General features: G+C 59.0%; 50 protein-coding genes, 4 tRNA genes and 2 pseudogenes (1 of these 56 only partly in view). 35 read left to right on the top strand and 21 right to left on the bottom strand.

Annotation, left to right across the window (positions count from 1 at the left end):
* Positions 1 to 2889 carry the 5' portion of a bifunctional diguanylate cyclase/phosphodiesterase gene (locus tag CKW16_RS22100; protein ID WP_095130637.1) on the bottom strand. 960 nt of this gene lie to the left of the window's left edge, so 2889 of the gene's 3849 nt are visible here — the first part of the coding sequence; the start codon lies at positions 2887 to 2889; the stop codon falls past the left edge of the window.
* A 285-nt stretch (positions 2890 to 3174) separates the two neighbouring features.
* Here CKW16_RS22100 and ettA point away from each other — a divergent pair, with 285 nt between their 5' ends.
* Together ettA and gdhA are read left to right on the top strand one after the other, a co-directional pair.
* Positions 3175 to 4839, top strand: a complete 1665-nt coding sequence (gene ettA / locus CKW16_RS22095) for an energy-dependent translational throttle protein EttA (protein ID WP_056742850.1) — start codon at positions 3175 to 3177, stop codon at positions 4837 to 4839.
* A 388-nt stretch (positions 4840 to 5227) separates the two neighbouring features.
* Entirely contained in the window at positions 5228 to 6565 is a 1338-nt protein-coding gene (gene gdhA / locus CKW16_RS22090) for an NADP-specific glutamate dehydrogenase (RefSeq protein ID WP_095130635.1), read from the top strand.
* Here gdhA and CKW16_RS22085 read toward each other — a convergent pair.
* The 4 genes and pseudogenes from CKW16_RS22085 to CKW16_RS22070 all read right to left on the bottom strand — a co-directional run bounded on the left by CKW16_RS22085 (position 6562) and on the right by CKW16_RS22070 (position 9936).
* Positions 6562 to 7056 carry a GreA/GreB family elongation factor gene (locus CKW16_RS22085; RefSeq protein WP_095130633.1) on the bottom strand — a complete coding sequence of 165 codons (495 nt, stop codon included), beginning with the start codon at positions 7054 to 7056 and terminating at the stop codon, positions 6562 to 6564. The two genes, gdhA and CKW16_RS22085, sit on opposite strands and share 4 nt — an antisense overlap.
* A 114-nt stretch (positions 7057 to 7170) precedes the next feature.
* Positions 7171 to 7293: pseudogene (locus CKW16_RS32925) on the bottom strand (hypothetical protein); the annotation flags it as partial.
* Between the two features lie 195 nt (positions 7294 to 7488).
* On the bottom strand, positions 7489 to 9342 hold the full coding sequence (locus CKW16_RS22075) for a DUF4105 domain-containing protein (RefSeq protein WP_095130631.1): 1854 nt from the start codon (positions 9340 to 9342) through the stop codon (positions 7489 to 7491).
* Between the two features lie 105 nt (positions 9343 to 9447).
* Positions 9448 to 9936 (bottom strand): DUF3015 domain-containing protein, encoded by a 489-nt coding sequence (locus CKW16_RS22070; protein ID WP_008154254.1) that lies wholly within the window; start codon positions 9934 to 9936, stop codon positions 9448 to 9450.
* Between the two features lie 275 nt (positions 9937 to 10211).
* On the opposite strand from CKW16_RS22070, the gene CKW16_RS22065 reads away from it, so the two are divergent.
* Together CKW16_RS22065 and CKW16_RS22060 are read left to right on the top strand one after the other, a co-directional pair.
* Positions 10212 to 12650 carry a Lon protease family protein gene (locus CKW16_RS22065; RefSeq protein WP_095130629.1) on the top strand — a complete coding sequence of 813 codons (2439 nt, stop codon included), beginning with the start codon at positions 10212 to 10214 and terminating at the stop codon, positions 12648 to 12650.
* Between the two features lie 324 nt (positions 12651 to 12974).
* Positions 12975 to 13316, top strand: a complete 342-nt coding sequence (locus CKW16_RS22060) for a hypothetical protein (RefSeq protein ID WP_008154258.1) — start codon at positions 12975 to 12977, stop codon at positions 13314 to 13316.
* Positions 13317 to 13321: 5 nt separating this feature from the next.
* On the opposite strand, the gene CKW16_RS22055 is transcribed toward CKW16_RS22060, so the two are convergent.
* Positions 13322 to 15151 carry a hypothetical protein gene (locus tag CKW16_RS22055; protein ID WP_095130627.1) on the bottom strand — a complete coding sequence of 610 codons (1830 nt, stop codon included), beginning with the start codon at positions 15149 to 15151 and terminating at the stop codon, positions 13322 to 13324.
* A gap of 159 nt (positions 15152 to 15310) precedes the next feature.
* Here CKW16_RS22055 and CKW16_RS22050 point away from each other — a divergent pair, with 159 nt between their 5' ends.
* From CKW16_RS22050 to CKW16_RS22040, 3 genes are all read left to right on the top strand, one after another.
* Complete coding sequence (locus CKW16_RS22050) at positions 15311 to 15799, top strand: TIGR00645 family protein (RefSeq protein WP_056742836.1); 489 nt, start codon at positions 15311 to 15313, stop codon at positions 15797 to 15799.
* 133 nt (positions 15800 to 15932) lie between these two features.
* Complete coding sequence (locus CKW16_RS22045; protein WP_095130625.1) at positions 15933 to 16232, top strand: DUF6482 family protein; 300 nt, start codon at positions 15933 to 15935, stop codon at positions 16230 to 16232.
* Positions 16233 to 16353: 121 nt separating this feature from the next.
* Positions 16354 to 16971 (top strand): FKBP-type peptidyl-prolyl cis-trans isomerase, encoded by a 618-nt coding sequence (locus CKW16_RS22040; RefSeq protein WP_046048787.1) that lies wholly within the window; start codon positions 16354 to 16356, stop codon positions 16969 to 16971.
* Positions 16972 to 17086: 115 nt separating this feature from the next.
* Here the strand turns inward: CKW16_RS22040 and CKW16_RS22035 are convergent, their stop codons facing one another.
* From CKW16_RS22035 to CKW16_RS22025, 3 genes are all read right to left on the bottom strand, one after another.
* A complete protein-coding gene (locus CKW16_RS22035) occupies positions 17087 to 17344 on the bottom strand; it encodes a hypothetical protein (RefSeq protein WP_008154268.1) in 258 nt (85 codons plus the stop codon).
* Between the two features lie 207 nt (positions 17345 to 17551).
* Entirely contained in the window at positions 17552 to 17893 is a 342-nt protein-coding gene (locus tag CKW16_RS22030) for a zinc ribbon domain-containing protein YjdM (protein WP_008154270.1), read from the bottom strand.
* A 193-nt stretch (positions 17894 to 18086) separates the two neighbouring features.
* Positions 18087 to 19055, bottom strand: coding sequence for a polyprenyl synthetase family protein (locus CKW16_RS22025; RefSeq protein ID WP_033054288.1), 969 nt, complete (start codon positions 19053 to 19055; stop codon positions 18087 to 18089).
* Positions 19056 to 19295: 240 nt separating this feature from the next.
* Here CKW16_RS22025 and rplU point away from each other — a divergent pair, with 240 nt between their 5' ends.
* The 5 genes from rplU to CKW16_RS22000 all read left to right on the top strand — a co-directional run bounded on the left by rplU (position 19296) and on the right by CKW16_RS22000 (position 23056).
* Positions 19296 to 19610: a 50S ribosomal protein L21 gene (gene rplU / locus CKW16_RS22020; RefSeq protein ID WP_003176051.1), complete on the top strand. Its 315-nt coding sequence runs from the start codon at positions 19296 to 19298 to the stop codon at positions 19608 to 19610.
* A 34-nt stretch (positions 19611 to 19644) separates the two neighbouring features.
* Positions 19645 to 19920, top strand: coding sequence for a 50S ribosomal protein L27 (gene rpmA / locus CKW16_RS22015; RefSeq protein WP_003215862.1), 276 nt, complete (start codon positions 19645 to 19647; stop codon positions 19918 to 19920).
* A gap of 193 nt (positions 19921 to 20113) precedes the next feature.
* Positions 20114 to 21337 carry an Obg family GTPase CgtA gene (cgtA, locus tag CKW16_RS22010; protein ID WP_095130623.1) on the top strand — a complete coding sequence of 408 codons (1224 nt, stop codon included), beginning with the start codon at positions 20114 to 20116 and terminating at the stop codon, positions 21335 to 21337.
* 123 nt (positions 21338 to 21460) lie between these two features.
* Positions 21461 to 22579 (top strand): glutamate 5-kinase, encoded by a 1119-nt coding sequence (proB, locus tag CKW16_RS22005; RefSeq protein WP_095130621.1) that lies wholly within the window; start codon positions 21461 to 21463, stop codon positions 22577 to 22579.
* 12 nt (positions 22580 to 22591) lie between these two features.
* Positions 22592 to 23056: a CreA family protein gene (locus CKW16_RS22000; protein ID WP_033054290.1), complete on the top strand. Its 465-nt coding sequence runs from the start codon at positions 22592 to 22594 to the stop codon at positions 23054 to 23056.
* Between the two features lie 121 nt (positions 23057 to 23177).
* Here CKW16_RS22000 and rpsT read toward each other — a convergent pair whose 3' ends face one another.
* On the bottom strand, positions 23178 to 23456 hold the full coding sequence (gene rpsT, locus CKW16_RS21995; protein ID WP_008154937.1) for a 30S ribosomal protein S20: 279 nt from the start codon (positions 23454 to 23456) through the stop codon (positions 23178 to 23180).
* Between the two features lie 252 nt (positions 23457 to 23708).
* Between rpsT and murJ the strand changes: the two genes are divergently transcribed.
* The 6 genes from murJ to ispH all read left to right on the top strand — a co-directional run bounded on the left by murJ (position 23709) and on the right by ispH (position 31214).
* Entirely contained in the window at positions 23709 to 25247 is a 1539-nt protein-coding gene (gene murJ, locus CKW16_RS21985; protein WP_095130619.1) for a murein biosynthesis integral membrane protein MurJ, read from the top strand.
* A 129-nt stretch (positions 25248 to 25376) separates the two neighbouring features.
* Positions 25377 to 26327, top strand: coding sequence for a bifunctional riboflavin kinase/FAD synthetase (gene ribF, locus CKW16_RS21980; protein ID WP_008154932.1), 951 nt, complete (start codon positions 25377 to 25379; stop codon positions 26325 to 26327).
* The gene (ileS, locus tag CKW16_RS21975) at positions 26328 to 29159 is read left to right on the top strand and encodes an isoleucine--tRNA ligase (protein WP_095130617.1); all 2832 of its coding nucleotides are present in this window, start codon (positions 26328 to 26330) and stop codon (positions 29157 to 29159) included.
* Complete coding sequence (gene lspA, locus CKW16_RS21970; RefSeq protein WP_033054294.1) at positions 29152 to 29664, top strand: signal peptidase II; 513 nt, start codon at positions 29152 to 29154, stop codon at positions 29662 to 29664. Before ileS ends, lspA begins: the two co-directional genes overlap by 8 nt.
* Before the next feature lie 7 nt (positions 29665 to 29671).
* The gene (gene fkpB, locus CKW16_RS21965) at positions 29672 to 30109 is read left to right on the top strand and encodes an FKBP-type peptidyl-prolyl cis-trans isomerase (RefSeq protein ID WP_176471593.1); all 438 of its coding nucleotides are present in this window, start codon (positions 29672 to 29674) and stop codon (positions 30107 to 30109) included.
* A gap of 157 nt (positions 30110 to 30266) precedes the next feature.
* Positions 30267 to 31214: a 4-hydroxy-3-methylbut-2-enyl diphosphate reductase gene (gene ispH, locus CKW16_RS21960; protein ID WP_033054296.1), complete on the top strand. Its 948-nt coding sequence runs from the start codon at positions 30267 to 30269 to the stop codon at positions 31212 to 31214.
* On the opposite strand, the pseudogene CKW16_RS21955 reads toward ispH, so the two are convergent.
* A pseudogene (locus CKW16_RS21955) lies at positions 31183 to 31741 on the bottom strand (GspH/FimT family pseudopilin). The gene ispH and the pseudogene CKW16_RS21955 overlap by 32 nt on opposite strands.
* A gap of 131 nt (positions 31742 to 31872) precedes the next feature.
* Between CKW16_RS21955 and CKW16_RS21950 the strand changes: the two are divergent.
* From CKW16_RS21950 to thiO, 7 genes are read left to right on the top strand one after another with little or no spacing between them, the layout of a single operon-like run.
* A complete protein-coding gene (locus tag CKW16_RS21950) occupies positions 31873 to 32346 on the top strand; it encodes a GspH/FimT family protein (protein WP_095130614.1) in 474 nt (157 codons plus the stop codon).
* Entirely contained in the window at positions 32343 to 32792 is a 450-nt protein-coding gene (pilV, locus tag CKW16_RS21945) for a type IV pilus modification protein PilV (RefSeq protein ID WP_095130612.1), read from the top strand. Before CKW16_RS21950 ends, pilV begins: the two co-directional genes overlap by 4 nt.
* Positions 32789 to 33502, top strand: coding sequence for a PilW family protein (locus tag CKW16_RS21940; protein WP_095130610.1), 714 nt, complete (start codon positions 32789 to 32791; stop codon positions 33500 to 33502). Before pilV ends, CKW16_RS21940 begins: the two co-directional genes overlap by 4 nt.
* 11 nt (positions 33503 to 33513) lie before the next feature.
* Positions 33514 to 33993: a PilX N-terminal domain-containing pilus assembly protein gene (locus CKW16_RS21935; RefSeq protein WP_095130608.1), complete on the top strand. Its 480-nt coding sequence runs from the start codon at positions 33514 to 33516 to the stop codon at positions 33991 to 33993.
* Entirely contained in the window at positions 33980 to 37090 is a 3111-nt protein-coding gene (locus tag CKW16_RS21930; protein ID WP_095130606.1) for a pilus assembly protein, read from the top strand. Before CKW16_RS21935 ends, CKW16_RS21930 begins: the two co-directional genes overlap by 14 nt.
* 15 nt (positions 37091 to 37105) lie before the next feature.
* The gene (locus CKW16_RS21925) at positions 37106 to 37507 is read left to right on the top strand and encodes a type IV pilin protein (protein ID WP_095130604.1); all 402 of its coding nucleotides are present in this window, start codon (positions 37106 to 37108) and stop codon (positions 37505 to 37507) included.
* Between the two features lie 57 nt (positions 37508 to 37564).
* On the top strand, positions 37565 to 38665 hold the full coding sequence (gene thiO / locus CKW16_RS21920) for a glycine oxidase ThiO (protein WP_095130602.1): 1101 nt from the start codon (positions 37565 to 37567) through the stop codon (positions 38663 to 38665).
* Positions 38666 to 38668: 3 nt separating this feature from the next.
* Here the strand turns inward: thiO and CKW16_RS21915 are convergent, their stop codons facing one another.
* The 4 genes from CKW16_RS21915 to CKW16_RS21900 form a co-directional block, all read right to left on the bottom strand.
* On the bottom strand, positions 38669 to 40009 hold the full coding sequence (locus CKW16_RS21915; protein WP_095130601.1) for a sigma-54 dependent transcriptional regulator: 1341 nt from the start codon (positions 40007 to 40009) through the stop codon (positions 38669 to 38671).
* A 2-nt stretch (positions 40010 to 40011) separates the two neighbouring features.
* Positions 40012 to 41601 carry a PAS domain-containing sensor histidine kinase gene (locus CKW16_RS21910; RefSeq protein WP_095130599.1) on the bottom strand — a complete coding sequence of 530 codons (1590 nt, stop codon included), beginning with the start codon at positions 41599 to 41601 and terminating at the stop codon, positions 40012 to 40014.
* Positions 41591 to 41824, bottom strand: a complete 234-nt coding sequence (locus CKW16_RS21905; protein WP_008154904.1) for a PP0621 family protein — start codon at positions 41822 to 41824, stop codon at positions 41591 to 41593. The genes CKW16_RS21910 and CKW16_RS21905 overlap by 11 nt, the downstream gene beginning before the upstream one ends.
* Before the next feature lie 122 nt (positions 41825 to 41946).
* Complete coding sequence (locus CKW16_RS21900) at positions 41947 to 42969, bottom strand: outer membrane protein assembly factor BamD (protein ID WP_095130597.1); 1023 nt, start codon at positions 42967 to 42969, stop codon at positions 41947 to 41949.
* Positions 42970 to 43120: 151 nt separating this feature from the next.
* Between CKW16_RS21900 and rluD the strand changes: the two genes are divergently transcribed.
* From rluD to CKW16_RS21860, 7 genes are all read left to right on the top strand, one after another.
* Positions 43121 to 44083, top strand: a complete 963-nt coding sequence (gene rluD / locus CKW16_RS21895) for a 23S rRNA pseudouridine(1911/1915/1917) synthase RluD (RefSeq protein WP_007942311.1) — start codon at positions 43121 to 43123, stop codon at positions 44081 to 44083.
* Positions 44080 to 44799: a peptidoglycan editing factor PgeF gene (gene pgeF, locus CKW16_RS21890; RefSeq protein WP_095130595.1), complete on the top strand. Its 720-nt coding sequence runs from the start codon at positions 44080 to 44082 to the stop codon at positions 44797 to 44799. The genes rluD and pgeF overlap by 4 nt, the downstream gene beginning before the upstream one ends.
* A gap of 296 nt (positions 44800 to 45095) precedes the next feature.
* Positions 45096 to 47660, top strand: a complete 2565-nt coding sequence (gene clpB / locus CKW16_RS21880; RefSeq protein WP_095130594.1) for an ATP-dependent chaperone ClpB — start codon at positions 45096 to 45098, stop codon at positions 47658 to 47660.
* A 299-nt stretch (positions 47661 to 47959) separates the two neighbouring features.
* A tRNA-Asn gene (locus CKW16_RS21875) sits at positions 47960 to 48035 on the top strand.
* Between the two features lie 9 nt (positions 48036 to 48044).
* Positions 48045 to 48121, top strand: a tRNA-Pro gene (locus CKW16_RS21870).
* Positions 48122 to 48126: 5 nt separating this feature from the next.
* Positions 48127 to 48202, top strand: a tRNA-Lys gene (locus CKW16_RS21865).
* A gap of 97 nt (positions 48203 to 48299) precedes the next feature.
* A tRNA-Pro gene (locus CKW16_RS21860) sits at positions 48300 to 48376 on the top strand.
* 114 nt (positions 48377 to 48490) lie between these two features.
* Here CKW16_RS21860 and CKW16_RS21855 read toward each other — a convergent pair.
* The 5 genes from CKW16_RS21855 to CKW16_RS21835 form a co-directional block, all read right to left on the bottom strand.
* The gene (locus tag CKW16_RS21855) at positions 48491 to 48889 is read right to left on the bottom strand and encodes a hypothetical protein (RefSeq protein ID WP_095130592.1); all 399 of its coding nucleotides are present in this window, start codon (positions 48887 to 48889) and stop codon (positions 48491 to 48493) included.
* A gap of 318 nt (positions 48890 to 49207) precedes the next feature.
* Entirely contained in the window at positions 49208 to 50506 is a 1299-nt protein-coding gene (locus CKW16_RS21850; protein WP_095130590.1) for an NAD(P)/FAD-dependent oxidoreductase, read from the bottom strand.
* A gap of 60 nt (positions 50507 to 50566) precedes the next feature.
* Positions 50567 to 50740 carry a DUF3094 domain-containing protein gene (locus tag CKW16_RS21845; protein WP_074870992.1) on the bottom strand — a complete coding sequence of 58 codons (174 nt, stop codon included), beginning with the start codon at positions 50738 to 50740 and terminating at the stop codon, positions 50567 to 50569.
* Positions 50741 to 50808: 68 nt separating this feature from the next.
* A complete protein-coding gene (locus tag CKW16_RS21840) occupies positions 50809 to 51336 on the bottom strand; it encodes an MOSC domain-containing protein (RefSeq protein WP_095130588.1) in 528 nt (175 codons plus the stop codon).
* On the bottom strand, positions 51333 to 51959 hold the full coding sequence (locus CKW16_RS21835) for a DUF1780 domain-containing protein (protein ID WP_008154887.1): 627 nt from the start codon (positions 51957 to 51959) through the stop codon (positions 51333 to 51335). Before CKW16_RS21835 ends, CKW16_RS21840 begins: the two co-directional genes overlap by 4 nt.
* A gap of 251 nt (positions 51960 to 52210) precedes the next feature.
* Between CKW16_RS21835 and CKW16_RS21830 the strand changes: the two genes are divergently transcribed.
* From CKW16_RS21830 to CKW16_RS21820, 3 genes are read left to right on the top strand one after another with little or no spacing between them, the layout of a single operon-like run.
* Entirely contained in the window at positions 52211 to 53578 is a 1368-nt protein-coding gene (locus tag CKW16_RS21830; RefSeq protein ID WP_095130585.1) for an aromatic acid/H+ symport family MFS transporter, read from the top strand.
* Positions 53575 to 54792: a benzoate/H(+) symporter BenE family transporter gene (locus CKW16_RS21825; RefSeq protein ID WP_095130583.1), complete on the top strand. Its 1218-nt coding sequence runs from the start codon at positions 53575 to 53577 to the stop codon at positions 54790 to 54792. Before CKW16_RS21830 ends, CKW16_RS21825 begins: the two co-directional genes overlap by 4 nt.
* A gap of 20 nt (positions 54793 to 54812) precedes the next feature.
* Positions 54813 to 56081, top strand: a complete 1269-nt coding sequence (locus CKW16_RS21820; RefSeq protein WP_095130581.1) for an OprD family porin — start codon at positions 54813 to 54815, stop codon at positions 56079 to 56081.
* Between the two features lie 58 nt (positions 56082 to 56139).
* Here CKW16_RS21820 and CKW16_RS21815 read toward each other — a convergent pair whose 3' ends face one another.
* On the bottom strand, positions 56140 to 56382 hold the full coding sequence (locus CKW16_RS21815) for a DUF2790 domain-containing protein (RefSeq protein WP_033054329.1): 243 nt from the start codon (positions 56380 to 56382) through the stop codon (positions 56140 to 56142).
* Positions 56383 to 56814 lie beyond the last annotated feature (432 nt).

Genomic DNA, 56814 nt, shown 5'->3' with positions numbered 1-56814 from the left:
CACGAACGGTTTCACCAGGCTGGCGAGAATCTGTTCGGCCACATGAATCGCCCGGTTCAAGGCAATTTCACGGTTGGCCCGCGGTTGCAGCAGCAAGGTGAATTCATCGCCGCCCATGCGCGCCACGGTGTCGTCATCATCGACACAGCCGAGCAGGCGCGTGGCCATTTCCTTGAGCATGCGATCGCCAGCGGCGTGGCCCAGGGAGTCGTTGATCGGTTTGAAGCGGTCCAGGTCGAGGAACATCAGCACCACCCAGGACTTCTGCCGTTCGGCCGATTGCAGCGCCGTGTGCAGGCGATCCTGGAACAGTGTGCGGTTGGGCAGGTGAGTCAGGGCGTCGTAATAGGCGAGGCGGTGAATCCGCTGCTCACTGGCCTTGCGTTCGCTGATGTCGCTGAAGAAGCACACGTAGCTGGCCAGATCGCCTTCGTCATCCAGCACCGCCGTGATCCCGACCCAGGCCGGGTAATGCTCGCCATTGCGTCGTTTGAGCCAGACTTCGCCTTCCCATGTGCTGTGCTGATGCAGTTGCTTGAGCACATAACGCAGATGCGCTTCCTGCTGATCGTCGACGGTCAGCATGTTCGGCAACTGGTCGAGCACCTGCTCCACCGCATAACCACTGACACGGCTGAAAGCTTCGTTGGCCTGGACGATGTAGCCGGCCGGGTCGGTGATCAGGATCGCCGAGGTCGAGTGCTCAAATACGGTCGCGGCCATGCGCAGGTCTTTTTCGGCCCGGCGTTGCTGGCTGATGTCGCGACCGACGCCCAGCACACCCTCGAATGCACCGTGTTCGTCCCAGACCAGCACCAGTCGCAGTTCGATGGGAATCTTGCGCCCGTCGGCCCGCAGGCAGTCGAACAAAAACAGTTGGGTCTGCACCTGGCTGCGCAACAGCGCCAGTTGGTCGGGTTTGTTCAGCGCTTTGCTGACCCGGTCCATCAGGCTATAAATGCCGGTCAGCTGTTGTGGGTTGGCGATGGTCGATTGCCAGCCGTTCTGGAAAATCCAGTCGGCGTCGTAGCCCAGCACGGCTTGCACCGATGGGCTGACGTAGTTGAGCGCCATCTTGCTGTCGGTCGAGAAAATCACGTCGCTGATGCTTTCGGCGAGCATCCGGTAACGTTGCTCGCTGTCGCGCAGGGACTCACTGGCTTCAATCTGATCGGTGATGTCCTTGGCCACGCCGATGATCCGCGTGACTTGATCGTGCTTGTCCCGCGCGAGCGCCTGTTCGCGGATGTCAAAGCGCCGCCATTTACCGTCCCGGTGGCGGAAGCGCAATTGGCATTGCATCAATTGTCGGTAACCGGCCTGCCGCTGGGTTTGGCGCGAGCGGTGGTAGAAGTCGGCATCTTCGGGGTGCAGCAGAATTTCCCAGAAATACTCGCCCATCTGGTGCAGTTCGGTACGGTTGTAACCGAGCGTCTGGCCCAGGTGATGGTTGCTGAAAATCATTCGCTGGCTGATCACGTCTTGCACGTACAGATGATCCGGCACGGTGCGCACCACGTCGGACCAGAATCCTTCGCGCTCCAGCAGCGACAGTTCGACGAGCTTGCGGCTGGTGATGTCGGTGATGCTCAGGATCACCGCTTTATAGTCGTCCTGGTCTTCCGGCAGACGCAGGACCAGCCACAAGTGCTGGTCGCGGCCATTGGCGTCTTGCAGTTTGATTTCCAGTTCAAGCTGTTTCTGCTGGTTGAGCACCGCGTCGAGCACTTGATTGCCGATCGCGGTGCCGTCCTGCGGGTTACCGTCGATCAGCAGTTTCCAGGCTTGATCGCACGTGTTGACGTTGAGCAGTTGCAGGGCGACCAGGTTGACCTCGGTGATGCGCAGTTCCTGCAGCAGGTGCTGGCGTTGTTCCGGTGTCTCGAGCCAGGCCTTCAGTTGTTCGCTGCTGTGCAGCTGAGCCTTGTCGAAGAAGCTTTTGAGCCCGGACACGTCGAGTACACACAAGGCGACGCCGGTGCCTTCGAAAATATCCTGGTAGCGTCGACGGCCTTCGTGCACCTGGCGTTGGCGGCGGCGCATGTTCAGCAGGGCGATGAACGGCAGCAGCGAGAAGGCCAGGCCCAGAAGGCATTTGCCGATGAACGCCGGCAGCAGTTGTTCGATCATCCGTTGCCGGTCGAACAACCCGCGCAGTTGCCAGTCGCTACTGCTCAGGGGCACGGTCAGCACGCTGTTGGCCAGCTCATCCGCTGTCAACGCCGTCGGAGTGGCCGAGGGCTGCCCATCGTCGCGGCTGATGATCTGGTGATTGACGCGGTTTTCCACCACCCACAGCGGGCGAATACCGGGTTCGTTTTGTTTGGTCAGCGATGAGAAAAATGTCGGCGTCAGGCGCAGAACCCAGTAGCCGCGGGTGCTGCCGCTGGCTTGATGCAGCAGCAGATGCACCACCGAGCCGTCATTGGCGTTGCTGAAATAATGCGCCTGGGCGTGACTGCGCCGGACCAGTTCGCTCAGGTAGTCGGCATCGTCGCTGTTGTCGGCGCTGTCGGTGAGGACTTTCCCGGAAGGGCTGAGCAACGCGAGGCTGCGCAGGTCGGGCAAGGATTTTTGCAGTTTGCGAAACAGCGCCTGCTGTTCGTCGGCGCTTTGCGGTTGTTCGACGATCGGTAGCAGGTTGAGGGCGATCTGGGCGTTCAGCGCCATGTTCAGGCTGACTTGCGAGGCCAGATCGGCGGTGTAGTCGATGGTGTACTGACGCTGGTGTTGTTGGGCATCACGAAGCTGATCCAGCAACTGCCAGAACAGCAGCGCGAGCAACAACAGGACGAGCGCTGCCAGTGCGCCCCTCAAGGACCCACGCAGGGGTGAGCCGGTCGCAGGATTGAGTGCGCTCACGGAAGATGAGGGAGTGACATTAGACAAACTGTAATCCTGCGGTTTGGCTGGACTGGCGCGACGTGCACTATAAGCCGGACGCCCGGAGGGCGGCTAGCATGCCCTGAGTTGTGGCAAAGTGCCAGTCCCGCTCGGCTGGACTGCCTTCCGTCAATCAGGTAGCTTTGCCGGTTACGCGGGAGCGTTCCAGCTCCTAGAATCAGGCTTTTTCAGCGCTCACGCATTGATGACCATCAATCGGACGACGCGCACGGCCTGGCCGGGCATCGCCCGCGCCCCAATCATTCATCGTTCACTGACCCTAGGTTCTCCATGGCTCAATACGTATTCACCATGCATCGGCTGGGTAAAGTTGTTCCGCCGAAGCGGGAAATCCTGAAAAACATTTCGCTGTCGTTCTTCCCGGGCGCCAAGATTGGCGTACTCGGCCTCAACGGTTCGGGTAAATCCACGCTGTTGAAAATCATGGCGGGCGTCGACACCGAGTTCGAGGGTGAAGCCCGTCCGATGCCGGAGCTGAACATCGGCTACCTGCCGCAAGAACCGATCCTGGACCCGACCAAGACCGTGCGTGAAGTGGTCGAGGAAGCGGTCAGCGTGATCAAGAACGCCCAGGCGCGCCTGGACGAGGTCTATGCGGCTTACGCTGATGAAGATGCCGACTTCGACAAACTGGCCGCCGAACAGGCCAAGCTCGAAGCCATCCTGCAAGCCAGCGACGGTCACAACCTGGATCGCCAACTGGAAGTCGCCGCCGATGCGCTACGTCTGCCGGCCTGGGATGCCAAGGTCGAATTCCTGTCCGGTGGTGAGAAGCGTCGTGTGGCCCTGTGCCGCCTGCTGCTGTCCGCCCCCGACATGCTGCTGCTCGACGAACCGACCAACCACCTGGACGCCGATTCCGTCGCCTGGCTGGAGCACTTCCTGCACGACTTCCCGGGCACCGTGGTTGCGATCACGCACGACCGGTACTTCCTGGACAACGTCGCTGGCTGGATCCTCGAACTCGACCGCGGCGCCGGTATCCCTTACGAGGGCAACTATTCGGGTTGGCTTGAAGCCAAGTCCAATCGTCTGGCTGCCGAATCCAAGCAGCAGTCGGCCCACGAAAAAGCCATGAAGGAAGAACTGGAGTGGGTGCGCCAAGGCGCCAAGGCCCGCCAGTCCAAATCCAAGGCTCGTCTGCAACGCTTCGAAGAAATGCAATCGCAGGAATTCCAGAAGCGCAGCGAAACCAACGAGATCTACATCCCGGCCGGTCCACGTTTGGGCGACAAGGTCATCGAATTCAAGAACGTTTCCAAGGGTTATGGCGATCGCGTGCTGATCGACAACCTGTCGTTCTCCATGCCTAAAGGCGCCATCGTTGGCGTGATCGGCGGTAACGGTGCCGGTAAATCGACCCTGTTCCGTATGTTGATGGGCAAGGAAACACCGGATTCGGGCAGCATCGAAGTCGGCGAAACCGTGCAACTGGCGTGCGTCGATCAAAGCCGCGAAGACCTGGACGGCAGCAAGACTGTGTTCCAGCAAATCTCCGACGGTTCGGATCAGATCCGCATCGGCAACTACGAGATCCCGTCGCGCACCTACGTCGGTCGCTTCAACTTCAAGGGCGGCGATCAGCAGAAGTTCGTCAAGGACCTGTCCGGTGGTGAGCGAGGTCGCTTGCACCTGGCGCTGACCCTGAAGGAGGGCGGCAACGTCCTGCTGCTCGACGAACCGTCCAACGACCTCGACGTTGAAACCCTGCGTTCCCTGGAAGAAGCCCTGCTGGACTTCCCGGGCGCCGCCATTGTGATCTCTCACGATCGGTGGTTCCTTGACCGCGTCGCGACTCACATCCTGGCGTACGAAGACGACTCGCAAGCAGTGTTCTTCGAAGGCAACTACACCGAGTACGAAGCCGATCGCCGCAAACGCCTCGGCGAAGCCGCGACTCAGCCGCACCGTGTACGGCACAAGAAACTGGCCTGATTTCAGGTTGGTTGCATGAAAGAACGGAGCCTTCGGGCTCCGTTTTTTTTTGGGTCTTTCCGGGGGACCGAGGTGCGACATTCGCGAGCAAGTCGAATCGTCGCACCGCCGCTCCCACATTTGATTTTCAGTGGACTCTGGATTTGTGTTCACCGTAGATCAAATGTGGGAGCGGGCTTGCTCGCGAAGACGATCTCCAGGACGGTGCAATTCTCCCTTCGTGCGTCCCCGTTCAGGTGCAAAAACAGTCCAAAAACAGGATTTATTTATATCCTGTGCACCATTTAATTTCACAAATGCGACATTTCGCTCTGTTCCTGTGCGCGATTCGTTTGCTAAAGTCCGGCCCAATCTCTTCCAACGACAATAAATTTGCCGAGACTTTTCCATGATCGAATCCGTTGAATCCTTCCTTGCCCGTCTGAAAAAACGCGACCCTGACCAGCCGGAATTCCATCAGGCCGTGGAAGAAGTCCTGCGTAGCCTGTGGCCATTTCTTGAAGCCAATCCGCACTATCTGACCTCCGGCATTCTGGAGCGGATTTGCGAGCCGGAGCGGGCGATCGTTTTCAGGGTTTCCTGGGTCGACGATCAAGGCAACGTGCAGGTCAATCGCGGATTCCGCATCCAGATGAACAGCGCCATTGGTCCGTACAAGGGTGGGTTGCGTTTCCATCCTTCGGTGAATCTTGGCGTGTTGAAGTTCCTTGCCTTCGAGCAGACATTCAAAAACTCGCTGACTTCATTGCCGATGGGCGGTGGCAAGGGTGGTTCGGATTTCGATCCGAAAGGCAAAAGCGACGCTGAAGTCATGCGGTTCTGCCAGGCCTTCATGAGCGAGTTGTACCGTCACATCGGTGCAGACGTTGACGTTCCGGCCGGTGATATTGGCGTCGGTGCCCGCGAGATCGGTTTCCTGTTCGGCCAATACAAGCGCCTGAGCAACCAATTCACCAGCGTGTTGACCGGCAAGGGCCCGAGCTATGGCGGCAGCCTGATTCGCCCGGAAGCCACCGGTTTCGGCTGTGTGTACTTTGCTGAAGAAATGCTCAAGCGCAGCGGTGAAAACGTCGAAGGCAAACGCGTGGCCATCTCGGGTTCGGGCAACGTCGCCCAATACGCGGCGCGCAAAGTCATGGACCTGGGCGGCAAAGTGATTTCCTTGTCCGACTCCGAAGGCACGCTGTACTGCGAAAGCGGTTTGACCGAAGAACAGTGGCTGGCGGTACTGGAGCTGAAAAACGTCCAGCGTGGGCGCATCAGTGAACTGGCCGGCCGTTTTGGCCTGGAGTTCAAGGCCGGCCAGCACCCGTGGACGCTGAGTTGCGACATCGCGCTGCCATGCGCGACACAAAACGAACTGGATGCCGAGGCGGCCCGCACGTTACTGCGTAACGGCTGCATCTGCGTGGCGGAAGGCGCGAACATGCCTACTACCCTTGAAGCCGTAGACCTGTTTATCGAGGCGGGGATTCTGTTCGCGCCGGGCAAGGCTTCCAATGCCGGTGGTGTTGCGGTGAGCGGGCTGGAGATGTCGCAGAACGCCATGCGACTGCTATGGACCGGCGGTGAGGTGGACAGCAAACTTCACGCGATCATGCAGTCGATCCACCACGCTTGCGTGCATTACGGCGAAGAGAATGGCCGGATCAACTACGTCAAAGGCGCGAACATCGCCGGCTTCGTCAAAGTTGCCGACGCGATGCTCGCCCAAGGCGTGGTTTAAGCAGGTTCGATACGGATGATCTCGATCAGCTGATCGCCCGCCGGACGTTGCCACAGCACCTCGTCGCCGAGTTGCGCTCCGAGCAATGCCCGGCCCAGCGGTGAACCCCAATTGATCAGGCCCGCAGACGCGTCGGCCTGATCTTCACCGACCAGTTGCACGGTTTGCTCGGTGCTGTGTTCGTCGGCGAAGGTCACACGGCTGCCGATCTGCACTTTTTGCGTTGAGTTGGCGGCGGTCACGACCTGAGCGCTTTGCAGACGCTGGTTGAAATACCGCAAATCGCGTTCAAGGTCCGCCAGGCGATGCTTGTCGGCGTGCTCACCTTTGGCCGATTGCTCGCTGTGCAGGTGTTGCAATTCGGCGACCTTCACCTGCAACAGGGCCAGCCCCGTGGGCGTGACGTAATTGGGCTGCGCGCTGACTTGCCGTTCGACGGGCTGATCGGCTTGCGCGGCGGCGTTATCTTCATTGACGAAGGCACGACTCATGGTTTTCTCCCGTTATAGGGTTTGGGCCATGGTCGCAGGCTTTTAGTTTCGACAGATATCTGTGGGCGACTTATTGCGAGCGAAAAGCACGAGCGGCGTCCTGATCCTTCTGCTGCAACCGTCATCGAAGCCATCGGCGAATGCCGGTGGATAACCCTTGGCGATCAGATCCTCGTGGGTCGTCTGGCAACCCGCGATCAACATCAGCAAACCCGCCACACCTACGCAACGCCACATCTCAGACTCCCGACCGTCAACGGCCTATGGGAGAAGTCTAGGAGTGGAGTCGTGAGCGGGATGTGAAAGAGAGATCAAAAGATCGCAGCCCTGTAGGAGCACAGCTTGCTGGCGATGGCATCACCTCGGTCTATCCGAATAACCGCGTCGATACCATCGCCAGCAAGCTGTGCTCCTACAGGTGACGCGGGGCGGTTAGTAGTGATACCACTTCACCTCAAGCATCACTTCGTTCTCGGGCGAAGCCAGGTGGCTGAATTCGCGCTGGGCACTCAGGCGCAAACCCAGATTGCGCGACAATTCCCACTGCTGATTCAGACTCACGCTACGGCGCACTTCACCGTTGGTGAAGAAGTCGCCTTTGGCTTCCAGGCTGAAGTTGCCCAACGGGTTTTTCCACAGCAAACCGCTGTTGAAGCCCGCCGCCGGGGCGATGAAGCCGGCGAAGTCGTTGTTGTGTTCAATGCGCACGGTGCCCAAAGCAAAGCCGAGCATGTCGTCGCCCAGTTGCCAGGTCCCGCCGCCACCGCCATTGACGTGGCTGACCAGGGTTTCGTCGTCATGCTTGCCCGGCACGCGCTCCAGGCCACCGGTGACTTGCCACGAGAGTGGCTGCAGCAATTCATTGCGCGGGGTCAGGGAGCGGATGGTCGCCAGGTCAAATTGCTGCAACTGCCAGTGATTGCCTTCGTACTGGCGCAGTTTCATTTGCAGGATTTCAATCTGCGCGCCGAGGGGGAAGCTCTCGGCGTTGTCGTTGAGGTCGTGATACGCCATGCGCAGGCCATATTCGCCAAAGGCCTTGTCGCCCCGAGTGCCGATGCCTGCCTGCCAAGTGCGGGATTCGTGGCCGTCCTCAGGCAAGCCGGGTCGCGGGATGTCCAGTTCCGGCGCGGGGTTCTGGTTGATCGCACGCAGAAGTTCGAAACTGCGCTGCGCCCGTTGCGGGTCGCGTTCCTGGCCGTTGGCGCGGTAGCGCTCCAGGCGATAGGCCGCGTCGATGATCAGCGCCTGACGATCCTTGGGTTGAGCCTTGAACGCCGGTTCTTGCAGTTGCTTCTGGTCGGCGCTGACTTTCAGCACCCATTCCTGTTCTGAATGGGTCAACGGCTCGGCGCGGCTCAGCAGTTCACGTTCGCGAGACGGCCGATACTGAATGGATTCCACCAGTCCGGCTTCTTTCACCGCTTTGACGGTGTCGGTAGGAATCGCGGTCAGCGGGAACTGTTCGGTCAGTCGCAGGCTCGGGCGGGCGACTTGCAGCAATTCCAGCAGACGATAAGAGCAGTTTTCGTCGAAGAAAAAATAGTCGAACTGGATCTGCTTGAGCTCCCAGACGTGCTCGACCATGCGTTCGGTTTCTGCCTGGGTCAGGTTCAGACGGTATTCCCACAGATCGCGGTTCTCGAGACTGCGGTACTCCGAGAGTTTTTCCTGATAAGGCACCAGCGCAAACAAGCCGGGATAGCCGCCCATCAAGCCTTTCCAGGCATACAGGATGCTGTTGTCCGAGCCTTCGATATACGCGCCGAAGTTGATTGCATAACTGAGCAGGGCAGTTTGATCGCTCTGCACATTGGCCTGGTCGATGCGCAGCAACGTATGGCCGAACATCGATGACGGACTGTTCAGATACGCCGCCGGGAAAATCATCACCGCACTGTGGGGCGAAACATCCTTGAACCATTGCTTGAATTCAGTGCAGGGAAGCGTTGGCAGATCGGTCAGGTTGAGCTGTGCTTTGAGCCAGCGGGTGCGGGCAGGGTAGACGCATTGCGCATGCTTTTCACCGGCACTGGCCGGGGCGTACAGCGCTTGCACGGTCGCCGTCAGCTCGCGGTCAGGATGTTCATTGCCGTCGGCGGCGAGGAAGAATTTCTTGTCGCTGATATAGCTGCGCCAGCCGCCGAGCTTGGCGGCTTCGTAGTGACCCAGGGAAATCCAGAAGGGGTCATTGGCCAATTGCTGCAAACGTTGATTGTCGATTTTGGGCGTGGCAGACAGCGGGGCGCAGACACAGAGCGCCAGCCAGGCAAGGCGTTTGAGCATAGTGGGCAACTTAATTCGAAAGAAACAAAGACCCAAAGGGGCAGGCCAAAAGGGCCAGGCTCAAAAAATAAAACCCGCTCCCCGAAAGGAGCGGGCGGGTCGAGCTTAAGCTTGAGTAGCGTACTTGGCCAGACGAGGATCGCTCTTCAGAACGGCCAGGGTGTTGGTATGCACGTCGTCAGCGGTCACGTCAGCCTTGCTGAAGATCTGCTGGAAGTGCTCATGAGTGACGGCGGCGAAATGCGCACGGTCTTCCGGTGCCACGCCCAGTACTACAGCGTAAGTGGTCAGCGCTTCGCCCTGACCTTTAGCCATGTCTTCGGACAGCTCGTTCATCATGCCATTCATGGCAATCCAGGATTTGCCGCCATAGGTCAGCGACGCATTGGTCGAGCAACCGTTGGTACCCGAGGTCATACCGAACGTTGCGTTGCCGGAAGTGCCGTTGGTGGTGGATGCCAGGAAGTGCGCCGGGGTGCCACGCTGACCTTCGAACAGCATGTTGCCCCAACCGCAATCCGGGCCGCCTGGGGCCTGTGCCATTGCGTTGATGGATACAGCGGTGAAGAGAGTACCGAGAAGAATCCGTTTCATAGCTATGTTCTCTTTGTGTGCATACCAATGGACAAGGTGCTGGCCCCTAAAGGTGCCAGTGGGCCGGTTATTCGTTCCAGCCGCGCAGCAGGAGTTTAAGCATTTTCCGGGCGTTCCGTAATCTTTTGCGAAACATTCCTTGAAAACACTGATTTTGACCCGCTCGGCCCGGGGCTGATGCTTTGTCTAAACTTTGGCTTGAGGCGCGCCTTGCCAGTGAGGTACGGGCAGCGCCAGAATGCCGCTATCTGCCCCGCCTGATGTAAGGAAGCCCGATGCCTGATCCTGTTGCTGCCAGCTTGCGTCTAGCGCCCGAAGCGCTGACCCGTCCGTTTTCCGCTGAACAGTTCAGCTTCTCTACCACCAATGATTTGGAGCCCTTCCGCGGTGTGCTTGGCCAGGAACGTGCGGTCGAAGCCTTGCAGTTCGGTGTGGCGATGCCACGCCCCGGTTACAACGTCTTCGTCATGGGCGAGCCCGGCACCGGCCGGTTTTCGTTCGTCAAACGCTACCTGAAAGCCGAAGGCAAACGCCTGCAGACCCCGGCGGACTGGGTCTACGTCAACAATTTCGATGATCCTCGCGAACCTCGCGCACTGGAGTTGCCATCGGGTACCGCCGGTGCCTTTATCGATGACATCAACGGCTTGATCGACAACCTGCTGGCGACTTTTCCGGCCGTGTTCGAGCACCCGTCCTACCAGCAGAAGAAAAGCGCCATCGACCGCGCCTTCAATCAACGCTATGACCGCGCGCTGGATGTCATCGAGCGCCTGGCGCTGGAGAAGGACGTTGCGCTGTACCGCGACAGCACCAATATCGCCTTTACGCCGATGAGCGAAGGCAAGGCCGTGGACGAGGCCGAATTTGCCCAGTTGCCGGAAGTCGATCGCGAGCGTTTTCACGAGGATATTGCGTGGCTGGAAGAGCGGTTGAACGAAGAGCTCGCCAGCCTGCCGCAATGGAAGCGTGAGTCGAGCAATCAACTGCGCCATCTCAACGAAGAAACCATCACCCTGGCCTTGCAACCCTTGCTCGCGCCGCTGTCGGAAAAGTACGCGGAAAACGCCGGCGTTTGCGGTTACTTGCAAGCGATGCAGGTGTATCTGCTCAAGACCGTGGTCGAGCAACTGGTGGACGACAGCAAGACGGACGCCATCGCCCGCAAGCTGCTGGAAGAGCAATACGCGCCGAGCCTGGTGGTCGGTCATCCGTTCAGCGGCGGTGCGCCAGTGGTCTTTGAGCCGCACCCGACTTACGAAAACCTGTTCGGCCGCATCGAGTACACCACCGATCAGGGCGCGCTCTACACCACGTATCGACAGTTGCGCCCGGGTGCGCTGCACCGCGCCAACGGCGGCTTCCTGATTCTTGAAGCGGAAAAAATGCTCAGTGAGCCGTTCGTGTGGGATGCGCTCAAACGCGCGCTGCAATCGCGCAAATTGAAAATGGAATCGCCGCTGGGCGAGATGGGCCGTTTCGCCACCGTGACCCTTACTCCGCAACATATTCCGTTGCAGGTCAAAGTGGTCATCATCGGCGCCCGACAGCTCTACTACACGCTGCAGGACCTCGATCCGGACTTCCAGGAGATGTTCCGTGTCCTGGTGGACTTCGACGAAGACATCCCGATGGTTGACGAGAGCCTGGAGCAGTTCGCCCAGTTGCTCAAGACCCGCACCTCCGAAGAAGGCATGGCGCCGCTGACCGCCGATGCGGTGGCACGTCTGGCGACTTACAGTGCTCGCCTGGCTGAGCACCAGGGGCGTTTGTCGGCGCGGATCGGTGATCTGTTCCAGTTGGTCAGCGAGGCGGATTTCATTCGCCAACTGGCCAGTGACAAAATGACCGACGCCGGGCACATCGAACGTGCGCTCAAGGCCAAGGCCACGCGTACCGGGCGCGTCTCGGCACGGATTCTCGATGACATGCTGGCCGGGATCATCCTGATCGACACCGCAGGTGCGGCGGTCGGCAAGTGCAACGGGCTGACAGTGCTGGAGGTCGGTGACTCGGCCTTCGGTATACCGGCGCGGATTTCCGCCACGGTCTATCCGGGCGGTAGCGGCATCGTCGACATCGAGCGCGAGGTCAATCTCGGTCAGCCGATTCACTCCAAAGGCGTGATGATCCTCACCGGGTACCTGGGCAGCCGTTACGCCCAGGAATTCCCGCTGGCGATTTCCGCGAGTATCGCCCTGGAGCAGTCCTACGGTTACGTCGATGGTGATAGTGCATCGCTGGGCGAGGCTTGCACCTTGATTTCGGCGCTGTCGAAAACCCCGCTCAAGCAGTGCTTTGCGATCACCGGTTCGATCAACCAGTTCGGTGAAGTGCAGGCGGTGGGCGGGGTCAACGAGAAGATCGAAGGCTTCTTCCGACTCTGCGAAGCCCGCGGGCTGACCGGTGAGCAGGGCGCAATCATTCCCCACGCCAACGTTGCCACGCTGATGCTCGACGAGAAAGTGCTGACGGCGGTGCGCGCGGGGCAGTTCCACGTCTACGCCGTGCGCCAGGCTGATGAAGCCCTGAGCCTGTTGGTCGGCGAGCCGGCCGGTGCGCCGGACGCCGATGGCCAGTTCCCTGAAGGCAGCGTTAACGCGCGGGTGGTGGAACGCTTGCGGGTCATCGCAGAAATGATCAGCGAAGAAGACCTCAAGGAAGCCGAGAAAGAGATGGCGCAGGAAGCCTTGGTGGAAACCAAGCCGGCCTGATACAAACCTGAGATCACCTCAATCCCCTGTAGGAGCCGAGCTTGCTCGCGATGAGGCACTGACATTCAACATCACTGTTGGCTGAAAGTCCGCCATCGCGAGCAAGCTCGGCTCCTACAGGTTGTCGGAATCGACATTCAGATCAAAAGTGCCATCAGTCTGGCGTCAATATTCACACAATGACCATTCGGCGCCTTCTGGTCTCACTTGACGTGCTAGTCAGACTTTTCCTCTATTCTCAGGTCAAGGATATCGACAGTAATCACTGGATCGAGACAGCCCTCCCGTGGGGGCTGAATACCGGATCTACCGAGGGTCGCCGCCATGTCGCGCAACCTCTGCCTCACCCGTCAATGCCTGGGCCTTGTGACCCGTATCGAGTGTGCCATCCGCCCATTGGCGGGGGATACGGGCATGTGGACCTTACTCTTCGCCGCCGGAATGGCCGGCGAACAACCTTCTGCCATCAAAGCTCAGGGCCCGTTTCATGGTCCCTTTGTGGCTGAGTCGATCCTCGACACCATCGTTGAAAGTCTCACCCTGCACGGCTATGAGCTAGCCGATGATCCACAAATCTGGTGCCTGCACCTGCAAGCCCAGCTGCGGGAAATCAATGGTGGCCGTTGCCGCAACACTGGAGGTTTCGAGTTTCGGCCCGAGCACTGAACAGGCTATTGAGCAAGGTTGGACGTGTCCGCCTTGTCGAGTTTGACCTCGAAGCCATATTGCACGGTGGAGAGATCGGTTCGTTGATAGGTTTCCAGACGGACAGGTTGCCCGTAGAAGTAATGCACCCCCAATAATGCCGGGCCTTCTGCGCTCGCATCGTGGCGGACCGAAAGAATCTCCTTCAGATAATTGCCGCTGTCGTCCTTGGCGAAGAAACGCCAGTCCTGGGCGGGAAACTGCTTCAGATCAACCACCAGCGCATTGCCTTTGAGTGCCAGCCCTTTGGGCAACTGGTGGGCGTCGATGGTTTTCTTTTCGATGGTGGCGAGAAACAGCGGCATGGAGCCCACCGCGTAAGCCGGAGTTTCTGGAAACAGGTTCAAGTCGTAGGTGATGGTGCCGCGCAGAGGATCGACCTGGTAAGCCTCAGGCGGCAACTCGATCGGCTCATCGCGTTTGCCGTTACCGTCCTCGGTAAAGAAACTGACCGGGCTTTCGCCAGGGCTGAAGGAGGTACCGAGCAGCTCATCATTGAAGCTTTTGGGGTGATCGAACTCGATACGCGCGGCGCTGGGGTCTTCGACCGACTGACTGATACTGACGCTCTTTTTCAGTTGTTCCTCGCCAAGTGTTGCACCCTTGAGCCAGATCGGGGCCTGGTCGTCGTACACCACCACCGGCAGCGTCAGTGGCTGGATGGTCTTTTGCGTGGTGTGTGGATCGAAGCGAAGTACCGGCAGGTTCAGGTCCTTGCGGGTCACCGTGGCGGTTGAAAAGTCCAGTACGCTGACCTCAAGAGTTTCGATCGGCCCGTTGAAGTACACCTTGGAATAATGGTGGCTCTGTTGCTTCTCAAAGGCGCGCTGCTCTTCATCGATCTGTTTCTCGAAACTCTCGCTCCAGGCTTTCTGCTGTTGCATTTTCGCCAGCTGTTTTTGATAGAAGGCAATTTGTGCGGTGGTTTCGTTGATCGAGCCTGAGCGGGAGAGAAATTGCCCGGTGCTGTCCTTGGCCTGGACGATCAGCGGGTTCAGCGGTGTTTCGCCGACCTCGGGGGCCTGTGGCGCGCTGTTGTTGAATTCGATTTCGGCGTAGTTGTTTGCAAGGTTCAGCAGGGTGACGCTGAGGTTGTCGTTGGTGCGAGTCTGGCCGACATCTTTTTTCGTCAGGTCGAAGCTGTAGAGCTGGCGCGGCGCGATCACTTCCACCTTGCCTTGCAGGCTCACCGGTTGTGGCTGGTTCTTGTGTTCTACACCCAGCCCATCGATGAAGGGGTAGGACACCGTCAGGTCGTCGGGGTTGGTCAGGTTTGAGCTCGATGGGCTCAGTTGAATTCCAGGATCGGTTTCTGACCATTCCGGCTGAAACGGGATGACGCGTTTGTTGCTCAAAGTCACCGATTGCCATTCAAGACTATGGGGAAAGAGAAACGCGACCGGAATGTTGAAGTTGAAGGGGAACACCGGTTGCAGGTCGGTCAGGTAGTCGGAACTGGAGTCCTTGTGCAGCACGAACAGACCGTTGATGTACGTGTCGACCAAGGCCTGGGGCGTCGGATAGTGCTTGAGGACGGCGAGGGCGTCTTCGCCATATTCTGTTTCCACCGGTTTGCTGTCGAGCTTGAGTTGCGCACGCTCGAGCAACAACAGTGAGCCGCCGAGTTCAGCCACGGCATCCTTGAGTTTTGGGTCCTGAATCGCATCCAGAGACTTCTCGAACTGTGCAGTCTTTTCCTCGAGGCTGACCTGGCGCTTCTCATCGCTGGGTGAGCAGGCGCTCATCAGCAAGACCAGGCAAATACCGGCGCTCGTTAAAGGCAATCGCACATCCATTTCCCGTCTTCCTGTCCGATGTCGCTGAGCTGTCAATGCTTTGGACACTAGCAGAAAAACCTTGTCACACACGCGCAGGTTGCGGATTTCCCGACGGTTTCTGGGTGTAACAGGTGGCTGATATACTCGCGGTCATTTCCAGGCCTTGTGTGAGATTTAATGGAACGCTTTATCGAAAATGCAATGTACGCCAGCCGCTGGCTGCTGGCGCCGATCTACTTCGGTCTGTCCCTTGGGCTACTGGCCCTGGCGCTGAAATTCTTCCAGGAAGTCTTCCACGTCATCCCTAACGTGTTCTCGATGGCCGAGTCGGATCTGATTCTGGTGCTGCTCTCGCTGATCGACATGGCGCTGGTAGGCGGTTTGCTGGTGATGGTGATGATTTCCGGTTACGAGAACTTCGTTTCCCAACTGGACATCGACGACGACAAGGAAAAGCTCAACTGGCTGGGCACCATGGATTCCTCTTCATTGAAGATGAAGGTGGCCGCTTCCATCGTGGCCATTTCGTCCATCCACCTGCTGCGGATTTTCATGGACGCCAAGAACGTCGATCCCGAGCATTTGAAGTGGTATGTGGTCATCCACATGACCTTCGTGATTTCGGCGTTTGCCATGGGTTATCTGGATAAGCTGACCAAGCACTAATCGCTTTTTATCGCTATACCAAACCGCCCGTCTGTTGCGAAACAGACGGGCGGTGTCGTTTGTGGCTTGTACTTTGATGCGCCGAGGCCTATGCCTGTAAGGATCTTGGCTCGCCACTGTGTGAGGTGTGTTCATGAACCTGCAAGAGTTGAATGCCTATGCCATCGCCGGGAAGATCGATGAACTCAACCTGATCTCGATGGAAGGCGGGATCTACCTGTTGGAGGCGCGGATGCATGGCGCGGCGTATCCATTGAGTGATGCCCACGGCCAGACGTTTCATCTGCGATCGGTCGAGCATGCGCGTGAATTGCTTCATTCCTTCCCCCACTTGCCATTCAACCTTGTGCACACCTCGGTTCATGATGAAATGTGCGGGCTAGGGGGCAGCACCGAAGAGAGTCTGAAGGTCCCGATCGGGTGTCAGCACTGACGCCTCTCATCAACGCAATGGCATCTGTGCTAGTCTGCTGGCCCTTTTGGTTCCGGGCGCTCCGGGACGCGCTGTGTACGCACGGCAAGTTCCAGGGCCGTCCGCACAGCGGAGCAGTGTCATGTCCGAAGTAAATCTGTCCACCGACGAAACCCGCGTCAGCTACGGTATTGGCCGTCAGTTGGGCGACCAACTGCGCGACAACCCGCCACCGGGCGTTAGCCTGGACGCGATCCTGGCAGGTCTGACCGACGCTTTCGCCGGCAAGGAAAGCCGTGTGGGTCAGGAAGAAATGTCCGCGAGCTTCAAGGTCATTCGCGAAATCATGCAAGCTGAAGCAGCTGCCAAAGCTGAAGCCGCTGCTGGCGAAGGCCTGGCATTCCTGGCTGAAAACGCCAAGCGTGACGGCATCACCACCCTGGCTTCCGGCCTGCAATTCGAAGTGCTGACTCAGGGTGAAGGCGCCAAGCCAACCCGTGAAGATCAAGTGCGCACTCACTACCACGGCACTCTGATCGACGGCACTGTGTTCGACAGCTCCTACGATCGTGGTCAGCCTGCAGAATTCCCGGTTGGCGGCGTGATCGCTGGCTGGACCGAAGCCCTGCAACTGATGAACGCCGGCAGCAAATGGCGTCTGTACGTGCCGAGCGAACTGGCTTACGGCGCTCAAGGCGTTGGCAGCATTCCGCCGCACAGCGTACTGGTATTCGACGTCGAACTGCTCGACGTTCTGTAATCCCTGTAACTCTGTAGGGGCGAGGCTTGCCCGCGAAAGCATCAACTCTGTTTCAAGTCGGAACCGAGTCGTCTGTATCGCGAGCAAGCTTTGCTCCTACAAGGTTTTGTGTTTCTCATATTTCGATCTTGTGGTGCAGTTCGCTTGTCGGGCGCAATGCCCGGGCATAGCAGAACAGAAACAGATTGCGCACCAGTTCCTTGAGCACCACCGGCTCGCTGGAACTCAAGCCGTTGACGTCCAGATCACCCTGATCCTGCAGCTCGTTCAAGGCTTCTTCTTCAAGCACCGCACAGACTTCCCCGGTTTCCCGATGCAGGATCCTGAGGTAAGGGTGTGGGCGGTCCAGCCAGGCGTCGATCAAATAAGTCATGGGTCTCATCTCCATTGATGGGTTTCAATGAGAATAATTCTTATTCATCAAATAGCAAGGACCTATTGGCGGTTTGTGTTTTTTTAAGGGTAAAGGTTGCGTAAGGTCAAAACGGCTGGCGTTTGGCTATTGCGAGGGATTGTTGGGCGAAGCGGGGGGAGGGTGAAGCACCATCCCACGCAGGACGCGGGATGGAATACAGCAGGCTCAGACTTTTCTGACGAACTCGGATTTGAGTTTCATCGGGCCGATGCCGTCGATCTTGCAGTCGATGTCGTGATCACCATCGCACAGGCGGATGTTCTTGACCTTGGTGCCGACCTTGACCACCAGCGACGTGCCTTTGACCTTGAGGTCCTTGATCACGGTGATGGTGTCGCCGTCCTGCAGGACGTTGCCGACCGAATCCTTTTTCACGGTGTCATCGGACACTGCTTCGGCTTCGCCGCTGGCGGACCACTCGTGGGCGCACTCAGGGCAGATCAGCTGGGCGCCGTCTTCGTAGGTGTATTCAGAATTGCATTTTGGGCAGGGTGGCAACGTGCTCACTAAAGCTCCTTGGATTCAGGATCGCTAAAAAGCGCACATTGTATAGGGTTTTTAGCGGGCGAGGGGCGACGCATGATTTGTAGGAGCGAGCGGTGCGGCGTCCCGACTTGCCCGCGAAGGCGATGTATCAGTCAGATGGGTGTCGACTGGTAGATCGCCTTCGCGAGCAAGCTCTGCTCCTACAGGGGGCGTGTTAGTGCGTACGGGCGACCGCAAATTCGCTCAATTCGACCAGTGCATCGCGGTATTCGCTGGCAGGCAGCGCGTCGAGGCACTTGATCGCTCGGGCGACGTAGTCACGGGCCAGTTGCGCGGTGTAATCCAGCGAACCTGAGGCTTCCACGGCTTCGCGGATGCTTTCCAGGTCTTCGATGCCGCCTTTCTGGATCGCCTTGCGCACCAGGGCAGCCTGCTCCGGCGTGCCTTCGCGCATGGTGTAGATCAGCGGCAGGGTCGGTTTGCCTTCAGCCAGATCGTCACCGACGTTCTTGCCCAGGGTTTCGGCGTCGCCTTTGTAGTCCAGCAGGTCATCGACCAATTGGAACGCCACGCCCAGATGATCGCCGAATGTACGCAGGGCTTCTGACTGTTCCGATGTCGCTTCGCAGAGCGCTGCAGCACTATGGGTCGACGCTTCGAAGAGCATCGCGGTCTTGCCGCGGATGACTTCCATGTAGGTTTCTTCGGTGGTGCTGGCGTCACGAACCTTGGACAGCTGCAACACTTCGCCTTCAGCGATGATGCGCGTGGCTTGCGAAAGGATTTTCATCACCGGCATGGAGCCCAGTTCGACCATCATTTCGAAGGACCGCGAATACAGGAAGTCGCCCACCAGCACGCTTGGCGCGTTGCCCCACATGGCGTTGGCCGTCGAGCGGCCACGGCGCATGCCGGACATGTCGACCACGTCGTCATGCAGCAGGGTCGCGGTGTGCAGGAACTCGATGGTTGCGGCCAGCAGGCGCAGGTCATCGCCTTCGCGACCCAGAGCCTTGCCACACAGCAACACTAATAGAGGGCGCAGGCGTTTACCGCCAGCCGAGGTAATGTAATCGCCGATTTTCGATACCAGCGGCACTCGGGAAGTCAGCTGCTTCTTGATGATGCCGTCGACGGCGCTAAAATCGTCCGCCACCGCGCGGTAGAAAGCTTGGGGTTGCATCAGCGACAGTTGCTCCAGAAGGGTTGCGCGGCATGCTAGGACCCACGTCGGCGGGTGTCAAGGTACGATGGACGGCCTCTTGCATCGCCCCGACAGCTTGCGTACAATCGCGCACCCTGAACTTCCTGGGCAGCACCTGCCTTACGCAATTGCAAACAGGCCTTCCAGCCCAATGCAGCCATGCCAGCCAATACCTCTTCTTATAAAGAGCTGGGTGAGCAGGATTATCGGAGAAATACCATGTCGTACGCAGTAATTGTTACTGGTGGCAAGCAATACAAGGTCGCCCCAGGTGAATACCTGAAGATCGAAAAACTGGAAATCGCTACCGGCGAATCCGTTACTTTTGATCGCGTTCTGTTGGTCGCCAATGGCGATGACGTGAACATCGGCGCTCCAGTTGTTGCTGGCGCTACCGTTGTGGCTGAAGTGATCTCCCAAGGTCGTCACGATAAAGTCCGCATCATCAAGTTCCGTCGTCGTAAGCACCACATGAAGCGTATGGGCCACCGCCAGTGGTACACCGAGATCAAAATCACCGGTATTCAGGCTTAATTTCAGCCTAATTCCTCACTAGGAGAATTGACTCATGGCACACAAAAAAGCTGGTGGTAGTACCCGTAACGGTCGCGACTCAGAAGCCAAACGCCTTGGCGTGAAGATGTATGGCGGCCAGGTTATCATTCCGGGCAACATCATCGTGCGTCAGCGCGGCACCCAATTCCACGCCGGTTACGGTGTTGGCATGGGTAAAGATCACACTCTGTTCGCTAAAATCGACGGCGTGATCAAGTTTGAAGTAAAAGGCGCTTTCAACCGCCGTTACGTGAGCATTGTCCCGAAGACTGAAGTCGTCGCGGCATAATTACGTAGTTGCTGGAAAAGCCCTGTCTCGCGACGGGGCTTTTTCGTTTGTGGGGTGAGTCTCTTGCAAAGCTGTTTGTGATGGGCTCCAGCGCTGGATTTGCGGTCGTTGATTGAGGTCGCTGCGCTCATTTTTGCAAGAGTCTTATGTCTTGGTTTTTTCGGCTCGTCCGTATGACGAGAGGCGTTTTGTTATGAAGTTTGTTGATGAAGTATCGATTCGAGTAAAGGCCGGCGACGGCGGCAACGGTTGCATGAGCTTCCGTCGCGAAAAATTCATTGAAAACGGCGGCCCGAACGGCGGTGACGGTGGTGATGGCGGCTCGGTCTACATGATCGCCGACGAAAACCTCAACACCCTGGTGGACTACCGTTACACCCGGCACTTTGATGCCGAGCGTGGTTCCAACGGCGGCAGCACTGACTGCACCGGCAAGAAAGGTGAAGAGCTGGTCCTGCGTGTTCCGGTCGGCACTACCGTCATCGACTCCGCTACTCAGGAAGTGATTGGCGACCTGACCAAGGCTGGTCAGAAACTGCTGGTTGCTCACGGCGGCTGGCACGGTCTGGGTAACACCCGATTCAAGTCCAGTACCAACCGTGCTCCGCGCCAGACCACTCCGGGTAAGCCGGGTGAGGCGCGTGATCTGAAGCTGGAAATGAAAGTGTTGGCTGACGTCGGTCTGCTGGGCTTGCCGAACGCTGGCAAAAGCACCTTCATTCGTTCGGTGTCGGCCGCCAAGCCGAAAGTCGCCGACTACCCGTTCACCACGCTGGTGCCGAACCTGGGTGTGGTCAGCGTCGATCGCTGGAAAAGCTTCGTGGTCGCGGACATTCCGGGTCTGATCGAAGGTGCTTCCGATGGCGCAGGCCTGGGGATTCGCTTCCTCAAGCACTTGTCGCGTACCCGTTTGCTGCTGCACCTCGTGGACATGGCGCCGCTCGATGACGCCAGCGCGCCAGATGCTGCTGAAGTGATCGTCAGCGAGCTGACCAAGTTCAGCCCGTCCCTGGCTGAACGTGATCGTTGGTTGGTGCTGAACAAGTGCGACCAGATCCTCGAAGAAGAGCACGATGCTCGCGTCAAGGAAATCGTTGATCGCCTGGAATGGACCGGTCCGGTCTACGTGATCTCGGCTATTTCCAAGCTGGGCACCGAGCGTCTTTGCCACGACATCATGCGTTACATGGAAGACCGTGCTGATCGCCTGGCTAACGACCCGGTTTACAAAGAAGAGTTGGCCGAGCTCGATCGGCATATCGAAGACGAAGCCCGTGCTCAGCTGCAGGCCCTGGATGACCAGCGTGCCCTGCGCCGTAGCGGCGTGAAGTCGGTCCATGACATCGGCGACGATGATTGGGACGAAGAAGATGTGGATGACGAAGACGGTCCGGAAATCATTTACGTGCGTGACTGATTCGTTGCGATAAACTTAAACGCCGCTCACTAGAGCGGCGTTTTAGTATCTGGAAATCGGTAGTCACGAATAACGTTACGGGCAGCGCTGGGTCGCGCTGTCCTCAAGCTAAGGTTGAAGATGATGCGGAGCAAGGTGACAGGTGCGCAGCGTTGGGTCGTGAAGATCGGCAGCGCTTTGCTGACGGCGGACGGCAAGGGCCTCGATCGCGCGGCAATGGGTGTTTGGGTCGAGCAGATGGTGGCTTTGCATGAGGCTGGCGTCGAGCTGGTGCTGGTGTCCTCCGGGGCGGTGGCGGCCGGCATGAGCCGTTTGGGCTGGACCGTACGACCCAGTGCGATGCACGAGTTGCAGGCCGCTGCCGCCATCGGTCAGATGGGGCTGGTGCAGGCCTGGGAGTCGAGCTTTGCCGAGCATGGCCGGCATACTGCGCAGATTCTCCTGACGCACGACGACTTGTCCGACCGCAAGCGCTACCTGAACGCCCGCAGCACCTTGCGCGCGCTGGTTGAGCTGAAAGTTATTCCGGTGATCAACGAAAACGACACCGTAGTCACTGATGAAATACGTTTCGGCGACAACGACACGCTCGCGGCGCTGGTGGCCAACCTGGTCGAGGCTGATCTGTTGGTGATCCTCACGGATCGCGATGGCATGTTCGACGCCGATCCGCGCAACAACCCTAATGCCAGCCTGATTTACGAAGCGCGCGCCGATGATCCGGCGCTGGATGCGGTGGCGGGCGGTACGGGTGGTGCGCTGGGTCGTGGCGGCATGCAGACCAAATTGCGTGCTGCGCGGCTGGCGGCTCGTTCCGGTGCGCATACCATCATCGTTGGCGGGCGTATTGAGCGCGTGCTGGATCGCCTCAAGGCGGGCGAGCGCATCGGCACCTTGCTGTCGCCTGAGCGCGGCCTGTTGGCGGCGCGCAAGCAATGGCTGGCCGGGCACCTGCAAACCCGCGGCACGCTTGTGCTGGATGCTGGTGCGGTGACGGCGCTGTCCAAAGGCAACAAAAGTTTGCTGCCTGTGGGTGTCAAACTGGTCCAGGGCAGCTTCCGTCGTGGCGAGATGGTGGTTTGCGTGGCGCCGGACGGTCGTGAGATCGCCCGAGGCTTGGCCAACTACAGCGCGCTGGAAGCACAAAAAATCATCGGTCAGTCGTCTGAGGCGATTGTCGGTCTGTTGGGTTACATGGCGGAGCCGGAACTGGTTCACCGCGATAACCTGATCCTGGTCTGAAGGAATACCTGAATGCGCGTGGCAAAAGGATTGTTGGGTCTGCTGTTGGCGATGCCGCTGCTGGCCTCGGCCGAGGAGATTGGTCAGGTGTCGACGGTGTTCAAGTTTGTCGGTCCGAACGACCGCATCGTCGTCGAAGCGTTTGATGATCCAAAGGTTGAGGGCGTGACCTGCTACCTGTCGCGGGCCAAGACGGGTGGAGTGAAGGGTGGTTTGGGGTTGGCTGAAGATCGCGCAGAAGCGTCTATCGCTTGTCGTCAGGTCGGGCCGATCAGCTTCAAAGGCGAGTTGAAGGATGGTGACGAGGTGTTCAAGGAGCGCACGTCGCTGGTGTTCAAGACCATGCAGGTGGTGCGATTCCTCGACAAGAAGCGCAATACGCTGGTGTACCTGGTCTATAGCGATCGTGTAATCGAAGGCAGTCCGCAGAATGCGGTGACGGCGATTCCGATTTTGCCGTGGGCGCAGGCTCAGTAATCTAAAGAAGATCAAAAGTATGGGAAGGGGCTGCCCCTTCCCATTTTTTTTGCGCTGGGTTTACTAAATCGCAGGCAATAAAAAACCGACCCTAGGGTCGGTTTTTTAACAAGCTTATCGCTTATGCGGCAACAGCAAGGTTCAGAGCCTTGACGTGACCGTTCAGGCGGCTCTTATGACGAGCAGCCTTGTTCTTGTGGATGATGCCTTTATCGGCCATACGGTCGATAACTGGCACGGCCAGAACGTAAGCAGCTTGAGCTTTTTCAGCGTCTTTTGCGTCGATGGCTTTAACTACATTCTTGATGTAGGTACGAACCATGGAACGCAGGCTGGCGTTGTGGCTGCGACGCTTCTCAGCCTGTTTTGCACGTTTTTTGGCGGAAGGTGTGTTGGCCACCGTCGAGCTCCTCGAAAGACTTTTTAGGAAATAGCAAACAAAATAGGCCGCGAATCATGCCGATGAGTTGATGTCTTGTCAAGGGCGGTTGAGACGTTCCGCTAAGTGGTAGGTATAAAGAGGCGGGATATTTATTTCCGGCGCTTGACCTGTAAACTCGCGAGCTTTGGCTCTGTGCTGCTGCGGCGCGGAGTATCGCATAAGTAGGCGCTTTGTTCGCCTGCTGTTTATCGACAGGCACAAACTCTTTCAATGAATCTGCTCAAATCGTTGGCCGCCGTCAGCTCTATCACGATGCTTTCCCGGATTCTGGGGTTCGTTCGTGACACTCTCATTGCGCGCACATTTGGCGCCGGGATGGCGACTGACGCCTTCTTTATCGCCTTCAAATTGCCCAATCTGCTGCGGCGGATCTTCGCCGAGGGGGCATTTTCCCAGGCGTTCGTGCCGATTCTTGCCGAATACAAAAGCCAGAAGGGCGAGGAGGCGACGCGAACCTTCATTGCCTACGTCTCGGGCCTGCTGACGCTGGTGCTGGCGTTGGTCACCGCGTTGGGCATGATCGCTGCGCCGTGGGTCATCTGGGCGACCGCGCCGGGTTTCACCGATACGCCGGAAAAGTTCGAGCTGACGGCCAGCCTGTTGCGCGTGACCTTTCCTTATATATTGCTGATCTCCCTGTCTTCATTGGCCGGGGCGATCCTCAACACGTATAACCGCTTCTCGGTGCCGGCCTTCGTGCCGACCCTGCTCAACGTCAGCATGATCATCTTTTCGGTGTTCCTGACGCCGTACTTCGATCCGCCGGTCATGGCGCTGGGCTGGGCAGTACTGGTGGGTGGTCTGGCGCAATTGCTCTATCAGCTGCCGCACCTGAAAAAGATCGGCCTGCTGGTGTTACCACGACTGAACCTGCGTGACAGCGGCGTCTGGCGGGTCATGAAACAAATGCTGCCGGCGATTCTCGGTGTGTCGGTGAGCCAGATTTCGCTGATCATCAACACCATTTTCGCCTCGTTCCTGGTCGCCGGTTCCGTGTCATGGATGTACTACGCCGACCGTTTGATGGAATTACCGTCCGGTGTGCTGGGCGTGGCGCTGGGCACGATTCTCCTGCCGACCCTGGCCAAGACCTACGCCAGCAAGGATCGCCAGGAATACTCGCGGATCCTCGATTGGGGGCTGCGCCTGTGCTTCATGCTGGTGTTGCCGTGCTCTCTGGCGCTGGCGATTCTCGCTGAGCCGCTGACGGTTTCTTTATTCCAGTACGGCCAGTTCAGCGCGTTTGACGCCTCCATGACCCAACGGGCGCTGATTGCTTATTCGGTCGGTTTGCTCGGGATTATCGTGATCAAAGTGCTGGCGCCGGGCTTTTATGCGCAACAAAACATCCGCACTCCGGTAAAAATCGCGATTTTCACCCTGATCATTACCCAATTGTTCAACCTGGTGTTGATCGGCCCGCTGGCCCACGCCGGTCTGGCGCTGGCCATCAGCATCGGCGCGTGCATTAACGCTGGCCTGCTGTTCTATCAGCTGCGCAAGCAGCAGATGTATGAGCCGCAACCGGGTTGGGCGAAGTTCGGCTTCAAGCTAGTGATTGCAGTGTTGGTGATGTCTGCTGTGTTACTGGTCGGAATGCATTTCATGCCAGCCTGGGATCAGGGGCATATGCTGGAGCGGTTCCTGCGTCTGGGCGCATTGGTCGTTGCCGGTGTGGTGGCTTATTTCGGCATGTTGCTGTTGATGGGCTTCCGTTTGCGAGACTTCAATCGCAAAGCGCTAAGCTGAGGTCACGACCTCGATAAACACGGGCGGGCCGGCAGTTTTGTCGGCTCGATCACTTTGGGTTACGGTGTTGCCTGTCGTCGGCCGCCGGGTGTGGTTATAATCGACCACTTTATGAGCAAGAAGCGCGTTATGCAGCTGGTTCGAGGCCTCCACAACCTGCGCCCCCAGCATCGGGGCTGTGTCGCCACTATTGGCAACTTTGACGGTGTTCACCGTGGCCACCAGGCTATCCTGGCGAGGCTCCGTGAGCGTGCGCTCGAGTTGGGCGTGCCCAGCTGCGTGGTGATTTTTGAGCCGCAGCCGCGAGAGTTCTTCGCGCCGGACACAGCACCGGCCCGTCTGGCCCGGCTGCGGGATAAACTGCAGCTGCTGGCCGAGGAGGGTGTCGACCGGGTCCTGTGCCTGGCCTTCAACCAGCGCCTGAGCAAGCTCAGCGCCGCCGAATTCGTCGACACCATTCTGGTGGATGGCTTGGGCGTGCAGCACCTGGAGGTCGGTGACGACTTCCGTTTTGGCTGCGACCGGGTAGGGGATTTCGATTTCCTGCAACAGGCTGGCGTCCTGCAAGGCTTTACCGTCGAAGCGGCGCAAACCGTCGAGCTGGACGGTATTCGTGTCAGCAGCACCCAGGTCCGCAATGCCCTGGCAGCCGCTGATTTTGCCTTGGCCGAGCGACTGCTCGGGCGTCCGTTCCGAATTGCCGGGCGGGTCCTGCATGGCCAGAAGCTGGCGCGCCAGTTGGGTACGCCCACGGCCAACATACAACTCAAGCGTCGTCGCGTGCCGCTGACCGGGGTTTACCTGGTCAACGTCGACATCGACGGCAAGACCTGGCCAGGCGTCGCCAACATTGGCGTGCGGCCAACCGTTCAAGGTGATGGCAAAGCCCACCTCGAAGTGCATCTTTTAGATTTTGCCGGCGATCTGTATGACCGGCGTTTGACGGTGGTTTTCCACCACAAGCTGCGTGAAGAGCAGCGTTTCGCCTCTCTGGAGGCGCTTAAGACGGCGATCAATGCGGATGTTGCCGCCGCCCGTGCCCTGTCGCACCTAGCGCCAATCGCTAATGAAGAGCCTTAAATGACCGACTATAAAGCCACGCTAAACCTTCCGGACACCGCCTTCCCAATGAAGGCCGGCCTGCCTCAGCGCGAACCGCAGATTCTGCAGCGCTGGGACAGCATTGGCCTGTACGGTAAGTTGCGCGAGATTGGCAAGGATCGTCCGAAGTTCGTACTTCACGACGGTCCTCCGTACGCCAACGGCACAATTCACATCGGTCATGCGCTGAACAAGATTCTCAAGGACATGATCATCCGTTCGAAAACCCTGTCGGGTTTCGACGCGCCTTATGTTCCGGGCTGGGACTGCCACGGTCTGCCGATCGAGCACAAAGTCGAAGTGACCCACGGTAAAAACCTGGGCGCGGACAAGACCCGCGAACTGTGCCGTGCCTACGCCACCGAGCAGATCGAAGGCCAGAAGTCCGAATTCATCCGTCTGGGCGTGTTGGGCGATTTCGCCAACCCGTACAAGACCATGGACTTCAAAAACGAGGCCGGTGAAATCCGTGCCTTGGCAGAAATCGTCAAGGGCGGTTTCGTGTTCAAGGGCCTGAAGCCTGTGAACTGGTGTTTCGACTGCGGTTCGGCCCTGGCTGAAGCGGAAGTCGAGTACGAGAACAAAAAGTCCTCGACCATCGACGTGGCCTTCCCGATTGCCGACGGAGCCAGGCTGGCTGCCGCTTTCGGTCTGCCGTCGCTGGGCAAACCCGCTTCGATCGTGATCTGGACCACCACCCCGTGGACCATCCCGGCCAACCAGGCGTTGAACGTTCACCCGGAATTCAACTACGCCCTGGTCGACGTCGGCGACAAACTGCTGGTGCTGGCTGAAGAGCTGGTCGAGTCGTGCCTGGCCCGTTACAGCCTGCAAGGCTCGGTCATTGCGACCACCACCGGTAAAGAGCTGGAACTGATCAACTTCCGTCACCCGTTCTACGACCGTCTGTCGCCGGTTTACCTGGCCGAGTACGTTGAACTGGGCGCTGGCACCGGCGTGGTTCACTCCTCGCCGGCCTATGGCGTAGACGACTTCGTGACCTGCAAGAAGTACGGCATGGTCAACGACGATATCCTCAACCCGGTACAGAGCAACGGCGTTTACGCGACGTCGCTGGAGTTCTTTGGCGGCCAGTTCATCTGGAAAGCCAACCCGGCCATCGTCGACAAGTTGACCGAAGTCGGTGCGCTGCTGCACACCAGCATCATCGAACACAGCTACATGCACTGCTGGCGTCACAAGACCCCGCTGATCTACCGCGCCACCGCGCAATGGTTCATCGGCATGGACAAAGAACCTGTGACTGGCGAAACCCTGCGCAAGCGGGCGATCAAAGCCATTGAAGAGACCAAGTTCGTTCCGGCCTGGGGCCAGGCGCGCCTGCACTCGATGATTGCCAACCGTCCGGACTGGTGCATCTCCCGTCAGCGCAACTGGGGCGTGCCGATCCCGTTCTTCCTGAACAAGGAAAGCGGCGAGCTGCACCCACGTACTGCTGAACTGATGGAAGAAGTCGCCAAGCGCGTCGAAGTCGAAGGCATCGAAGCCTGGTTCAAGATGGACGCCGCCGAGTTGCTCGGTGACGAAGCGCCGCAATACGACAAGATCAGCGACACCCTGGACGTCTGGTTCGATTCGGGCACCACGCACTGGCACGTTCTGCGCGGTTCGCACCCGATGGGCCACGAGAGCGGTCCACGTGCCGACCTGTACCTGGAAGGTTCGGACCAACACCGTGGCTGGTTCCACTCGTCGTTGCTGACGGGTTGCGCCATAGACAACCACGCGCCATACCGCGAGCTGCTGACTCACGGCTTCACCGTCGATGAGTCCGGTCGCAAGATGTCCAAGTCCCTGGGCAACGTGATCGCGCCGCAAAAGGTCAACGACACCCTGGGCGCCGACATCATGCGTCTGTGGGTCGCTTCCACCGATTACTCGGGTGAAATGGCGGTTTCCGAGCAGATCCTGCAGCGAAGTGCGGACGCCTACCGGCGGATCCGTAACACCGCGCGCTTCCTGCTCTCCAACCTGACCGGCTTCAACCCGGCCACCGACATCCTGCCGGCCGAAGAAATGCTGGCGCTGGACCGTTGGGCCGTGGACCGCACCCTGTTGCTGCAACGCGAGCTGCAAGAGCACTACGGTGAATACCGCTTCTGGAACGTCTACTCCAAGATCCACAACTTCTGCGTGCAGGAGTTGGGCGGTTTCTACCTCGACATCATCAAGGACCGTCAGTACACCACTGGCGCCAACAGTAAGGCCCGCCGTTCGGCGCAAACCGCGCTGTACCACATCTCCGAAGCGCTGGTGCGCTGGATCGCGCCGATCCTGGCATTCACTGCCGATGAACTGTGGGAATACCTGCCGGGCGAGCGTAACGAATCGGTAATGCTCAACACCTGGTACGAAGGCCTGACCGAGCTGCCGGAAAACGTCGAGCTGGACCGCGCCTACTGGGAGCGGATCATGGCGGTGAAGGTCGCGGTCAACAAGGAAATGGAAATCCAGCGCGCGGCCAAGGCCGTCGGTGGCAACCTGCAAGCCGAAGTGACGCTGTACGCCGAAGAGGCTTTGAGCGCCGACCTGGCCAAGCTGAGCAACGAACTGCGCTTCGTATTGATCACCTCGACCGCCACTGTTGCACCGTTCGTTCAGGCGCCGGCCGATGCCGTGGTCACCGAAGTCAGCGGTTTGAAACTGCAAGTGGTCAAGTCGAGCCACGCCAAGTGCGCCCGTTGCTGGCACTGCCGTGAAGACGTCGGCGTGAACCCGGAGCATCCGGAAATCTGCGGTCGTTGCGTCGACAACATCAGCGGCGCTGGCGAGGTTCGTCACTATGCCTAATGCGGCTGGCCGTTTCGGACGGCTGAGCTGGCTCTGGTTGAGTTTGCTGGTCCTGGTCATCGACCAGGCCAGCAAGTTCTACTTCGAAGGCAAGCTCGAGATGTACCAGCAAATCGTGGTGATCCCCGATTTGTTCAGCTGGACCCTGGCCTACAACACGGGCGCGGCATTCAGCTTCCTGGCCGACAGCTCTGGCTGGCAGCGCTGGCTGTTTGCCCTGATCGCAGTCGTGGTCAGTGCGGTGCTGGTGGTGTGGCTCAAGCGTCTGGGGCGCAACGAAACCTGGCTGGCCGTCGCTTTGGCGCTGGTGCTGGGTGGCGCGCTGGGTAATCTGTATGACCGCATTGCCCTGGGCCATGTGATCGATTTCATTCTGGTGCATTGGCAGAATCGCTGGTATTTCCCGGCGTTCAACTTTGCCGACAGTGCAATCACTGTCGGTGCCGTAATGCTTGCGCTGGACATGTTCAAAAGTAAAAAGACCGGAGAAGCCGTTCATGACTGAACAGGTATTGGCTGAGCAACGCATCCGCCAGAACACGGAAGTCACTTTGCACTTTGCACTGCGCCTGGAGAACGGCGACACCGTCGACAGCACCTTCGACAAAGCCCCGGCGACCTTCAAGGTCGGTGACGGCAACCTGTTGCCAGGGTTCGAAGCAGCGCTGTTCGGCTTCAAGGCTGGCGACAAGCGTACGCTGACGATTCAGCCGGAAAACGCTTTTGGCCAACCCAACCCGCAGAACGTACAGATCATCCCACGCTCGCAGTTCAAGGACATGGAACTGTCGCCTGGCTTGCTGGTGATCTTCAACGATGCGGCCAATACTGAGTTGCCCGGTGTGGTGAAGGTATTCGATGACGAGCAAGTGACCATCGACTTCAACCACCCGCTGGCCGGCAAGACATTGACCTTTGACGTCGAGATCATCAACGTCAAATCGCTGTAACTGACCGAACACGGTCCAATGTAGGAGCAGAGCTCGCTCGCGATGGCGTCACCACATTCAACATCATTGTTGACTGAAACACCGCTTTCGCGAGCAAGTTCTGCTCCTACAGGGTTGTAACGATCCAACTTCTTGCGCGCAAGACACGAGGCACAGCATGCAAATCAAACTCGCCAACCCCCGTGGCTTCTGCGCCGGTGTGGACCGGGCGATCGAAATCGTCAACCGCGCCCTGGAAGTCTTCGGGCCGCCGATCTACGTGCGCCACGAAGTGGTCCACAACAAATTTGTCGTCGAAGACCTGCGCGCTCGCGGGGCGATCTTCGTCGAAGAACTGGATCAGGTGCCGGACGACGTCATCGTGATCTTCAGTGCCCACGGTGTTTCCCAGGCCGTGCGCACCGAAGCTGCCGGTCGTGGCCTGAAGGTGTTCGACGCTACCTGTCCGCTGGTGACCAAGGTACACATCGAAGTGGCACGCTACAGCCGCGACGGCCGTGAATGCATTCTCATCGGCCACGCCGGTCACCCGGAAGTCGAAGGCACCATGGGCCAGTACGATGGCAGCAATGGTGGCGCGATCTATCTGGTTGAAGACGAGAAAGACGTCGCCGCCTTGCAGGTGAACAATCCTGAAAAACTGGCGTTCGTGACCCAGACCACCCTGTCCATGGACGATACCAGCCGCGTCATCGATGCCCTGCGTACACGCTTCCCGGCGATCGGTGGCCCGCGCAAGGACGACATCTGCTACGCCACGCAAAACCGTCAGGATGCGGTCAAGCAACTGGCCGACGAGTGCGACGTAGTACTGGTGGTCGGCAGCCCGAACAGCTCCAACTCCAATCGCTTGCGTGAACTGGCCGAGCGCATGGCCACCCCGGCCTATCTGATCGACGGCGCCGAAGACCTGCAAAAGAGCTGGTTCGACGGTGTCGAGCGAATCGGCATCACCGCTGGTGCCTCCGCACCGGAAGTGCTGGTGCGTGGCGTGATCCAGCAGTTGCAGGCGTGGGGCGCTACCGGCGCCGATGAACTGGCCGGTCGCGAGGAGAACATTACCTTCTCCATGCCTAAAGAGTTGCGCGTCCGCTCCCTGCTTTAACGCTTTTACCCCCCTGGGCACAGCGCCTGCTCAGCCTTATGGCTGCGCAGGCTGACGCGACCGGTCGCGGCCAGCACCACCTGGAGCTGAGTGACCGGTTCGCGGGCTGCGCAGATGTGCAATGTCCCCGCTTGAAAGGCCCGTCCGGGCATCTGTGGCTCGCCAATACTGTTGAAACGTATGTATCGCCTGACCGGCCAATTGCCGACAATCGGCACCCGAGTGCCACTCGCGCGCTCAACCAGCAGCGGATTGCTGTTGTCCTCCGCGCCTTTACCACTGATATCCAGAATGATCCGCCAGCCCTGACTCCAGTCGTCGTTGATGCCGTGAATCACTACGCTCTGGTTGCGTGTGATGGCAACGGTTCTGGCGTTGCGTATACCGCTGATAAGCGACTTTGCCACCTGCTCGCGATGGTTCGATTCAGTCAGTGCAGCAAACGCCGGACTGACCAACAGCAGAACAATCCCGACAATTGTCAGTCCCATGAGCAGTTCGATCAGGCTAAAACCTCGCTGATGCATGTCATCTCCCTCCCTGGAGTGCTGCGGCCCGCGCGATCCCTGCGCGAGTAATGGCAAAACAACCGAACACCTGCCGGTCGAATGTTCTAGCGTGTAGAAGCAGGTATAGCCGACGGCAACGGAGGGCACTGATGGATCATCGTACAAAAGGTTTCACACTGATCGAGTTGCTGATCGCGCTCGCGGTGCTTCTGATCCTGATCACGCTGGCCGTACCGGCGTTTACCCGTTCGGTGCAAATCACCAAGGCCGACACCGAAATCGGCGATCTGCAACGCGGACTCAATTTCGCCCGACTGGAGGCTATCGACCGTGGTGTCACCACCCGGCTGCGCCCGACGGCCGGCGGCAGCGTCTGGACCGGAGAATTAACGGTCTTTGACGGTACTGGCAATCCGGCCAATGTATTGCGGGTTGTTCCAGCGATGAGCAGCGGCGCGACTCTGACGCTAACCTCAGGAGTGACCGCCATCGATTTCAACAACCTTGGCGGGTTGTCGGCACCGTCCACGGCGGTGGTGATCAGCTACGTACGGGGGGCGCAAAGCAGGACACTGAATGTGTGTTTGAACGGACGAATTCTATTGGGTGGAAGCTGCGGATGAGGGGATGGAGCAAGCGTGCACAGGAGGGCATGACGCTGATCGAAGTCTTGGTTGCGTTGTTGATTCTGACGGTGGGGCTGTTGGGGGCTGCGGCGATTCAGCTCAATGCGCTGAAGTACACTGACAGCGCGCGGATGACCAGCCAGGCGAGTTTTATCGCCTACGACATGATGGACCGTATTCGCGCCAACTCCGGTGCCGACTACACCGTCACGCCTCCGACCTCAGGCAACCTGAGTGTCGCCCGGGATCAGGACCTCTACGACTTCACCACCAACATTGTCAATTTCGGCGGCGCCACGGCTACTGGCAGCGTTACGCTCAATCAGCGGGTGTACACCATCACCATCACCTGGGATGACTCGCGGGCTGCGAACATCGACAATTCGCGGCGAAGTTTCGTCCTGACCAGTCGCGCCACCGTCGATCCGGTCTCGACGCCATGAACCAGACCAACAGAGGTTTCGGCCTGATCGAGTTACTGATCGCCCTGGCGTTGAGTTTGGTCGTGGTCCTGGGCGTGGCGCAGATTTTCATCGCGGCCAAGAACACCTATGTCAGCCAGAACACCGCAGCCGCCATGCAGGAAGATGCGCGGTTCGTGCTGAGCAAGATGATTCAGGAAATTCGCATGGTCGGCATGTTCGGATGTCTGGGAGCGGTCACCGATTCAAGCTCGGCAGGTGACTTCAATGCCAGCCAGACAACGCCGATCAGTTGGGACAACGCCAGCCTCAAACTGACTATGGTGACTGCCGATGTTGGCGGCAGCGGCGGGGTGCCGACCTGGACGGTGGTTTCCGATTGTCGGAACAATGCAACGGCCTATACGGGCGCCCGAGTTCCGGCGTCGGGCGAGCTGGCGTTTCCGATCCGCCGCTTGATCTACAGCTTCAGCAACAATCAACTGCTGATGGGTGTCGGCACCGGCACGCCGACTCAGGCGGTGCTGGTGAACAACGTCAGTGCCTTCAACGTGAGCTTCGGCCTCGCCAGTTCCGCCACTGATGTGGCCGCCTCCAGTTACAGCAACAACCCCACTGATCCGGCGCGCATCCGTAGTGTTCGCCTGACGTTGACTCTCACCGACCCGAACAACCGGGTACGCAATCAAACCTTCAACGTGGTTGCCGCTCTGCGCAACCGCTTGCCATGAGGGGAGGGCCGATGAGTATTTCTTCCACGACCCCTCATGCCCAGCGCGGCATGGCGCTGTTGGTCAGCCTGGTGTTTCTCCTGGTGCTGACGTTGATCGGGCTTTCGTCGATGCAGAGCGCGACGTTGCAGGAAAAAATGGCCGGCAGCGTGATTCTGCGCAATCAGTCGTTCCAGGGCGCCGAATCGGCGTTGCGCGTGGGTGAAAGCGCGGTGCAACTGGAGACCTATTCGTTGCCGGTCTGCAGTGGCACCACCCAATGCGCGCCACCGGCCGAGTCGTCGACAATCACCGGCGCCGGCTTCAATTCCACCTCGGGGGTGACCTGGATCGCCTCCGGTAGCGGTTTTTACGGGGTGCAGAACATCGGCACCACCCTGACCGCCGTGAATGTGCCGAGCAACACCTCGACAACGCTGTACCGGGTGACCGCAGTCGGCATCGCGGGCAACTCGCGCAGTGTGGTGGAGAGTATCTATGCGAAGTACTGAACGGTACGCCGGGCTGTGGCGCCTGGTATGCGGCGCAGTGTTGGGGCTTTACCTGTCGGCGCCGGCCTATGCATTCACGCCATCGGATTCGCCGCTGTTGAACGCCGCCGCCGTGGCACCCAATGTAATGCTGTTACTCGATGACTCGGGGAGTATGAACAGCATTATCTGGGCGGCAGGCTTCGACCCAACGATCGCACGCCCCCCGGTGACTATTTGCCTCTCGAATGGTTCGTGCTTGAAAGGCCGGGAACTTGACATGACCGATAGCAGTATTTCCTTGTCGAGTTTGACTCGTGGAACATGCGGGAGGGATGGATGGTACGGTTTTTATAAAAACAGCTTCCTCGGTCTGGATTCGCTTTGCCTGAAGCTTCCCGATCCGGTAGGGCGCGAGGACACTCGCTATTCGGCGAAATACTTGTCGTATCTGATAAGCTTGGTCAACCATTCCGACCGGGATTTCACCGATGGCTCGATCCCCGATGATTACCGGATGAATGTGGCGCGCAACGTTTCCAAGGCGTTGGTGGCCAGCAACCGCTCGCTGCGCATCGGCCTGTCGACGTTCAACCTGGCTGTCGGAAACCATAAGAATGACGGCGGTTACATCGCCCGCTCGGTCAGTGATTTGTCGGCTGTCAGCGGCACCGTGACTCAGGCTCAGGCTGATACCAACTACAACGCATTGATCGCCGGAATCGACGAGCTGAGCGCGCAGGCCAATACGCCACTGGCTGAAGCCTATTACGAGATCACCCGCTATTTCCGTGGCATGGCGCCGTACAACAACTCGACGCCCACCTCCTATACCAGTCCGATTCAGTATCGCTGCCAAAGAAACTACGGGGTGGTGATTACTGATGGCCTGCCAACCTACGACCGAACCTTTCCGACCGACGATCCTCTCGGTGGCAGCCGCTTACCGAACTGGGACGGGATCAGCAATAACGATGGCGCCAACCTCTTCGGCGACGACGATGGCGATACCCTGTATCTGGATGACATCGCCAAGTTCGCCTTCGACATCGACATGCGCTCCACGGGGACCGATGCCGCGGGCAAAAGCTGGGACGCCCTGGATTTTCCCAGGCAGAACATGAATACCTACACCGTGGGTTTTACCGCAGCAAACCAAATGCTGGCGGACGCCGCGACCTACGGGCAGGGCAAGTACTACCAGGCGACTGAAGGCGCCGGGCTCAACAGCGCACTGTCTTCGGCCCTGAGCGATATCACCTCCAAGGCTGGCTCAGGTGGCAGCGGCGTGGCCAGCGGGACCACTCTGGCCAGCGGTTCGAGTTACTTTCAGACCAGTTACGATCCCAAGGATTGGCGCGGCACGATCAAGTCCTACGGGTTTACCTCCGCTGGCGCGGTTAACACCGCCTCGGTGTTGTGGACAACCGATACCGCCATCGTGCCCGGTGCCACGGCGCCGACCTACCAGTCCTGGAATACCCTGACCAATTCGGCTGTGACACTGGCCTACGCCAGTTTTTCCCCTGCCCAGCAAACTTCCCTCAACCAGAGTTTGCCCACCGGCATCACCGGCATCGATCTGGTGGAGTGGAGCAAGGGCACCAACAAGACCGGCCTGAAAGTGCGCAGTGTGCTGCTTGGCGACATCATCAATTCGCCGTTGGCCCTGGCGTCACCCACGGATAAAACCGCGTCCGATCTGTCAGGCGACACCACTTACAGCGCCTATCTGGCAACCAAAGCGGCAAGCATGAACGCCAGCCTCGTGGTGAACGCCAACGACGGTTTTGTAAACGTCATCAACACGTCCAATGGCACGCGGCGTTACGCTTTTATGCCGTCCAGTGTGTTGCCGTCACTGCGTTACATCGCCGACCCCAATTACATAAACGGGGTGAGCCACAAGTTTCTGGTGGACGGCCAGGTGGGCGTGTTCGATGCCCAGCTCAACAGTGCCTGGAAAACCCTGGCGATTGGTGGAACAGGGGCGGGCGGCAAAACCTTCTATGCACTGCAGTTGTTCGACGCCTCGGCCGGTAACGTGACTAACGCGTTGTGGGAAATCAGTGCGCCGACCACGGCAAATACGGAGAACGTTTTCAATGATCTGGGTTATGCCTACGCACGACCGGAAGTGGCACGCTTGGCCGACGGTCGATGGGCGGCATTCATCTCCAACGGTTATGGCAGCAACTCCGGGGTGGCAGCGTTGTACGTGGTCGATGTTCGCGACGGCACGTTGATCAAGAAAATAGTGGTCGACGGCGCCGAAACTACCAACGGCCTGTCATCGGTAAAACTTCGTGTCAACTCGCAGAATGTGGTGCAGGCCGCTTATGGTGGCGATTTGAAGGGGAGGTTGTGGAAGTTTGATTTGAGCGCCACCGCTCCGGAATCGTGGGACCTGGCGTTTTCCCGCCAACCGCTGTTTACCACCGCGGGTGGCGTCACCCAGCCGATCACCGCACAACCATTGCTGGCGGACAATTCGTTGGGAGGGAAGGAAGTGTTTTTCGGCACCGGTAAATTCAATGAGACGGCCGACAAGACCAACAAAGACCTTCAGGCTTTCTATGCCGTGTGGGATGCGGAAGGTGGCTCCGGAAAAATCACAACGTCCAGTTTGCAGGCACAGTCGGTGACTGGCGTGTTCTCCGGCAGCAGTGGGCAATTTATTACCACCAGTCAGAACGACGTGACCTATCCGGCGAAAAAAGGCTGGTACCTGCCGCTGGTGTACAACAACGTGCTAACCGGTGAACGGGTGATCAATCAGGCCAGTCTGGTGGCGGGCCGGATCGTGTTCACCACGGCCAGCGTGGACACCACCGACCCTTGCGCCAGTTTCGGTACCGGCAAACTGGTCGAGCTGGATGCATTCAGCGGTAAGATGCTCAATTACGCGGTGCTCGACACCAATGGTGACGGGCTGGTCGACAGCACGGATTCGATATCAAGCGGGGTGATTTTCACCGGTGGTATTCCGACACTGAACGCGATCGTCAACAATGCGTCCCGCAAAATTGTTAACAACTCCAGCGGTGGCATCAGCTCCCTGGTGGAAAAGCCCGGCAGCGGCGGCAGCCGTCGCATCATGTGGCGACAAATACAGTAAGTGAGAGTTTGAGGCATGCGCAGATCCAACCGAGGTTTTACCCTGATCGAAATCATGATCGTGATTGCGATCATCGGAATCGTTATCACCATTGGCTACCCGAGCCTCACCGAGTACGTGAATAAGGGGCGCCGCACTGAAGTCGCCGGCCTGCTCTCCGAACAAGCGCAGATCCTTGAACGCTACTATTCGAAGAATAATGTCTACACCAACGCCACCGGCCTGAGTGCCGGTAATGACTTCTACACCATCACCCCGACCCTGACCGATCAGACCTTCCTGCTGACGGCAGTGCGCAAGCCCGGCAAGGCCATGGCTGCTGACAAGTGCGGTGATTTCACCATCACCAACACCGGCGTCAGAAGCATGGTCAATGCCACGGCCGGATTGGTTGCCAAGGATTGCTGGGGTCGCTGAGTTCCTTTTGCGGGCGCCTTTTTGCGCCCTCTGTCTATTTAACGGTTGGATCAGAACATGACCAGGCAACAGCAAGTGGTGATTGTCGGCGGCGGCGTGATTGGCCTGCTGACAGCGTTCAATCTCGCGTCCGAAGTGCAAAGTGTTGTGCTGCTGGATCGTTCGAACGTCGGTCAGGAGTCGTCCTGGGCGGGTGGCGGTATCGTTTCGCCGCTTTACCCGTGGCGCTACAGCCCGGCGGTCACCGCGTTGGCGCATTGGTCCCAGGATTTTTATCCACAGCTGGGCGAGCGACTGTTTGCCGCCACGGGTGTCGATCCCGAGGTGCATACCACCGGGTTGTACTGGCTGGATCTGGATGATGAGGCCGAGGCGCTGGCCTGGGCTGAGCGGGAAAACCGTCCGTTGCGGGCTGTGGATATCTCGGCGGCTCACGACGCGGTGCCGGTGCTGGGGAGCGGTTTTTCCCGGGCGATCTACATGGCCGATGTGGCCAATGTGCGTAATCCGCGGCTGGTGAAGTCCCTCAAGGCTGCGTTGCTGGCGCTGCCGAACGTGACGATTCATGAGCAGTGTGAAGTCAGCGGGTTTATCCGTGAAGGCGCAACGGTGGTCGGGGTGCAGACCTCGGCGGGAGCGATTCATGGCGATCAGGTGGTGCTGACCGCGGGTGCCTGGAGCGGTGATTTACTCAAGAGCCTGGGCCTGGACTTGCCGGTCGAGCCGGTGAAAGGGCAAATGATTCTCTACAAATGCGCAGCGGATTTCCTGCCGAGCATGGTTCTGGCCAAGGGGCGTTATGCGATTCCCCGGCGCGACGGGCACATTCTGATCGGCAGTACGCTGGAGCATGAAGGCTTCGACAAGACGCCAACCGAATCTGCCCTGGAGAGCCTGAAGGCGTCGGCGGTGGAGTTGATTCCTGCACTGGCGGATGCCGAGGTCGTGGGGCACTGGGCCGGGTTGCGACCGGGCTCACCGGAAGGCATTCCCTACATCGGTCGGGTGCCAGGGTTCGAAGGGCTTTGGCTCAATTGCGGGCATTACCGTAATGGTTTGGTACTAGCGCCGGCGTCGTGTCAGTTGTTTGCGGATGTGATGCTGGGGCGTGAGCCGATCATTGATCCGGCGCCGTATGCACCGACTGGACGTATCTGAGACTCAATCGAGTCCCAGTTTCTTGAGCCTGTAGCGCATCGACCGAAATGAAAGATTCAACCGCTGAGCCGCCGCCGTGCGGTTCCAGCGGGTTTCTTCCAGGGCCTGGAGGATAAGGTTGCGTTCGACGTTTTCCAGGTAGTCTTCCAGGTTGTCGATCTGCGTCAGGTCCGGCACACCACCTTCCGGGTTGCAGTTGCCTTCGGCCAGTCGCAGGTCGCTGGCTTCAATTTGTTTGTTTTCGCACAGCGTGTGCGCCCGTTCGAGCATGTTCTCCAGTTCCCGGACGTTGCCGGGGAAGCGGTAGCTTTTCAGCGCGTCGAGGGCTTGGGGGTGGAGTTTTGCAGCGGGCTGGCCAGTGCTGATAGCCAGGCGTTTGAGCACATGGCTGGCGAGGGATTCGATGTCGTCACGGCGTTCGCGCAAGGGCGGCACCCGTAGTTCGATCACGTTCAACCGGTAGTACAAATCCTGACGAAAACGTTCGGCGGCGACTTCGGCGTCGAGGTCTTTGTGGGTGGCGCAAAGGATACGCACATCGACCACGGTTTCCTGCTGCTCGCCGACACCGCGAACGGCTTTTTCCTGTATTGCCCGTAGCAGTTTGACCTGCATCGCCAGCGGCAAATCAGCCACTTCGTCGAGGAACAGGGTGCCACCATGGGCGGCCTGGAACAGTCCGGGTTTGTCTTCGATGGCACCGCTGAAGCTGCCTTTGCGATGCCCGAAAAACTCGCTTTCCATCAATTCCGACGGAATCGCCCCGCAATTGACCGGGATAAACGGTTGGCTGGCGCGGGGTCCTTGCTCATGGATCAGTCGCGCGACCAACTCCTTGCCACTGCCGGATTCGCCGCTGATGTACACCGGCGCCTGGCTGCGGGCCAGTTTGTCGATGTGTTTGCGCAAGGCGCGCATGGGCGGTGAGTCACCCAGTAGCCGGCGATCGATGGCGATGCCGGTGCCGCCCGGCGCAGGCAACCGAAGCGCGCTGCTGACCAGTTCTCGCAAGCGGGTGAGGTCCACCGGTTTGGTCAGGAAGTCGAAGGCGCCGGCCTTGAGGGCGTTGATCGCCGTTTCCAGGCTGCCATAAGCGGTGATCATTGCCACCGGTACGTTTGGGTGGCGTTGCTGGATGTGTTGCACCAGCTCAAGGCCGGTGCCGTCCGGCAAGCGCATGTCGGTCAGGCACAAATCGAACGTCTCTCGCGACAGCAGGGCCTGGGCTTCGCCGAGGTTGCGGGCACTGAAGGTGTAGAGTTTCATCCGTCCCAGGGTGATTTCCAGGAGTTCGCGGATATCCGGTTCGTCGTCGACGATCAGGACTTTTTGCCGTGGGCTCATGTTCAACTTTGTTTCCGTCCGTGAGCAAAAGTGATGCGAAAGCAGCCGCCGCCTTGGCGTGGTTTGAAGTCTAGGCGGGCCTGGTTGCTTTCGCACAGCTCACGGGACAGATAAAGCCCCAGGCCGGTGCCTTGGGGGCTGGTGGTGAAGAACGGTTCGAACAAGTGCACGTGATGCTCCGGTGCCACGCCGCGGCCATCGTCCAGGATCTCGAGGATCGGCAGCAGGCTGTCCGGGTCGACGAACAACTCGAGCCAGACCTGTGCCAGGTCGTGATTCAAGGCGCTATGGCGCCAGGCATTGCGCAACAGATTGTCGAGAATCTGGGTCAGCTGGTCTGGATCCATCAGGGTTTTGAAGTCTCCTGAACCGATGCGCAGATGAATCTGCTGATGCTCGGTCGCCCCCTCGCGGGTTTCGTTGACGAACTGCTCCAGCCACGGCTTCAGATCAAGCCGTTGCGCTACGGTTTGCTGGCGGCGGGACAGTTGCAGGACGTTTTCGATAACCCGATTCATTCGCTGAGAGTGGTCTTGAATAATCTGTGTCAGACGTCGATCCGCGCGGTTCAGTTCCTCTGATTCCTGCAATAGCTGCGCGGCATGACTAACGGCGCCCAGTGGATTGCGGATTTCATGGGCGATACCGGCGGTCAGGCGACCGAGGGCGGCGAGCTTCAGTTGCTGGGCTTGTTGGGCGATTTGCGCGAGGTCTTCGAGAAAGACCAGGGTCTGGTGGTGAGGGCTTTGGTCCAGGGCAATGAAGCTCGGTTGCAGCTCCAGACCGCTACTGGCGACTTTCAGGCTCTGGGGGCGCAGCGTCGGATTGTTGAGCCACAGTTGCAGGCGTTCGACCAGGCTGGGTAAGTAGTCGTCGATCAGCTGGCCTGCAAGATTTTCCCTGCCTAACAGGTTCAAGGCGCTGTGGTTGGCCAGTTGAACCCGCCGCTTGTCGTCGAGTACCAGGATGCCGGTACGCATGCGTTGCAGGATCAGTGCGTTGAGGGCTTCGAGGCCGACGACTTCGCTGGCCCGTTGTTCGGCGAGGGTTTCGCTGACCTCCAGGCGTCGGCTCAGCCCTTGCACCAGCAATGCCGCAGCAAAACACAAGGCGCCGAGCGTGCCGACTTGCAGGTAGTCGTTGGGGGTGGCGGGATGGCTGAAACTCAGGAGGAAGCTCAACCCGACGATGCCGAGCGCGCCAACGGCGGCAATCAGCAGTCCGATGCGCCCTCGCAACAAGGTGTTACTGATGGCTACCGATACGATCAGCAAGTTGCCGATGGCGCTGGCCACACCGCCGGCGGCGTAGAACAGACCGCACAGCAGCAGGACGTCGGTCAGCGCCAGGCTGAACAGTTGCGTCGGGCGCCGGGTGTTCCCGAGGAATACCACCAGCAGGATATTCAGCACCAGGTAAAACCAGCTGCCACTGCGCAGCAGGTCGTCATTGCTGAACGTCAGCAGCTGGTTGTCCATGTTGCTGGAGATCAACAGCACCAGGGTGATGCCGATGCTCAAACGGTAAAGGTGATAGAGGCGCAGCAGTCGCTGGGCCTGTTTGCTGCCGGGACTGGAGGTCTCAGCGATCACTGGAGCCCGGGCCTTGCTCAAGATGAGCCTGGCTGCAATACCACTGTTGTTGAAGGCTCAGCGCGCGGTCGCGTGGCAGGTGTACGCCGCAATGGGCGCAGCGGACCATCGGGGCCGCTTCCAGCTCGGCAGAGGACTTGGGCACAGAAGCCTGGCCCTTGAACTTGCGCCAGAACCATACCGCAGCGGCAATCAGGGCGATCCAGAACAGTAAACGAAGCATGATGAGCAGCTATTCGACGAGTGATGAGCCAGTTTAGCCAAGGACATGACCAGCGCACAGCGTAATCATCGAGCCCATAAAAAAGGAGCCTCGAAAGGCTCCTTTTTGTACAACCCGATGCGTCAGTCAAACACGCCGAAGGTCATGTAGCTGAACCACGAGCGGTCGCTGTTATTGGCTTCGGACTCGTGTTCCTCTTCTTCGATCACGTCGCCATTTTCATCTTTAGGCTTGAGATCGTTCGGAATCGCGTCCTTGGCGTCCTGGAACTGCCGCTGCACGTCCTGGTTGGCGCGGGTTTCGCCCGGCGGCAGCGGTGGACGGGATTCGATCAGGCCCAGGGTGGCCTTGCTCAACCACGACCGGTTGTCGGCTTCGTCCATCGAAGGCTTGAACTGACCGTCGTCCAGGCTTGGATGGTTCGGGTAGTTGAGCTTCAGGGTTTCGAGGCTGGTGGCGGCCAGGTCGTCCAGGTGCAGACGCTGGTAGGCCTCTGTCATCACCGCCAGGCCGTCACCGACCGAAGGGGTTTCCTGGAAGTTTTCCACCACGTAGCGACCACGGTTCGCGGCGGCGACATAGGCCTGACGGGTCAGGTAGTAGTCGGCAACGTGAATCTCGTAGGCCGCCAGCAGGTTGCGCAGGTAGATCATGCGCTGCTTGGCGTCCGGCGAGTAGCGGCTGTTGGGGAAGCGGCTGGTCAGCTGGGCGAACTCGTTGTAGGAGTCGCGAGCGGCGCCCGGGTCACGCTTGGTCATGTCCAACGGCAGGAAGCGCGACAACAGGCCGACGTCCTGATCGAAAGAAGTCAGACCCTTGAGGTAATACGCGTAATCCACGTTCGGGTGCTGCGGGTGCAGGCGAATGAAGCGCTCGGCGGCAGACTTCGCAGCTTCAGGCTCGGTGTTCTTGTAGTTGGCGTAGATGAGCTCGAGTTGAGCCTGATCGGCGTAGCGACCGAACGGATAACGCGACTCCAGCGCCTTCAGCTTGGCTGTGGCGGCGGTGTAGCTATTGTTGTCCAGATCGTGCTGAGCCTGCTGGTACAGCTCGACCTCGCTCAGGTTTTCGTCTACGACTTCCTTCGATGAGCAAGCAGCGGTCAATGCGAGGATGGCGATCAGCAGCAGGTGTTTCACTTGCATGGCGGCTTGCGTCCCTATGACGGCCGCTGTCTTGGGCGGGGCCGTCCTGTTATGATGAGCGCCCCGTTGAATAGCCTCGGGGCAAAAGACGCCGTATTTAACCACAAGCGCGCAGCCGAAACCAAAGGCTGTGCCGACGCCTAGTCTGAGCATGTCCGATAAAATTGAACTTCGCGCAGAGGTGCCGTCCGAATTGGGCGGCCAACGCCTCGATCAAGTCGCCGCACAATTATTCGCTGAGCACTCGCGCTCGCGCCTTTCCGCCTGGATCAAAGACGGCCGCCTGACTGTGGATGGGGCGGTTATCCGCCCGCGAGACATTGTTCACGGTGGTGCCATTCTTGAACTCACTGCCGAGCAGGAAGCTCAGGGCGAATGGATCGCTCAAGACATCGAGCTGGACATCGTCTATGAAGACGACGACATCCTGGTGATCAACAAACCCGCGGGTCTGGTGGTGCATCCTGCCGCCGGTCACGCTGATGGCACCTTGCTCAACGCCTTGCTGCACCACGTGCCGGACATCATCAATGTGCCCCGCGCCGGTATCGTGCATCGCTTGGACAAGGACACCACCGGTCTGATGGTGGTGGCCAAGACCATTCAGGCGCAGACACAGCTTGTCACGCAATTGCAGAGCCGCAGCGTAAGCCGGATCTACGAGTGCATCGTGATCGGTGTGGTGACTGCCGGCGGCAAGATCAACGCGCCGATCGGTCGTCACGGTCAGCAACGCCAGCGCATGGCCGTGATGGAAGGTGGCAAGCAAGCCGTCAGCCATTACCGCGTGCTCGAGCGTTTCCGCTCCCACACGCACGTGCGGGTGAAGCTGGAAACCGGTCGTACGCACCAGATTCGTGTGCATATGGCTCACATCAACTACCCGTTGGTCGGAGATCCTGCCTACGGCGGTCGTTTCCGTATTCCGCCGGCAGCCAGTGTGACCATGGTCGAATCGTTGAAGGCGTTCCCGCGTCAGGCGCTGCATGCGCGGTTCCTGGAGCTGGATCACCCGACCACCGGTAAACGCATGAGCTGGGAATCGCCACTGCCGGACGATTTCGTCTGGTTGCTGACGCTGCTCAAGCAAGACCGCGAGGCGTTCATCGGATGAATGACTGGCTGATTCCCGACTGGCCTGCGCCTGCCGGGGTGAAAGCCTGCGTGACCACCCGTGCGGGCGGCGTCAGTCTGGCGCCGTTCGACAGCCTCAACCTCGGCGATCACGTCGATGACAGCCCCGAAGCTGTTGCCGAAAACCGCCGTCGCCTCACCGATCATTTCTCTATTCAGCCGGCCTGGTTAAAGCAGGTTCACGGCATTGTCGTGGCCCACGCAGACCCAAGCCTTACGGCCACTGCCGATGCCAGCTGGACGGCAACGCCCGGTATCGCCTGCACGGCGATGACCGCGGATTGCCTGCCGGCATTGTTTTGCGACCGTGCAGGCACTCGCGTCGCGGCGGCCCATGCCGGTTGGCGCGGGTTGGCGGCGGGTGTGCTGGAGGCGACCCTCGACAGTCTGGCCGTGCCACCAGAAGAAGTGCTGGTCTGGCTCGGCCCGGCCATTGGCCCGCAAGCCTTTGAAGTCGGCCCTGAAGTGCGCGAAACCTTCGTCGAGCAATTGCCCGAAGCCGCTAAAGCGTTTGTACCGAGTGCAAATGCTGGCAAATTCATGGCCGACATCTATGAGTTGGCGCGTTTGCGTCTGGCGGCTCGCGGTGTCACTGCTGTTTATGGTGGCGGTTTCTGCACCGTGACCGATCCTCGCTTCTTTTCTTACCGCCGCAGTCCACGCACCGGTCGGTTTGCCTCCCTCATTTGGCTGTAGTGCCCTGTCTCACAAATACTGTTCCTTTTTGACGGTGTCTGTTGCCGTCATGCTGCGTTGCCGCTCCTCGCCATAGCGGGCTATGACTCGTCGCGGCGCCTTGCCTGACGACAACAGCCACTCGCCAAAAGAGGAACGTATTCGTGAGACAGGGCACAAACGCTAAACTTCTCTGATCTGCATCAATTGAGCGACGCTTGAAACTCCCAGAATCGACCGCATCTATAACGGTATCTGGCAGGTTTCTTCATTCAGGATGTTTTATAGGTCCGGCCTGCTCAAAAGGAAGGTGACCCATGCGTATAGACCGTTTAACCAGCAAGTTGCAGTTAGCCTTGTCCGACGCCCAATCCCTGGCCGTCGGCCTCGATCATCCGGGCATTGAACCGGCGCACTTGATGCAAGCCATGCTTGAGCAGCAGGGTGGTTCGATCAAACCCCTGCTGATGCAGGTGGGCTTCGACGTCAACAGCCTGCGTAAAGAGCTGACCAAAGAGCTCGACCAACTACCAAAAATCCAGAACCCGACCGGCGACGTGAACATGTCGCAGGATTTGGCGCGCCTGCTCAATCAGGCCGATCGTCTGGCCCAGCAGAAGGGCGACCAGTTCATCTCCAGCGAACTGGTGTTGCTCGCCGCCATGGACGAGAACAGCAAGCTCGGCAAATTGTTGCTCGGCCAGGGCGTCAGCAAGAAAGCCCTGGAAAACGCGATCAACAACCTGCGTGGTGGTGAGGCCGTCAATGACGCCAACCACGAAGAGTCGCGCCAGGCGCTGGATAAATACACCGTCGACCTGACCAAGCGTGCCGAAGAAGGCAAGCTCGATCCGGTGATCGGCCGTGACGACGAAATTCGCCGGACCATTCAGGTCCTGCAGCGCCGCACCAAGAACAACCCGGTGCTGATCGGTGAGCCTGGCGTGGGTAAAACCGCCATCGCCGAAGGCCTGGCCCAGCGCATCATCAACGGCGAAGTGCCGGATGGACTGAAAGGCAAACGCCTGCTGTCCCTGGACATGGGGTCGCTGATTGCCGGTGCCAAGTACCGTGGCGAGTTCGAAGAGCGCCTCAAATCCCTGCTCAACGAACTGTCGAAGCAGGAAGGGCAGATCATTCTGTTCATCGACGAACTGCACACCATGGTTGGCGCCGGTAAAGGCGAAGGCTCGATGGATGCGGGCAACATGCTCAAGCCAGCATTGGCGCGCGGTGAGCTGCACTGCGTCGGCGCGACCACGCTCAACGAGTACCGCCAATATATAGAGAAGGACGCGGCCCTCGAACGGCGCTTCCAGAAAGTGCTGGTGGATGAGCCGAGCGAAGAAGACACCATCGCGATTCTGCGTGGCCTGAAAGAGCGTTACGAGGTTCACCACAAGGTGGCGATCACCGACGGCGCGATCATCGCTGCGGCCAAGCTCAGTCATCGCTACATCACTGACCGTCAGCTGCCGGACAAAGCCATCGACCTGATCGACGAAGCGGCCAGTCGCATCCGCATGGAGATCGACTCCAAACCGGAAGTGCTCGATCGTCTGGAGCGTCGTCTGATTCAGCTGAAGGTGGAATCCCAGGCGCTGAAGAAAGAAAGCGACGAAGCCGCGATAAAACGTCTGGAAAAACTCCAGGAAGAAATCGTCCGCCTCGAACGTGAGTACTCGGACCTCGAAGAAATCTGGAACGCGGAAAAAGCCGAAGTCCAGGGTTCTGCTCAGATCCAGCAGAAAATCGAACAGTCCCGTCAGGAACTGGAAGCTGCCCGCCGCAAAGGCGACTTGAACCGCATGGCCGAGTTGCAGTACGGGATCATCCCGGACCTGGAGCGCAGCCTGCAAATGGTCGACCAGCACGGCAAAACTGAAAACCAGTTGCTGCGCAGCAAGGTGACCGAAGAAGAGATTGCTGAAGTCGTTTCGAAGTGGACCGGTATTCCGGTGTCGAAAATGCTCGAAGGCGAGCGCGACAAGCTGATGAAGATGGAAAGCCTGTTGCACCAACGTGTGATCGGCCAGGACGAAGCGGTGATTGCCGTTTCCAACGCCGTGCGGCGCTCCCGTGCCGGGTTGTCCGATCCGAATCGCCCGAGTGGCTCGTTCATGTTCCTCGGCCCGACCGGTGTCGGTAAAACCGAGCTGTGCAAGGCGCTGGCCGAGTTCCTCTTTGATACTGAAGAGGCGATGGTGCGGATCGACATGTCCGAGTTCATGGAAAAACATTCCGTGGCTCGTCTGATCGGGGCGCCACCAGGCTACGTAGGCTATGAAGAGGGCGGTTACCTGACCGAGGCAGTGCGTCGCAAGCCTTATTCGGTGATCCTCCTGGACGAGGTCGAGAAGGCCCACCCGGATGTCTTCAACATCTTGCTGCAAGTGCTGGAAGATGGCCGACTGACCGACAGTCATGGCCGCACGGTGGATTTCAAAAATACCGTGATTGTCATGACCTCCAACCTCGGTTCGGTGCAGATCCAGGAATTGGTCGGTGATCGTGAGGCTCAGCGTGCGGCAGTGATGGATGCGATTTCCACGCACTTCCGGCCGGAGTTCATCAACCGGGTCGACGAAGTGGTGATCTTCGAGCCATTGGCTCGGGATCAGATCGCGGGCATTACCGAGATCCAGTTGGGTCGCCTGCGCAGTCGCCTGACCGAGCGCGAGCTCAAGCTTGATCTCAGCCCTGAGGCCATGGATAAGCTGATCGCGGTGGGTTACGACCCGGTTTACGGCGCACGGCCGCTCAAACGAGCGATCCAGCGCTGGATCGAGAACCCGCTGGCGCAGCTGATTCTGTCCGGTCGTTTCATGCCGGGCGATACCGCCAAGGGTGTCGTGGAGAACGACGAAATCGTCTTCGTCTGATCCACGGCGGCAGCAAAACCTGTGAGGCCTCGCATTGCGAGGCCTTTTTTTCGCCAGGCTGTTGAACTGAAAGGAAAAGGCTTGTAAAGTGCGCCCCGCAGTAAGTCGCCCTGAAGGGTTCCAGCTCCCCAAGCAGGAATCTGAAATAAGTTGCAAATCATTAACTTGAAAGCAATTTAGGGGGTTGACAGAGGTGCTTAAGATTGTAGAATAGCGCGCCTCAGACACACGAACGCAGCGATGCGAACGGGTCGAAGAGAACGCAAAAAGCTTCATCGTTGTAAATTGAAATATGTAGTTCCGTGATAGCTCAGTCGGTAGAGCAAATGACTGTTAATCATTGGGTCCCAGGTTCGAGTCCTGGTCACGGAGCCAATTTCAAGCCGGGGTATAGCGCAGTCCGGTAGCGCGCCTGCTTTGGGAGCAGGATGTCAGGAGTTCGAATCCCCTTACCCCGACCATTTTTGGGTCGTTAGCTCAGTTGGTAGAGCAGTTGGCTTTTAACCAATTGGTCGTAGGTTCGAATCCCACACGACCCACCATTTTTGAAACCAGTTCACGCTGGGATCAGATCTTAAGATCAGAGGCCAAAAGCACTGATCGAAGAAGGCGACTTTTTAAAGGTCGCCTTTTTATTACCGGGGTATAGCGCAGTCCGGTAGCGCGCCTGCTTTGGGAGCAGGATGTCAGGAGTTCGAATCCCCTTACCCCGACCATATTAAAAATCCTCGTATCGAAAGATACGGGGATTTTTTTTGTCTTCGAAAAATGTTCCAGACGCAAAAAAGCCGCGCTTCTCGACGGAAAAGCGCGGCTTGGTTCTCAGACGCTTAGGCGCCGTCTTGGTCTTTCAAGTGCTCGAACAGGCCTTTTGGCATTTTCTTGCCGTTGGCTTCGAAGTTGGCCTTCACGTTGTCGAAAGCCTCTTGCTCGTCGATGAAGCCGTCATGGTTGGTGTCGATCTTGTCGAAATTGGATTTCGGCGCGACTTTCTGGAATTCCGCACGGGAGACCTTGCCGTCGCCATCGGTGTCGGTTTTTGCCATCGACGCATCGCCACACTTGCCTTCGCCACATTTACCTTCAGGCGTCTTCACCACCTGTTCGGCCGAGGCCAGCAGGTAGCCCTGGGTCAGAGGTTGCGCGGCGAACACAGAACCGGTCAACATCATGCCACCGGCCAAAACAGCGCCGAGCAAACCGATAGTGTTTTTGGTGGTACGGGACATTTCAATACTCCTGGGTTGCACGACACAACCGTTCGATAAAGGACGCCACGTAAGTGCGGCGATAACCGTAGCGGGCGGGGAGCCTTGCTCGGGTGTGGCCATTTAGCGGGCGTGGTGTATCGCTACTGTGTCGCGCAAGGGGGAGTTTGTAAGCGAAGGGGATGAAACGGCGGGAGAGATACAGTAAGACACAGATCTACAAGGCACTGACTAACAAATGTGGGAGCGGGCTTGCTCGCGAAAGCGGTGGGTCAGGCAACATTTACGTCGACTGACACGCCCTCTTCGCGAGCAAGCCCGCTCCCACACTTGATCGCGTTAGTGAAGCTTCAACCGCGGCTCAGTCCCGCGCCCGATCTTGCTCCCCAACATCAACATCGCGGTGCGAAACGCGCCATACAGTGCCATCTGGTGCATGCGATACAGCGACACGTAAAACATCCGCGCCAGCCAGCCTTCCAACATCACGCTGCCGGTGAGGTTGCCCATCAAGTTACCCACAGCTGAAAAACGCGACAGCGAGATCAGCGAGCCGTAGTCGGTGTACTTGTACGCAGGCAGAGGTTTGCCTTCTATCCGCAGTTTCAGCGATTTGGCCAGCAACGAAGCCTGCTGATGCGCAGCCTGGGCGCGTGGCGGAACATTGCGATCGGTGCCCGGCTGCGGGCAGGCTGCGCAGTCACCGAAGGCGAAGATGTTTTCGTCGCGGGTGGTTTGCAGGGTCGGCAGCACTTGCAGCTGATTGATCCGGTTGGTCTCCAGGCCATCGATGTCCTTGAGGAAGCCCGGTGCACGAATCCCGGCCGCCCAGACTTTCAGGCTGGCATTGATGACTTTGCCATCGGCGGTAATCAGGCTGTCGGCCGTCACTTCGCTGACGGCGGCATTGGTCATGACGTTGACCCCGAGTTTCTCCAGGGTTTTATGCACAGGCCCGCCGATACGTTCCGGCAGGGCTGGCAGCACCCGTGGCCCCGCTTCGATCAGCGTGATGTGCATGTTTTCCGGTTTGATCCGGTCCAGGCCGTAAGCCGCGAGTTCATGGGCGGCGTTGTGCAGTTCGGCAGCCAGTTCGACCCCGGTAGCACCGGCGCCGACGATGGCCACGCTGATCTGTTCGACCTTGTCGGTCTGCCCGGCATGGGCGCGCAGGTAGTGGTTGAGCAATTGCTGGTGGAAACGCTCGGCCTGTTTGCGGGTGTCGAGGAACAGGCAGTGTTGCGCCGCGCCCTGGGTCCCGAAATCGTTGGTGGTGCTGCCGACCGCGATCACCAGCGAGTCGTAACCCAGTTCACGGGCCGGGACCAGCTCCACGCCGGCTTCGTCGTAGGTGGCGGCCAGCTGGATTTTCTTCTGTGCGCGATCAAGCCCGCTCATGCGCCCCAGCTGGAACTCGAAGTGGTTCCATTTCGCCTGGGCAACATAGTTGAGTTCGTCTTCGGAAGAGTTCAGGGAACCTGCCGCCACTTCATGCAACAGCGGTTTCCAGATGTGGGTCAGGTTCGCGTCGACCAGCATCACACTGGCCGTGCCGCGCTTGCCCAGAGTCTTACCCAGACGGGTAGCCAACTCCAGACCGCCGGCGCCGCCGCCAACGATGACAATACGATGAGTCATGGGGATATCTCGCAAGGCTAAAAGAAATCGGTGCAATTACCCGAGCGAGCGCGATGCTGCTCATAGCGTCAGGTAACTGATAAATCGGCTCAACAGGCCTAAACCAATGGTCACTGCCAACACCACCACCAGGAGCATCCACGGCCGGAAAGGCCGGCGCTCGACTTGGTGCTGGGACAGTTGCAGGTACTCTTCGACATGCTTTTGGTCGTCGGGGTTCAGGCGGCTGGTCATATTGGGCCTCGTCAGGGGTAGACGTTGCTAAATGTGTAGAAGCTACAAGCAGGCTGCTGTGCAACACGTTAGCCCACATTGAACGGAGCATAGCCGCTGGCAGGAATGGGCTCGACGCTCACCGTATCGTCCAGGCGAATGATTCCACTTTGTAACACTCGGGCGGTGATTCCGCCATGTCCGCGAACCGCCTGAAAGGTCCCGGGGCCGAGGTTGTTCTCGAGGCGGGCGCAGGGTTGGCACCAGCCGGTGGTTTCGAAAATCGCCTGGCCAATCCTGAAGCGCCGGCCCTTGAGACTGAAGAGATTGATGCCGCTGATGACGATGTTGCGTCGCAAGTCCTGTGCTAACACCGGCTGATCCGTCGGGCGGCCCATCAGCGAATTGATCACCGCCAGATGCTCCCATTGAATCAGCGTGACCTGCCGAGCATTGCGTACGCCGGGACGCGCGTGATCACCGGTCAAACCGGCTTCAAGCCGCGCCTCCACGGCATCGAGTTCGATCATTTGAGAACGTGACTGCGGCCGCACGCCGATCCAGCGAACGCGACCCGTTTGCGGCACTTCGGCAATCAGTTCCTGCAACGGACTCACAGGCTGATCCCGACGTCGAAAACAATGCTGCGACCCAGGTTGCTGCGCAGGAAATCCGGCGCATCCGGGTGCGCGAACAGCACGCGGGCGAAGGTCGGACCGACCAGCGACAACGAGCGCCAGCCCTGGCGCAGGTATTCGGTCGGCGGCGGGAAGTGGCTGTTGAGGTCCAGCACTTCGCGCTTGAGGCTGGCGAAGGCGATGATGTCCAGTTCGCCCAGGTCCATGCCGCGTTCTTTGTAGTTGTGCGCTTTTTTGCGCAAGGTCGGCGCCAGTCTCAGCAAGAATTCATTGGCCGGGATGCGCCGGGGCTTGGCCTCGCGGCGCACCAGCGAACTCAGGGAAAACGCGCTGCGTCGTCGTTGCAGTTCATCGCGCCATTCGTCATTGAGGCGTCGGCCTTCATCGAGCACGAAAAACACTTCGAAACTGGCGTCACGAAACAACACGTCCGGCGGCTCCCCGGCCGGGGCGAATTCGTCGGCGCGATAGGGAATGTTCAGGCCTTGCAGCAGGCGCTGACAGACCCAACGCTCACGCTCCCATTTGCGGGCATTGGACAGGAACGCGTTGGCTTGCTCGGCCGCGATGGTCAGCAGGCGTAAATAATCTGAGTCATCCATAAGCCCAAGCTTAGCGTTCAAATGCGATCGCAAAGAAGACAGTTTATCGGAGAGGGTCAGATCTGCCGGATCTGCGGCGCGCCATGCCCGCAACACTCCTCATCCCGCCCCCTGTTCAAGGCATTGCACAAAACGGATAGCGATCTGCGCAAAGCGGATATTGCCCCGTGTCTGGCGTCTTTACCCTCGGCTGTACGGACGTTAGCCGTGTTGCCGACGCTCTTAAAAAATAACAACAAGAGATAAATGCCATGCGCAAGATCGACGTACATGAGGTTATCGACAACGCACGATTCAACCGCTTTCACTGGATGGTGCTGTTCTGGTGTGCCCTGATCATCATTTTCGACGGTTACGATTTGGTGATCTACGGCGTGGTGCTGCCGATGCTGATGAAAGAGTGGGGGCTCAGTCCCCTGCAAGCGGGCGCACTGGGCAGTTATGCACTGTTCGGGATGATGTTCGGCGCGCTGTTTTTCGGCCCGCTGTCGGACAAGATCGGCCGCAAAAAAGCCATCACGATCTGCGTGATGCTGTTCAGCGGTTTTACCGTGCTCAATGGTTTTGCCCGCAACCCCACCGAGTTTGGCCTGTGCCGGTTCATTGCCGGGCTTGGCATTGGCGGGGTGATGCCCAACGTCGTGGCACTGATGAACGAGTACGCGCCGAAGAAAATCCGCAGCACGCTGGTGGCGATCATGTTCAGCGGCTATTCGGTGGGCGGCATGCTCTCGGCGGGGCTCGGTATCGTGTTGATCCCGAGTTTTGGCTGGCAATCGGTGTTTTACGTGGCAGTGCTGCCGTTGCTGTTGTTGCCGTTGATCATGTACTTCCTGCCCGAGTCGGTGGGTTTCATGCTGCGTCAGGGGCGCAATGAAGAGGCGCGCAACATCCTGCAGCGGGTTGACCCGGCTTACGTCGCGCAAACCGGCGATCAGCTGCACATGAGCGAAGTGAAGGGCACCGGCACTCCGGTGTTGCAACTGTTTCGCGAAGGTCGTGCGCTGCGCACGCTGATGTTGTGGCTGGCGTTTTTCTGCTGCTTGCTGATGGTCTACGCCTTGAGTTCCTGGCTGCCGAAACTGATGGCCAACGCCGGTTACAGCCTGGGCTCGAGTCTGTCGTTCCTGCTGGTGCTCAACTTAGGCGCCATTTTCGGCGCGGTCGGCGGCGGTGTGCTGGGTGACAAGCTCAACCTGCCGCGGGTATTGGCGGTGTTCTTCGCCGTGGCTGCGGTGTCGATCACCTTGCTGGGTTTCAACAGCCCGATGCCGCTGTTGTACCTGCTGATCGCCATTGCCGGCGCCACCACCATCGGCTCGCAGATTCTGTTGTACGCCTGCGCCGCGCAGTTCTACTCCATGACCATTCGCTCCACCGGTTTGGGTTGGGCCTCGGGTATCGGGCGCAACGGCGCCATCGTCGGACCGCTGCTGGGCGGTGCGTTGCTCGGGATCAGCCTGCCGCTGCAACTGAACTTCATGGCCTTTGCCTTGCCCGGTGCGGTGGCCGCGATTGCCATGACCGTGTTCGCCATCAGCAGTCGGCGCAATGCTAAACAAGCGCTGTCGGGCCTGCGCCACGGTTCGCCCGATGGGTCTGTTGGCGAAGCTTCATGAAAACGTTCGTCCGGGATTTTTCCCTGTCTGCGGCAGTCGCCGGATTTATCGCCACGGTGATTTCCTACGCAGGCCCATTGGTGATCATCTTTCAGGCCGCCGAGACCGCGCACCTCTCGCGAGAGGTGCTGTCTTCCTGGGTCTGGGCGATTTCCATCGGCAGTGCCGTGCTCGGCATCGGTCTGAGCCTGCGTTACCGCGTCCCGGTGATCATCGCGTGGTCGGCGCCGGGGTCGGCGTTGCTGGTGGCGCTGTTGCCGGGAATCTCCATGCCGGAAGCGGTAGGCGCGTATCTGGTCAGCAGCCTGATTATCTTTCTGGTCGGCGTGTCCGGGGCGTTTGACCGGATCATCGGCAAACTGCCGGCGGCGATTGCGGCAGCGATGCTGGCGGGGATTCTGTTCAGCTTCGGCACCGGGTTGTTCGTCTCGTTGCAGGGCAAGCCGTTGCTGGTGCTGGCGATGTTCGCCACGTACCTGATCTGCAAACGGCTGATGCCGCGGTATGCGGTGTTGATGGTGCTGCTGGTGGGCTGCTCGATGGCTTTTCTCGCCGGTGATTTGCACAGCGAAGCGTTGGTGATCGGGTTGGCCACGCCGGTGTGGATAACGCCCGCGTTCAGCCTGAGCGCGACCCTGAATATCGCCTTGCCGCTGGTGATGGTGGCGCTGACCGGACAGTTCGTTCCCGGCATGGCGGTGCTGCGCGCCAGCGGTTACGCAACACCGGCCGGCCCGATCATCGCCAGCAGTGCGGTGGGCACGGCGCTGTTGGCGCCGTTCGGTTGCCATGGGCTGAATCTGGCAGCCATCACCGCGGCGATTTGTACCGGGCGCGAGGCCCATGAAGATCCCGGCAAACGCTATGTGGCCGGGGTTGTGGGCGGGCTGTGTTACCTGGTGCTGGGGATCTTCGGCGCCACCCTGGTTTCCCTGTTTTCGGCGTTCCCCAAAGAGCTGATCGCGGCCTTGGCCGGGCTGGCGCTGTTTGCTGCGATTGCCGGGGCGTTGGCCGGCGCAATGGCCGTGCCGAGTGATCGCGAAGCCGCGTTGGTGACCTTTCTGACCACCGCGTCGGGCATGTCGTTGTTGGGTTTGTCAGCCGCCTTTTGGGGGCTGATTTTCGGCATGGTCACGCACTTGTTGTTAAACGCCCGTCGTCCTGTTCCCCGCCGCGAATCCGCTGCGGCTGAAGCACTTCAACCTGTCGATTAATAAAAATAAGAGAAAAAACGATGAAACAGATTCTTCCAACAACCGGTTCAGTGTTGTCCATGGCTGTCGTCTCGAGTTTCTCCGCCGGTGCGATGGCGGCCGAGAGTGGCTTCATCGAAGACACCACCGCCACCTTGCAAGCACGCAATTACTACTTCAGCCGGGACTTCTCCGACATCGTCGGAGCCAACCAACAATCGAAGGCTGAAGAGTGGGCGCAGGGCTTCATCCTTAACGTCAAATCCGGTTATACCCAGGGCCCCATCGGTTTTGGTGTGGATGTCATTGGCCTGCTCGGCCTCAAACTCGACAGCAGCCCGGATCGGGTTAATACCGGTTTGCTGCCGGTAAAGGATGACGGGCGCGCGGCGGATGATTACAGCCGACTGGAAGGCGCGTTGAAGGTGCGTGTCTCCAAAACCGAACTGAAGGTGGGTGAGCTGCAACCCAACTTGCCAGTGCTGGCCTTCAGCGATATCCGTTTGCTGCCGCCCAGCTATCAGGGCGCGAGCATCAGCTCGAACGAGATCAACGGCCTGACCTTACAAGGTGGTCACTTGAACTCGACCAGCCTGCGCAACGAGGCTGGCGACGAAAAGATGCAAGCCATGCTCGGTCACGTACCGCAGCGTCAGGTCAGCAGCGATGGCTTCAACTTTGCCGGCGCCGATTACGCTTTCAACGATAAGCGCAGCTCGGTCAGCGCCTGGTTCGGGCAACTGGAAGATATCTACAACCAGCGTTTTCTCGGCCTCAAGCACAGCGAGCCACTCGGTAACTGGATCCTGGGCGCCAACCTTGGTTATTACGATTCGCGCGAAGACGGCAAAAAGCTGCTGGGCAACATCGACAACCAGGCGTTCTTCTCCTTGCTGTCAGCCAAGCGTGGCGGCCACACGTTCTATGTCGGCTATCAGGGCATGTTCGGCGACAGTGCCTTCCCGCGAGTGTTTGCCAACATCAGTCCACTGGGTAACGAGGTGCCGACCTACGAGTTCGCCTTCACCGATGAGCGCTCCTGGCAGGCGCGTTACGACTACGATTTCGCGGCCCTCGGCGTACCGGGGCTGACCAGCACCGTGCGCTACATCACCGGCAACAATGTCGATACCGGCAAAGGGTTCGAGGGCAAGGACCGCGAACGCGATCTGGACATCGGCTATGTGCTGCAGAGCGGCAGCCTCAAAGGCCTCGGGATTCGTGTGCGCAACGCGATGGCGCGCTCCAACTACCGCAGTGATATCGACGAGAACCGCTTGATCCTCAGCTACACATGGACGCTGCTATGAACCCTGAAAAAGAACAGGCGAAACGAATGATCGTGTGAGTCGTGCAGCGTGCCAGTGATTACAGGTTGCTCGTGCAATCACCCATGACCTCGTACGTCACGCGATGGGTCTGGCCTTGATGATCGACGTACTCCATGGTCGCAGGCACAACCCCGCAGGCGGTCGCAGTGTTCGACACTGAAACCACTTCGGCGATGTCCAGCGGCTGTGCCGGGTTGTACGAGGTAGCGGCGGGTTCGTTGCCGGCGGCCATGGCCGAGGTGGCGACAACGGTCAGAAACAGGCTGATCAGGGTTTTCATTTTTCCGTGCTCCGTGTTGATTCCGATACCTGAATTCTAGTCTTTGCCCGCGATCGATAAAGGGGGCTGGGTTTGATTCAGCGTTACAGAAAGCGTAACAATCGCTGGCTCTTTTTGATCGGGTGTATATCCGTTTTTGCGGTAACGGTCGCTGGCGGTTTCGCTTTTACAGCGAGTCACTTTGGAAAAGCCCCAAAGTAACCAAAGGGCTCTTGCCCCTGTCGTTCGGTGCCTCGCCTAGGCTCGGCATGCCCTCGCTCCGGTCCTGCTCCGTGGGCCCGCCGCCATCGGCCATCCATGGCCGGGGGCGGCTAACCCGGCATCCATGCCGGGTTGCCCACTGCGCAGAACCTCCACTCGGCCTCTCGATGGGGCGGTGCATCAAGATCAAAAGCTGCAGGCGAGCTAACGCTCGGCCTGTTGAGTGGTGAG

The sequence above is a fragment of the Pseudomonas sp. Irchel s3h14 genome (assembly GCF_900187425.1).
Lineage (GTDB): Bacteria > Pseudomonadota > Gammaproteobacteria > Pseudomonadales > Pseudomonadaceae > Aquipseudomonas.
The sequence above is the reverse complement of the archived record's forward strand: the minus strand, read 5'-3'. Positions and strand labels throughout refer to the sequence as shown.

What these genes read in the sequence shown, in the direction of transcription:
- gdhA (WP_095130635.1), top strand. Translation starts at nt 5,228, where the DNA reads ATGATCGAATCCGTTGAATCCTTCCTTGCCCGTCTGAAAAAACGCGAC.
- CKW16_RS21855 (WP_095130592.1), bottom strand. Translation starts at nt 48,889, where the DNA reads ATGTCCCGTACCACCAAAAACACTATCGGTTTGCTCGGCGCTGTTTTG.
- CKW16_RS22055 (WP_095130627.1), bottom strand. Translation starts at nt 15,151, where the DNA reads ATGGATGTGCGATTGCCTTTAACGAGCGCCGGTATTTGCCTGGTCTTG.
- CKW16_RS21850 (WP_095130590.1), bottom strand. Translation starts at nt 50,506, where the DNA reads ATGACTCATCGTATTGTCATCGTTGGCGGCGGCGCCGGCGGTCTGGAG.
- CKW16_RS22035 (WP_008154268.1), bottom strand. Translation starts at nt 17,344, where the DNA reads ATGACTTATTTGATCGACGCCTGGCTGGACCGCCCACACCCTTACCTC.
- lspA (WP_033054294.1), top strand. Translation starts at nt 29,152, where the DNA reads ATGCCTAATGCGGCTGGCCGTTTCGGACGGCTGAGCTGGCTCTGGTTG.
- rplU (WP_003176051.1), top strand. Translation starts at nt 19,296, where the DNA reads ATGTCGTACGCAGTAATTGTTACTGGTGGCAAGCAATACAAGGTCGCC.
- CKW16_RS22050 (WP_056742836.1), top strand. Translation starts at nt 15,311, where the DNA reads ATGGAACGCTTTATCGAAAATGCAATGTACGCCAGCCGCTGGCTGCTG.
- ettA (WP_056742850.1), top strand. Translation starts at nt 3,175, where the DNA reads ATGGCTCAATACGTATTCACCATGCATCGGCTGGGTAAAGTTGTTCCG.
- clpB (WP_095130594.1), top strand. Translation starts at nt 45,096, where the DNA reads ATGCGTATAGACCGTTTAACCAGCAAGTTGCAGTTAGCCTTGTCCGAC.
- CKW16_RS21825 (WP_095130583.1), top strand. Translation starts at nt 53,575, where the DNA reads ATGAAAACGTTCGTCCGGGATTTTTCCCTGTCTGCGGCAGTCGCCGGA.
- ribF (WP_008154932.1), top strand. Translation starts at nt 25,377, where the DNA reads ATGCAGCTGGTTCGAGGCCTCCACAACCTGCGCCCCCAGCATCGGGGC.
- CKW16_RS22085 (WP_095130633.1), bottom strand. Translation starts at nt 7,056, where the DNA reads ATGAGTCGTGCCTTCGTCAATGAAGATAACGCCGCCGCGCAAGCCGAT.
- CKW16_RS21815 (WP_033054329.1), bottom strand. Translation starts at nt 56,382, where the DNA reads ATGAAAACCCTGATCAGCCTGTTTCTGACCGTTGTCGCCACCTCGGCC.
- proB (WP_095130621.1), top strand. Translation starts at nt 21,461, where the DNA reads ATGCGGAGCAAGGTGACAGGTGCGCAGCGTTGGGTCGTGAAGATCGGC.
- rluD (WP_007942311.1), top strand. Translation starts at nt 43,121, where the DNA reads ATGTCCGATAAAATTGAACTTCGCGCAGAGGTGCCGTCCGAATTGGGC.
- pgeF (WP_095130595.1), top strand. Translation starts at nt 44,080, where the DNA reads ATGAATGACTGGCTGATTCCCGACTGGCCTGCGCCTGCCGGGGTGAAA.
- cgtA (WP_095130623.1), top strand. Translation starts at nt 20,114, where the DNA reads ATGAAGTTTGTTGATGAAGTATCGATTCGAGTAAAGGCCGGCGACGGC.
- CKW16_RS21950 (WP_095130614.1), top strand. Translation starts at nt 31,873, where the DNA reads ATGGATCATCGTACAAAAGGTTTCACACTGATCGAGTTGCTGATCGCG.
- CKW16_RS21830 (WP_095130585.1), top strand. Translation starts at nt 52,211, where the DNA reads ATGCGCAAGATCGACGTACATGAGGTTATCGACAACGCACGATTCAAC.
- ispH (WP_033054296.1), top strand. Translation starts at nt 30,267, where the DNA reads ATGCAAATCAAACTCGCCAACCCCCGTGGCTTCTGCGCCGGTGTGGAC.
- rpmA (WP_003215862.1), top strand. Translation starts at nt 19,645, where the DNA reads ATGGCACACAAAAAAGCTGGTGGTAGTACCCGTAACGGTCGCGACTCA.
- pilV (WP_095130612.1), top strand. Translation starts at nt 32,343, where the DNA reads ATGAGGGGATGGAGCAAGCGTGCACAGGAGGGCATGACGCTGATCGAA.
- CKW16_RS22045 (WP_095130625.1), top strand. Translation starts at nt 15,933, where the DNA reads ATGAACCTGCAAGAGTTGAATGCCTATGCCATCGCCGGGAAGATCGAT.
- murJ (WP_095130619.1), top strand. Translation starts at nt 23,709, where the DNA reads ATGAATCTGCTCAAATCGTTGGCCGCCGTCAGCTCTATCACGATGCTT.
- CKW16_RS22000 (WP_033054290.1), top strand. Translation starts at nt 22,592, where the DNA reads ATGCGCGTGGCAAAAGGATTGTTGGGTCTGCTGTTGGCGATGCCGCTG.
- CKW16_RS21925 (WP_095130604.1), top strand. Translation starts at nt 37,106, where the DNA reads ATGCGCAGATCCAACCGAGGTTTTACCCTGATCGAAATCATGATCGTG.
- CKW16_RS21845 (WP_074870992.1), bottom strand. Translation starts at nt 50,740, where the DNA reads ATGACCAGCCGCCTGAACCCCGACGACCAAAAGCATGTCGAAGAGTAC.
- CKW16_RS21930 (WP_095130606.1), top strand. Translation starts at nt 33,980, where the DNA reads ATGCGAAGTACTGAACGGTACGCCGGGCTGTGGCGCCTGGTATGCGGC.
- CKW16_RS21935 (WP_095130608.1), top strand. Translation starts at nt 33,514, where the DNA reads ATGAGTATTTCTTCCACGACCCCTCATGCCCAGCGCGGCATGGCGCTG.
- CKW16_RS21915 (WP_095130601.1), bottom strand. Translation starts at nt 40,009, where the DNA reads ATGAGCCCACGGCAAAAAGTCCTGATCGTCGACGACGAACCGGATATC.
- CKW16_RS21900 (WP_095130597.1), bottom strand. Translation starts at nt 42,969, where the DNA reads ATGCAAGTGAAACACCTGCTGCTGATCGCCATCCTCGCATTGACCGCT.
- CKW16_RS22040 (WP_046048787.1), top strand. Translation starts at nt 16,354, where the DNA reads ATGTCCGAAGTAAATCTGTCCACCGACGAAACCCGCGTCAGCTACGGT.
- CKW16_RS22065 (WP_095130629.1), top strand. Translation starts at nt 10,212, where the DNA reads ATGCCTGATCCTGTTGCTGCCAGCTTGCGTCTAGCGCCCGAAGCGCTG.
- CKW16_RS21835 (WP_008154887.1), bottom strand. Translation starts at nt 51,959, where the DNA reads ATGGATGACTCAGATTATTTACGCCTGCTGACCATCGCGGCCGAGCAA.
- ileS (WP_095130617.1), top strand. Translation starts at nt 26,328, where the DNA reads ATGACCGACTATAAAGCCACGCTAAACCTTCCGGACACCGCCTTCCCA.
- CKW16_RS22075 (WP_095130631.1), bottom strand. Translation starts at nt 9,342, where the DNA reads ATGCTCAAACGCCTTGCCTGGCTGGCGCTCTGTGTCTGCGCCCCGCTG.
- CKW16_RS21940 (WP_095130610.1), top strand. Translation starts at nt 32,789, where the DNA reads ATGAACCAGACCAACAGAGGTTTCGGCCTGATCGAGTTACTGATCGCC.
- CKW16_RS22060 (WP_008154258.1), top strand. Translation starts at nt 12,975, where the DNA reads ATGTCGCGCAACCTCTGCCTCACCCGTCAATGCCTGGGCCTTGTGACC.
- CKW16_RS22025 (WP_033054288.1), bottom strand. Translation starts at nt 19,055, where the DNA reads ATGCAACCCCAAGCTTTCTACCGCGCGGTGGCGGACGATTTTAGCGCC.
- thiO (WP_095130602.1), top strand. Translation starts at nt 37,565, where the DNA reads ATGACCAGGCAACAGCAAGTGGTGATTGTCGGCGGCGGCGTGATTGGC.
- CKW16_RS21905 (WP_008154904.1), bottom strand. Translation starts at nt 41,824, where the DNA reads ATGCTTCGTTTACTGTTCTGGATCGCCCTGATTGCCGCTGCGGTATGG.
- CKW16_RS21820 (WP_095130581.1), top strand. Translation starts at nt 54,813, where the DNA reads ATGAAACAGATTCTTCCAACAACCGGTTCAGTGTTGTCCATGGCTGTC.
- CKW16_RS22070 (WP_008154254.1), bottom strand. Translation starts at nt 9,936, where the DNA reads ATGAAACGGATTCTTCTCGGTACTCTCTTCACCGCTGTATCCATCAAC.